The following is a 56,667-nucleotide window of genomic DNA, read 5'->3' as shown; positions in this document are numbered from 1 at the left end:
GGAACCGGTATTTGAGGATTAGGGGCTGAAGGTGTAGGCATAATCTGTACCTCTAGAGATATTAATTAAATAAAGTATAACACTTTTTCATTAAGGTAGAATTAAGCTAAATGAATAAATATAATTGACGAATTACCGCAAATTTTTGTGATTGAAGGTGACGGGATCTATGATTTATTAATCACCGGATTATATCTAAATCATCCGCTCGAGTAGGCTGGGCTGCAAGTGTCAGAAAACCTCTGGGACAAATTGATCTTTTGTCCCAGGTTAATCACGATATTACCAAGCCGGGATAGCGGCGTCATCAAATAGAGTTTTAGCTTTTTCTTTAACTTCATCAGAATTTAATGCTTTAACAAATAATTCCAGCTGTGCTTTTTTAGGACTATCACGACGAATCACGATGATGTTTGCATAAGGTGAATCTTTATCTTCAGTAAATAATGCATCACGTGAAGGAGTTAAACCCGCAGGTAAGGCAAACGTAGTATTGATTACTGCGGCATCAACATCTGGTAATACTCTAGGTAATTGTGCTGCATCCATTTCTTTAAATTGTAAATTATGTGGATTGGTTGCAATGTCTTGTAAGCCGGTATTATTGGTTTCCTTTAAAGTGATTAAATGTGCTTTTTCTAATAATTGTAAAGCGCGCATTTCATTGCTGGGATCATTTGGCACGGCAATAACCGCTTTTTCTGGTAATTCATTTAAGGTTTTAAATTTTTTGGAATAAATACCTACCGGGTAAACAAACGTTTTTCCTATGGCTTCAAGATTATAGTTGTGCGCTTTAATTGCAGCTTGCAGATAAGGTAAGTGTTGGTACACATTGGCATCCAGGCTACCATCTTGTAGCGCTTCATTGGGTAAGTTGTAATCATTGAAGGCAATAATTTTAATGTCTACGTCATATTTATTTTTTGCTACTGTTTTTGCTGTTTCAATCAGTTCCGTTTCGGGACCCGCAATAGTACCTATAACTAACGTATTGGGTGAGGGTTTATTACAGGCCACGAGGCTAAATAGTAAAACAATATAAGTTAAAATCCGCATTAATGACTCCAAAAATTAATTATGTAAAAAGCGTTTTGCTAAATAATCGCCAAGCATTTGCGTCAGTTGTACCATGATAATTAAAACAATAACGGTTGATATCATTACTCCCGCATCAAAGCGTTGATAACCATAGTTAATGGCTAAGGTACCTAAGCCGCCCGCTCCAACTGTTCCAGCCATCGCGGAATAATTAACTAAAGTAATTGCCGTTACGGTGATGGCATGAATTAAAGCGGGTTTGGCTTCTGGTAATAAAATATGCCAAATGATTTGCTTGGTAGATGCGCCCATTGCGTACCCTGTTTCGATTAAGCCATTAGGCAAACTCTGATAGACATTATCCACGAGTCTGGCAAAAAAGGGGATAGCACCTAAAGTCAGGGGCACGATCGCCGCATTCATGCCAATTGAGGTCCCGACAATAAGTCGAGTAAAGGGAATAATGGCTACTAATAAAATAATGAAGGGAACAGAGCGTGCCATGTTGATAAAAACGGCTAGAGCCTTATGTAATTTCGGTCGTGGCTTAACCTGCTTGGATGAGTAGAGCAGGGTTCCTAAAGGTAAGCCAAGCAGTACCGCAAATAAAGTACTGATAACTACCATATACAGTGTTTCGCCGGTTGCAATGAATAAATTATATGCCATCAGGTAAGACATAACCTAAAACCTCCACAGTTAACTTGGCTTGTTCACAACGTTCTATGAATTCTTCCAACAAAAATTGATGCGCAGTGAGTTCAACTACTAAAACCCCGCAGGTAACGGTGTCAAAGCGATCAATATTGGCCAGTAAAATATTGATATCTAAATTTAACTCACGGCTGGTTTGACTAATGAATGGAACTGTAGCTTCCTCGCCCTGAAAAAACAAACGCAGCAAGGGCTTATCTGTTGCATACGATGCAATTCTGCTGGTTAAGCATTCAGGTAATTCGGGACTAAGTTGAGCATAGAGCATGCTACGTGCCACACTGTCTTTTTTGTTAAAGACATTGGCCAGAGCTACTGTTTCGGTTAATTTGCCATCGTCTATAACCGCCAATCTTTTGCAAATGCGTTTTACTACATCCATTTCATGGGTGATAAGAACGATAGTAATTCCATATAGGGCATTAATTTTTTTGAGTAAGGCTAAAATTGAATCCGTTGTTTCAGGATCTAATGCTGAGGTCGCTTCGTCACAAAGTAAAATTTTAGGTGAGCAGCTTAGTGCACGCGCAATGGCTACTCTTTGTTTTTGGCCACCACTGAGTTGATGTGGGTAAGCAAGTTCTTTATCAGTCAATTCAACAATGGGGAGCAACTCGTTAATTTTAGAGCGAATGGACTGTTCATCGATTCCTTGAATGCGCATTGGCAGGGCAATGTTGTCATAAACATTTTTGGAATTGAGTAAATTAAATTGCTGAAAGATCATTGCCATTTTGTGGCGGGCTAAGGCCAGATCTTTTAGGGAAAGACGATTCAGGTATTGGCCATCAATGACGACATCACCCTCATCAGGTCGCTCTAGCAAATTAATGCATCTTAATAAGGTAGATTTACCTGCGCCACTCTTACCAATAATACCAAAAATTTCACCTTCTTGGATGAATAAATTTATATCCTGTAGGACAGGTTTTCCAGAAAAGGACTTAGTTAATCCAATTAAATCAATCATTGTTATAACCTGAGAATATTTATTATGCGTGCGGCAGACGGTTTGGAGGGATGTAAGACACTACCCGCTTTAGCCGTATTTTCAAAAAAGACAATCTTTTTTGAGCGTCCGCAAGCTGAATTTCAAATCGACGCCGTGCTAAGAGTATACACAAACTGCACGACTAAACAAAGAAATATTTAATTAACGACAAATAAACCACCAGTCAATTGATTATATTTGTATGGAATATTTTCCTTAAGTAAGAGCCCTTGGCAACAGCCCCAAGTAAACCAGCATTTTTTGCCAAATGGCTAAAATAGGTATCCCCAAAACACATCTTAAATGTTAAAAGTATTAGAAATTAGTCAATGAGTTAGAAAAATCTATTGCTATATTACTTTAGGGCATTGTATTATTTTCAAAATTTGTAAAACCGACCACAAGGATGTTATATGTATTTTAATAAAGCAAAATATAGCGCGGCCACGTTGGTGCTTTTGTCTACTTTTAGTTCAGCTACTTCATTTGCAGGCAGTATGGGTGAAGTTCAGCCTTCATCGAAAGGTCATTTTCTTGTTCAGCTGGGAGGATATTCGGCTATTCAAGGAAAAGCCCAAAATATTTATTTGCGAGATACTTTGGTTGCTAATCATTACACCGTTAAAACTCATAATCAGGGTAGTGGTCTTGTTGGCCTTGGTTATATGATTGATGGACCTGTTATTTTTAATCGCTTTCCTCTTTCATATGGAGTAGATGCTTTTTTCTTAGGCCAAACGGCGGTGAGCGGTTACATTATCGAAGATCATCTTTTTACAAATAATTCCTATCGTTATAAGATTCAAAATATTCCTGTTTATTTTGCTGCTAAAACGCTGATTAATACACAAAGTGATAAAGTAAAACTTGCGGTTGATGTGGGTATTGGTCCTAATTTTATGAGTGCCAGTCGTTATTTTGAAACAGCACTAAATGGTTTTACTACGTCAAATAACACATTTTCAGGTCACGATAATATTTCTTTCTCAGCTACGGTTGGTGCGGGTCTCCGCTTTAATAATGCTCCCGGTCACCTTCCTATTGAAATTGGTTATCGCTTTTTCTACTTAGGCCAAGGACGATTCGCTACAAATAATTACCAAGCACAGAATGCGCTTAAAACCGGTGATAACTACGCTAATGCGCTTGTTTTTACTGTTACAATATAATAATTGAGGCTTTAAAAGCCTCAATTATTTCTTCGTTACATCATTAAGATGCGCTGCTGTAAATATTACGTATTGTCTACGCTTATTTTTCTCTACTGGTGAAGAAAGGGAATAGTAAGAGCATATCCTAAGCCGATTGTCGTATCAGTCCTTATAGGTTATCCCTATGTCCTGTAGATAAGTTGCAGGACATAGGCAAGGATTTTTTCCCAAATTTATTGAGAAGTTACAGGAAGAAGAGTTAACTTTTTAATTCGTCACGATTTTTGAAATAATCCAAGGCTTGAGGATTGGCTAGTGACTGCAAATTATTTACGGGTAAACCGTGAACCACTTGTCTTACGGCGACTTCAACGATTTTGCCACTAATCGTCCGTGGAATGTCTGCAACCTGTAGAACTTTTGCTGGCACATGTCGTGGTGAAGCATTTTGGCGAATGGTTGTACGAATTTTGTCAATTACTTCCTCAGTAAGCAATTTGCTTTCGCGCAATTTAACAAATAAAATGACACGCACATCTTCCTGCCAATCTTGTCCAATGACAATACTGTCAATTACCTCATCGATTTTTTCCACTTGGCGGTAAATTTCGGCAGTGCCTATACGTACGCCACCTGGATTTAATACTGCATCTGAACGACCGTAAATGACGAGGCCGTGGTGCGCAGTTATTTCTGCAAAATCACCGTGGGCCCAGACACCTGGAAAGCGTTCAAAATAGGTGCGTTGGTATATTTGTCGATCTGGATCATGCCAAAAACTAATGGGCATGCATGGGAAAGGCATAGTGCAAACAAGCTCGCCGCGGGTTTCACGAACGGAGTGCCCTTCCTCGTCAAAAACCTCGACTGCCATACCTAAGCCCAAACATTGCAGTTCTCCGCGATAAACTGGCAACATGGGATTTCCTAAGGCAAAACAGGAAATAATGTCAGTTCCGCCTGAGATGGAGCTAAGTTGCAGATCGCTTTTGATTTGTTCATAAACGTAATCGTAGTTCTTGGGTAGTAATGGCGAGCCTGTAGAGAGTATGCAACGTAAATGGCTTAAATCGCATTCTTCTTTGGGTTTTACCCCTGCTTTTTCAACCGAAGAGATAAATTTAGCACTGGTGCCAAAAACGGTGACTTTTTCTTTTTCCAGTAATTTGAATAAGCGATTATTGGTTGGGTAGGTCGGTGAACCTTCGTATAAGGTTAAGGTGGTGCCTAAGGCTAATGCGGAAACCATCCAGTTCCACATCATCCAACCGCAGGTGGTGTAAAAACATAAATTATCTTTGGCCTGTAGATCCGTATGCAAGCCTAATTCTTTAATATGTTGCAGTAAGGTTCCACCAGCACCATGAACAATACATTTAGGTTTACCGGTTGTTCCTGATGAAAACATGATGTAAAGCGGGTGTTCAAATGGAAGGGAGACAAATTCACAGTCTTTGGCTGGTTTTAAAAAGTCATCCCAATATTCGGCTTTGGGCAAATTCGCAATGTCTACTGCTTCATTAATATTGGGACAAATGACTACATGCATTAATGAAGGAATGGCATCGTTGAGTTGCTTAATCTTTTCTGCGCTACTGAATTTTTTGCCATTATATTGATGACCATCACAAATAAATAATACTTTAGGCTCCACTTGCCCCAATCGATCAATGGCTGCTTGCGCACCAAAGTCAGGTGATCCTGAAGACCATATCGCGCCTAATGATGTAGCTGCTAACATGGCAATGATGGTGTAATGGGTATTGGGCATTAAGGCGACAACACGGTCTCCTGTTATTACTCCCACCGCCTTCAAACCGGCTGCACATTGGGCAACGGCGGCATATAATTGCTCATAGCTCATCTCATGGCGTTCATTATTTTCATTCAGGCTAATCAGGGCGGGATGCGCATCTCTACGGGATAATAGTTTTTGTGCAAAATTAAATTTGGCTCCAGAGAACCATCGAGCTTCCATCATTTCACGGTAGTAATTTAAAATTTGATGCGGTGGTGTATCGAATTTTAAATGAAAAAAATCACAAAGTGTTGGCCAGAATGAATCTGGGTGTTTAATTGACCAGGTATGAAGATCTTGATAGTTTTCAAAAACTTGACAGTTTTTTTTTGCAGCAAAATCCATAAATTGCCACATTCTACTTTCCTGTGGATGTTGGGGTTTCCATACAAGTTCACTCATTATTTGTTCTCTTCTTTATTAATTACAAGGGTTTGCTAGTAGAGCATTGGCAACTTTTGATTGATTTTTACGTCCTAAAATCTTGCAAATCAAATCACCAATGGCCACAATTTTAAATACATCCACTCCGGTATCAATACCTAAACCGTGCATTAAATACAGAACATCTTCTGTAGCGACATTACCTGTGGCGCCAAGGGCATAAGGGCAGCCTCCAAGACCCGCAACAGAGCTGTCAAAACGATGTACGCCGTAGTGCAAAGAAGCATAAATATTTGCTATTGCCTGACCATAGGTGTCATGAAAATGCATGGCTAGTTGGTTCAATGGCAATAATTTGAGTACTTGATCTAAGACTAATTGCGTTTGTCTTGGGGTACCAACGCCTATGGTGTCCCCTAAAGAGATTTCATCTACACCTAAATCTAAAAGTTTCTTGGTGACTTCGGCCACTTGTTCGGGTGGGATATTGCCTTCATAAGGGCAGCCTAAGACACAAGAGATATAGCCACGTACTTTGATGTTTTGTGCTTTAGCTAGAGCCATAACTGGTTTAAAACGCACAAGGCTTTCTTCAATGGAACAATTAATATTACGCTGGTTGAATGATTCACTTGCGGCAGTAAATACTGCAATTTCTTTAACACCAACTTCCAGAGCTTTGCGCATGCCTTGTTCGTTAGGGATCAAAGCAGAATAATGCACCGATGGTTGCTTATTTATCGCTTGAAATACTTCTTCATTATCCGCTAATTGTGGGATTGTTTTTGCGGAAACAAAGCTAGTCACTTCAATGTGTTCTAAACCGGTTAGGCTTAATGCATTGATTAACTCGATTTTGTGTTTACTGGACACAAAAGCAGATTCATTTTGTAGGCCATCACGTGGTCCTACTTCAATAATCGTCACATGCTGCGGATAATCCATATTCATCTCTTCTTGTTGTAATCAGTTACCATCGAGCAGCTTTTTATGCATCAAGTTCAATTAATGACAGCAACTCTTCGCCTTCGTTAACTTGGGCACCTACTGCATAAAATATATCGGATAAAACACCATCAGTTGGCGCATGAATGGTGTGTTCCATTTTCATCGCCTCAAGAACAATCAGGCGATCACCTGCTTTCACTGTTTCACCTATATTTTTTAGTATAGCCACTACCGTTGCTGGCATTGGTGCCGTCAGTTGTCCTTTGTGGGTGGATGAATGAGCATCCAATCTATTCCAGTTAAATCGTTCTACTGTGATTTGCCCATCAGATGTATATAAGGTCAAAGCTTGGTTTGCATTGTCTACGGTCGCCTGGTAGTTTTGTTTGTTTAATTCAAGCGTAAGCTGATCAACATTGAGCTGCACACGGATAAAATACTCGTGTTCTTTGAGTGTTACTTTAAACTGACTTGTATTGATTGGCGTTATTAACGCTTCAATCACTTCGTCGCCATCTTGATAACGGCATACCCAATTACTGGTAGTGTGGGATTGCCAGGCAAAAGACTCTTTTAATAAAGGATCTTGAATTGTTTTCACGGTATTTAAATAATCGAAACTTACCGCCATCAGCTGAGCCATTGCTTTATCCGGTGTTTTTAATGCAATGTGTTCTTTGCTTAAGAAATCAGTGCTAAGTTCCACTTGACTGAATTTAGGATGCTGACAAATCGCTTGTAAAAAAGGAATATTTGTTTTAATCCCACCGATAAAATAATGTTTTAGTGCCTGCTGTAATCGTTGTAAGGCTTCATTGCGATTATTTCCCCACACAATTAATTTGGCAATCATGGGGTCGTAATACATGGTAATTTGTGAGGAACAGGTTACGCCGGTATCAATCCGTAGACCATCACCTGAGGGTTCTTTAAGAAAATGGATTTGGCCTATTGACGGGATAAACTCATGAAAAGGATCTTCGGCATAAATACGGCATTCAATGGCATGACCTTGTGCCTTAATCTGTTCTTGTGACTTTGGCAATTGCTCATTTGCGGCAATTTTTAGTTGCCAGGCGACTAAATCAAGGCCTGTAATCATTTCTGTAACCGGATGTTCTACCTGTAAACGGGTATTCATTTCCATAAAATAAAAGTGCTCATCACCATCAACTAAGAACTCTACAGTTCCGGCGCCACTGTATTTAATTGAACGTGCAACATCACAGGCGGCATCCGCTAATTTTTGTCTTAATGCGGGTGATAAATTGGGCGCGGGGGCTTCTTCAATAATTTTTTGATGGCGACGCTGAATCGAACAATCACGTTCAAACAGGTGGACTACATTGCCGTGATTATCAGCCATGATTTGTAACTCAACATGGCGGGGATGAAGCACTAGTTTTTCAATAATCATCGTGTCATCAGCAAAGCTTGTCATTGATTCACGTTTGGCTCCAGCTAAAGCGGAACTAAATTCTGATTCAGAATGTACAGTACGCATGCCTTTACCGCCACCGCCATTTGCCGCTTTAATGAGTACCGGAAAACCTATTTTTTTTGCTTCAGCAAGTAATCGTTCTTCTGCTTGCTCACTGCCGTGATATCCTGGCGTTAAAGGCACACTGGATTTTTCTAACATTTGTTTGGCCAACTGTTTTGAAGCCATTGCTTCCATGGCTTCTACGGAGGGGCCAATAAAGACAATCTCTGCTTCGTTACAGGCTTTGGCAAATTCAGGATTTTCTGACAAAAAGCCATATCCTGGGTGAATGGCCTGTGCGCCACTTTCTTTCGCAACGCGGATGATGGTTTCAATATGCAAATAGCTGTTTTTGGCTGCGGCCTCACCGACACAATAAGCACTGTCGGCACTACGCACATGCAAGCTGTCTTTATCAACTGAAGAGTAAATGGCTACGGTATGGATACCCATAGATTTTGCCGTTTTGATGATTCTGCAGGCTATTTCACCGCGGTTAGCAATAAGAATTTTATTAAACATGCATGCCTCTAGTTCCAGTTGGGTGTTTCTTTATTTAAAAATGCATTCAGACCTTGTTGTCCTTCGTGCGATACTCTTTTTTGAGCAATCAATGATGCTGTAAAATAAACTAATTCTTTATCGATATTTTTGTTTGCTACTTGAGCGGCTAATTTTTTAGATGCTCTCACTGCCTCAGGCGCATTATTACTAATTTGTTTGGCGTAGTTTAGTGTGAATTCCAATAAATTTTCTTCTGGAATACAGTGTTGTACCAAATTTAAGCTTAAGGCTTTAGTGGCATCAAAAATCTCAGCACTCATAAATAGGGCTTTGGCACTGCGTTCGCCAACGGCGTTAACTACATAAGGGCTGATTACCGCTGGAATTAAACCAAGTTTCACTTCTGAAAAACAAAAACGAGCAGACGTTGCGGCAATGGTCATATCGCAAGCTGCTGCCAATCCGGCACCACCACCAAAAGCTGAGCCATGTACCATCGCTAAAGTGGGTTTGGGGCTTTGGTTTAAGGTATACATTAAATTACCGAGCACCATTGCATCGTTTAAATTTTCTGCTTCGCTAAAGCGAGCCATGTCTTGCATCCACGCTAAGTCCGCGCCAGCAGAGAAATGTTTGCCATTTGCCTTGAGCACAATTACCCGAACTTGGGGATTGGCTATGGCGGCATCAAGCTGGGTTTGCATTTCTGCAATTAAATGATTATCAAAGGCATTATGTTTGCTCACCCGGTTTAAGGTGAGTAAACAGAGATGGTCTTGAATTTCGTATAATAAGTCGCTCACGTGTTGTCCTTTACATGCGAAATACGCCAAAGCGTGTTGATTCAATAGGGGCGTTTAAGGCGGCGGATAAACCGAGTCCTAGTATTTTACGTGTATCTTGTGGTGCGATAACCCCATCATCCCATAAGCGCGCACTGGCATAGAAGGGATTTCCTTGGGTTTCGTATTGGGAACGCATTTGTTGTTTAAATTGCTCTTCTTCCGTAAGTGACCACTCGTGTCCTTGTTTGGCTAGTTTGTCACGATTTACCTGTGCTAGCACATTAGCGGCTTGCTCACCACCCATTACTGAAATACGGGAATTAGGCCATGACCACATGAAGCGTGGGTTATAAGCACGTCCGCACATTGCATAATTACCGGCACCAAAACTACCGCCAACAATAACGGTAAATTTAGGGACATTGGCATTGGCAACCGCGGTAACCATTTTCGCGCCATGTTTTGCAATTCCTGATGCTTCGTATTTAGAGCCAACCATAAAACCAGTAATATTTTGCAAAAATATCAATGGGATTTTACGTTGACAGCATAGCTCAATAAAATGACTTCCTTTGAGTGCACTTTCGCTAAAGAGGATGCCATTATTGGCAATAATGCCAATGGGGTAACCGTATAAATGCGCAAAACCACAGATCAATGTGGTGCCGTAGAGTGCTTTAAACTCGTCAAACTCAGAGCCATCAACGATGCGTGCAATGATTTCGCGAATATCAAAAGGCTTTCTTGGGTCAGCAGGGACTATGCCATTTAATTCTTTGCTGTCATAGAGTGGCTCGATGGTTTCAATGCGTTTGACAGATGATTCTTTTTGGCGGTTTAAATTAGTGACGGCTATACGCGCTAAATGCAGGGCGTGCGCATCATTTTCCGCATAGTGATCTGCCACACCGGAATGGCGGCAATGTACTTCGGCACCCCCTAATTCCTCAGCACTAATTATTTCACCGGTCGCCGCTTTAACTAAGGGCGGACCTCCAAGAAAAATAGTCGCTTGATTTTTTACCATGATGGATTCATCTGCCATTGCAGGTACATAGGCACCACCGGCAGTACAAGATCCCATAACTACAGCAATTTGCGGGATGTTTTGCGCAGACATTTGGGCTTGGTTAAAAAAAATACGACCAAAATGCTCACGATCTGGGAATACTTCATCTTGATGGGGTAAAAAGGCACCACCTGAATCTACCAGATAAATGCAGGGTAAATGATTCATCTGCGCAATTTCTTGTGCTCTTAAATGTTTTTTTACCGTTAAGGGATAGTAGGTACCGCCTTTAACCGTAGCATCATTGACTATAATGATGCATTCCACACCTGCGACTCTACCGATTCCGGTAATGATACCGGCAGCAGGCACGACATCATCATATACTTGATAAGCAGCCAGTTGTGAGAGTTCGAGGAAGGGACTGCCTGGATCAAGCAATTGTTGTAAGCGTTCTCTGGGCAATAATTTACCGTGTTTTAAATGTCTGGTACGAGCGTTCTCATCGCCTCCTAAGGCGATGTGTTCGATGCGATTTTGCAGTTCATCAACCAAGGCTTGCATCGCTGATTGATTGTCTTTGAATTCTTGACTTCCAGTATTGATTTGGCTGATTAATTTTGTCATGCCTTAGTCCTTATCGTACCAAAATATCGCTTAAAACGATTACCGTCCAAAGAGTCCATGTTATTGCAATAAAATGCGGCATGTCGTTGCCTTTAATTGCTCTGTAGATCAGTGCTGGAACAGCCGTAAGGGCAATAGGTAATAAAACAAGCACTAAAATCTTGCGAATTACGAGTCCCCAACCTGTTTGACTGAATATGGGCGTTAATTTTATATTTACATAGGTAAAAAACACATCAATGTAAACAACGAGAAGATGAGCGTATTTTGCAAATACGACTACCAGGATACTAAGTAGTAAGTAGATAAGACTTTGTCGTAGCATGTACATCCTTTATTTTTATTATTATTTTTTTGTAGCTTAAATCTTATAATTCCTTTCTCCTCACCGGCACTTCCATTACGTTAAGTTTGTAGCCCGGATTAGCGTAGCGTAATCCGGGATTCGGTTCACGGAATAACATCTTTCCCGGATTACGCTGCGCTAATCCGGGCTACGTTTGATCTGTTCTATTTCCAAAAGTGCTTAACTTAATGGCAGTATCTCCCATGAAGAGAAGGGAATTAAGGGCTTTGATAGAGCAATTATACCAATTCAATAGCCATAGCCGTTGCTTCACCACCACCAATACACAATGAAGCAATACCACGTTTTTTACCCTGATGTTTCAATGCATGGATTAGCGTAACTAAAATACGCGCACCCGAAGCACCTATAGGGTGGCCCAAGGCACAAGCGCCGCCGTGAATATTAACCTGTTCTGGATTTAATTCAAGCTGAGCAATCGCCGCCATTGCTACAATCGCAAATGCTTCATTAATTTCATAAAGATCGACATCACTTTGGTTCCAGCCGGCTTTATTCATTACTTTACGAATTGCATCAATTGGCGCGGTAGTGAACCATTGCGGTGCCTGGGCATGACTGGCATGGGCCACAATACGCGCAATAGGGCGAAGGCCACGTTTTTCTGCATGGGCGGCACTCATTATAATTAAGCTGGCTGCGCCATCAGAAATAGAACTGGAGTTGGCGGCAGTTACCGTACCGTCTGCTTTAAATGCAGGTTTTAATTGAGCGATTTTCGCTAATTTTGTTGCATCAGGACCTTCATCGGTATTTACAGTCACATCGCCTTTACGCGTGTTAATGGTAACTGGAGCAATTTCTTCTTTAAATGCGCCGCTTTCAATTGCTTTTAAGGCCTTACTCATTGAGTGAGCTGCGTATTCATCTTGCTGTTCTCTGCTAAAATGAAAATGTTCCGCCGTAGCCTCAGCAAAGCATCCCATGAGTTGACCTTTATTGTAAGCGTCTTCAAGTCCATCAAGGAACATATGATCTTTTAATTCGCCGTGGCCTAATCGGTATCCTGCGCGTGCTTTACTTAGTAAATAGGGCGCATTACTCATGCTTTCCATACCACTAGCTAGAACCACATTTACGGAGCCGGCTTTAATTAAGTCATGCGCCAACATCACCGCTTTCATGCCTGAACCACACATTTTATTAATGGTTGATGCGCCTGCTGAATCAGGGATTCCTGCTTTGAGTGCTGCTTGTCTTGCTGGTGCCTGACCAATCCCCGCTTGAAGCACGCAACCACTAATGACTTCATCAATTTCAGCAGGGCTGATTCCTGCCTGTGCTAAAGCAGCCTTATGGGTAATGGCGTTTAATTCTGGAGCTGAAAGTGCAGATAGAGCACCTAATAATCCGCCCATCGGTGTTCTTTTTGCTGCCACAATCACTATATCATTCTGATCCATGTCGATATTCCCCTTATGCTGTTTCTTTAAAAAGTTCACGTCCAATAAGCATTCTTCTAATTTCAGAAGTGCCAGCCCCAATTTCATACAGCTTTGCATCGCGTAATAGACGACCTGTTGGGTACTCATTAATGTACCCATTCCCACCCAGAATTTGGATTGCTTGTAAGGCCATTTGGGTTGCTTTTTCTGCAGTGTATAAAATAACTCCAGCAGCGTCTTTACGACTAACAAGCCCTTGATCGCAAGCTTTAGCAATTGTATATAAATAAGCTCTGCTCGCACTCAGATCAGTGTACATATCTGCTAATTTACCTTGGATGAATTGAAATTCGCCAATAGCTTGTTCAAATTGTTTGCGCTCATGTACATAAGGTAAAACAACATCCATACACGCCTGCATAATTCCCACAGGTCCTGCTGCCAGAATCGTGCGCTCATAATCAAGTCCGCTCATTAATACTTTAACGCCTTGATTAATTTCGCCCAAAATTTGTTCGGCGGGTACTTCGCACTGTTCAAAGACCAGTTCACAGGTATTTGAACCACGCATCCCTAGCTTATCCAGTTTCTGAGCGGTTTTAAATCCCGGCATTCCCTTTTCAATAAGGAATGCAGTGATGCCTTTACTTGCCGCCTGTTTGTCAGTTTTAGCGTATACCACTAAAACATCCGCATCAGGACCGTTGGTGATCCACATCTTGGTACCATTGAGAATAAATGTATCGCCAGAGGCTTGAGCGTGTAATTGCATGCTGACGACATCAGAGCCTGAATTGGATTCGCTCATTGCTAAGGCGCCAATATATTCGCCACTAATTAGTTTAGGCAAATATTTTTCTTTTTGCGTAGCATTGCCGTTTAAATATATTTGATTAACGCATAAATTAGAGTGTGCACCATAGCTTAAACCCACAGAGGCTGAGGCACGAGATATTTCTTCCATTGCAATCGTGTGGGCCAGATACCCCATGTTGGCACCGCCATATTCTTCACTTACGGTAATACCTAGTAAACCCATGTCCCCTAATTTGCGCCATAAATGATTGGGGAATGTATTGGTTTCATCGATTTTTGCAGCAAAAGGAGCTATTTCTGTGCGCGCAAATTGACGGACACTGTCGCGTAACATGTCATAGGTTTCACCCAATTGATAGTTTGGCCCTGTGTACATAGATGACTTCCTGTAGTTTTTATAAATGCATCTAGACTATACCCAATCGAATTGAAGTTGCAACCAGAATTTTATTTTTCCAGCGTACATCTATTGGGTTAAATTGTAGGTTCTAACTTGTAAATTTTATATTTATTTGGCAGGAAAATTCTAGGGGCTGTTGACATATATGAACCCTCGATACTGACGTGCCGCACTGCACTTTAGGTGTGGCATTCAGGGGATGCGTATATTAAATATATAATATAGCGTGAATTTATTCGAATATTAGTTCCTGATAAGAAATGTTATGGACCGGATGTTAAAAAATAATCTGGGTATTCATCCTCCATTAAACCAGGTTGAACGTAAGAAAAAAGAAGTATTTTTATTTCAATAGGTATTCTGTTTGACTATTTTTTTTAAATTGGGGGGAGGAGAACGTATCCATCAATAAGTTATAATTCGTATAGTTTCCCGCAAAAATTTGTTGCGAAATAATCGTTATTAATTCCTCATCGTTGTAGGCTGATTTATCTAAAGGCAGGGTGGAGTAACTATCTGTAATAAGCATTCTTAAACTTAACTTATCTAAAAATAATCAAATATACACGGAATTGCCTTTTGTGTGAATATATTAACCATCTTCTGTGGGGCAGTTTGGTAGGTCATGAACCTGTTATAATTTAGAAAAACGGTGAGTTAGATAGTTTAAAAAACATCGTTTGGCTGTATTTTAATCTTTGTTATGGCCATGCAATTTTATTTTGGAGTATCTACGATTGTTGTATCTTATGGCTTAACACATTGTGTGGGTCATTGGTGTAAAAAATTACATAATTTTTAAAAATGCTCCTTTACCTGATTTGAAAAATCGCCTAATCTTAAGCCAAATTTTAGGACGTTCGATTTACCTATTTAGGAGAGTGGCTTATGCGAAAATTAGTGCTGTGGGGACACAGTGTTGATGAGTATCGCGAGATGTTTGATTTGTCTCAAAAGGACATGAATTCCCGAATTTTAGAATATGGATGTGGCCCAAGTGCAGTGAATGCCCAACAAGTTCATGAAGCACATGAGGCGGTTAGCTGCGATCCTTTATTTGTTTTAGATAAGGATACGTTATTCTCTAAAGCGGTGATGATCTTTGCGCAAATGGCAGATGAGGTTCGTCAAGAACAGGATCAATTTGATTTTAGCAACGTTGGTGGTTTAGATAAGCTAATTGAGCAACGCCAACAAGGAATGAAGCAGTTTTTTGCCGATTATGAACAAGGTAAAGCGGAGGGCCGTTATTATGGAGTAGAAGATTACCATTTGCCTTACCCTGATTTTTCATTTGATTTTGCTTTGAGTGCTCATTATTTATTTGCTGATTTAGAAGAGCAAACAGTCGAATTTCATTTAAACGTCATTCGTGAATTAGCACGGGTGGCCGCTGAAGTAAGAATTTTTCCACTTATTGACCGTAAAGGAAATACGTCTGAACTCTTAGGCCCGGTTTTGTTGCAACTGCAAAAAGAAAATTACGGCGTCGAAGTCAGAGAAGTGGATTATCATTTACATAAAGCTGAAAATGCCATGCTTCGTATTTGGGCGCAGAAATGTGATGTTTAATATGTATTCAATTATACGCCCTTTACTGTTTTGTATGGATGCGGAAAGGGCACATTCTGTGAGTTTGTCCGCCTTACACTATGTGCCAAAGACGTGTTTTAAATCCCCAGAGACAAAGCCCATTCAAGCCATGGGATTGCAGTTTCCTCATGCGGTAGGTTTAGCTGCTGGTTTGGATAAAAATGGTGAGCATTTAGATGCATTGGCAAAATTGGGTTTTGCGTTCATTGAACTGGGAACAGTGACACCCAGGCCGCAAGTAGGTAATCCTAAGCCACGTTTATTTCGCTTACCTGCAGCGCAAGCCATTATTAATCGCATGGGTTTTAATAATCAAGGTGTTGAGGCTTTAGTTAATCACGTAAGTAAGGCAAATTATAAAGGTATTTTGGGAATTAATATTGGTAAGAATAAAGATACGCCTTTAGAGCGAGCAGCGGACGATTATCTTTATTGTTTGGAAAAAGTCTACGCGCATGCGTCATATATAACCATTAATATCTCCTCGCCCAACACTCCTGATTTACGGCAGCTGCAGCAAGGCGCTTATTTTGCTGCGTTATTGTTGCAACTACAGTTGAAACAAAGCAAGTTGGCCGATAAATTTCAACGTCATGTTCCTTTAGTTGTTAAAGTTTCTCCAGATGAAGATACAGAAACACTGAAACAAATGACTGAGGTGATTCTTCATCACGGTATTGAAGGAATTATTGCCACCAATACAACGTGTTCACGTGAGGGCGTTAAAAACCTCCCTAATGCAGAAGAAACGGGTGGGTTAAGCGGCAAACCATTACAGGAATTATCATTACAGTGTTTGCGCTTGCTCAAACAATACGTTGGTGATGCGGTGACATTGATTGGTGTTGGCGGTATAGACAGTTGTCACAGTGCTCAGGAAAAATTGGACGCTGGAGCATCCTTGGTACAGGTTTATAGCGGCTTGATTTATCAAGGGCCAGGATTAGTTTATGAATTAGCCAATGGGTTAAATGCAAAATGAGATGTATCACTAAAGACTTGGCAGCACAAATGGAAGGCTGCATTAAGCAAACGCACATCGAAGTAAGCAAACAATACGCGGAAGGAAAAATACTGGAAATTAGTGGCGGCGCTGCCTGTTTTTCTGGTATTGATTCGTATTTATCTCAGGTGGTGGGATGGGGATTTGCCACCCAACCTAAGCAATTTAAGTCTGAAATTGAAAATATAGAGCATTTTTATAAAACGCAAGCGCATTTGCGCGTTGATATTGAGTTATGCCCTTTTGTGGGGAATGAGCTAACGGTTTTTTTAAGTGAACGTGGTTATGGGGTTAGCGAAGTAAATAATGTGTCGGCATTGAATTTAAAAACATATGAACCGGTTGAGTATGTTATTGAACCTTTTGAGATTAGAGAAGTTGCCTTTGCTGAATTAGGGGAGTGGGCCACGCGGGTAGCGTTAGGATTTGGTTATCCTGAAGCAAGAAATCAATTTTTCCGTTATGTACAGGCTAAAGGCGTTAAGGCCTTTGCAGTTTATGAGCACGAATTAATTGTCGCTGGTGCGGTAGTGGCAATGCATGGTGAATTTTGTGATTTAGGTGTTACGAGTACCCTAGTTGCTTATCGTGGGATGGGATTACAAAAAAAATTATTGCATGCACGGTTAAATTTTGCCAAAAAGCAAGGCTTATCCTGGGCTATAGTAACGACGGAGCCAGGAACTGTTTCCGATGCTAATGTACAAAAGATTGGTTTTCATTGCGCGTATACGCGCATTAAAATGACCTTAGAGCACAAATGGGGAAGATATGCGATCTGAAAATCCATCGTCATCTGAAGTGTCGACATCATCTGAAAGTTCATCATCTGAAAGAATATCTTGATGATTTAAACGCTTCATATCATCAAAATCGTCTTCATCTGTATCATTACCTGAATGCAGAGTTAAAACATGGCTTAAACTTGCTGTTTGTGCACGCTGTAGAATATCTTCAAGTAAATTAATGGATTTATTTTCTCTAGTGAGCGTTATATTAGCAAATAGCTCACGATAGGTTTTTTGTTCATTAACGTCCGTAGTGTCTAACAATAAATTAATGAAGTTTAGGTGATTTTGTTCCGTGGTGTTAAACAGATAAGAAGTTAGTGCTTCAGTCATAGAACCCAAGAAGTTAAACATAATTTTGGGGGAAATACTTCCCGCTCTTTTACTGTTTCGAGTCAGATAAGTATTTTTTACATCGAAATAAAAATCGTTAGTCTGTTTAATGACTATATCGGTTTTACCGGCATCCAGCGCATTTATTTTACGGTATTTTTTATGGAAATTTCCTAAAAAACTCCAGGAAAGATCATTTTTAGCTAGTTTTCCAATGAGATAAGGCGAGGAATTTTTTCTCACGTAATCCGTTCCATATTGCTGGTGCAAATAATTAACCAAATGGGTGATTACGATCGGCCCAACATAGTTAACCGTTAGATTTAATAAGCCTAATAAGTTTGCAGTGTAGGCTTCACTATCAATTAAACTGATCGGGCTTATTGATTTTGAAAAGTACTCGATTGCGGCATATCGATTATTTTGGGGGCGAATTTCTGTGGGCAACGTTTGGGATTCTTGCCATTTAGCTTCGATAGATGGGAATTTTTCACAATTTCACAGAATTGAATTAATTCTTGATTTGCATTTTCACTTAAGAGTTTACAAGCTACTACAAAAATTATTGGATGTTCTGGATGGCTTTCTCTTAATTTTCTAAGGCGCTGTTGGTTTTTCTCGGGTAAAAAAACATCGGGATTATTGCTAAACCATATTTTTACACAGGAAACTTTCATATCAACTACCTCGCTTTGGTTTGTAAAAAATGATACCATATGATTAAATTGCGACCAAATTGGTTTTTTTCTGGTGGCATATGAATAGGAAAGGCAGGCCTTAGGGTAGTGCTAATGAAGTGTTGATTCTGATAGCGATAATATGGCGACTGAAAGTACATTTATATTCATTCGGCATGCGATGTGTGGATGTGGAGCGTCTAACGGTTAATTGTCTCTAATTCAATGGGCTTTCCTAATGAATATTAGCACTTCTGTTCAATAAGAGTTACAATTCGTCCCATTTGCTAACAATGAAAGCCCATAAATTAATGAAAAAGAAACTTACTGTTAAAACCAGCGTCTTATATAAGCGTTTGCTTTCTTATGTTAAACCATTTTGGCCGATCTTAGCGTTAGGCATTGGCGCTAATATTCTTTATTCATTAATTGATGCCGGCTTTACGTATATGATGCGACCATTTTTTGACAAAGGCTTTATCAATATTGATATGACTTTTATTAAAAAAATTCCGTATATTGTTTTAATCGGTATTACTTTAAGAGGATTAGTTAGTTCTCTTGGCAGCTATTGCATGACATGGGTAGCTCGTTCGGTGGTTAAGGTATTAAGAGAAAAAGTTTTTACCCATGTTTTGCGTTTACCCGCGGATTTTTATGATGAGGCAACTTCAGGGCAATTACTCTCTAAAATTCTTTATGATGTAGAGCAAGTGGCTCAGGTTAGTGCCGAGGCCTTAACTGATTTTGTACAAAATACCTGTTTGATTATGGGCTTGCTCACTGTGATGATGGTTATCTGTTGGCAGTTATCGGTGATGTTTCTTTTAACGATTCCATTTGTTGGCTTCATCGTTGGTTACACGAATAAACGAGTGAGGCGTATTAGTCATAAAGTACAAAAAACAATGGGTGAAGTAACTGAAATTGCCAGCGAAGCAATCGATGGTTACCGGGTCGTGCGTATTTTTGGTGGTACTGCTTACGAATCAGGAAAGTTTAGAAAAGCAATCGAGCGTTCACGACAAAACGACATGAAGGTTGCGGTGAGTAAGGCAATTAATGTGTCCGGCGTGCAGATTGTTATTGCAATTGGTATTGCCGCAATTATTGCGGCAGCCATCCAGCTATCTACCGTAGTTATTGTTTCTGCGGGTTCTTTTTTAGCAATTATTGCAGCAATGCTGCAGTTAATTAAGCCGATGAAGACTTTGACAACGTTAAATGCCGTCATTCAAAAAGGGCTGGCTGGAGCAGAAAGTGTCTTTAATTTATTAGATAAGCCTGTGGAACAGGATCAGGGACTTGTTTTAGCGCAGAGAGCGTGCGGTGACGTTGAATTTAAACACGTTTCTTATGCTTATCGACAGGGACAACAAGTATTACATGATGTGAGCTTTACTGTTGATGCCGGTAAAACCATTGCTTTAGTGGGGCATTCAGGCAGTGGTAAAACAACGATTGCTAGTTTATTGCCACGGTTTTATGAAGTAACTGAGGGCATGATTACGTTAGATGGTACGCCAATTAATCAAATTAACTTATCAAGCTTGCGTGAACAGATGGCTTTGGTAAGTCAGAGTGTGACTCTTTTTAATGATACTTTAGCGAACAATATTGCTTATGGACGTTTGGATGTTAGTCGCGAACAAATTATTCATGCAGCAAAATTAGCCTTTGCTGATGAGTTTATCAGCAAACTGCCTGATGCCTATGATACACGTGTAGGTGAGAATGGTGTTTTATTATCCGGTGGGCAACGACAGCGAATTGCGATTGCGCGTGCCATTTTAAAAGATGCGCCTATTTTAATTCTTGATGAGGCGACCTCTGCTTTGGATAGCGAATCAGAACGCTATATTCAAATTGCTTTAGAAGAAGTAATGAAAAATCGCACTACCTTAGTTATTGCGCATCGATTGTCAACGATTAAACATGCAGATAAAATTATTGTCATGCAACAAGGGCGTATTGTAGAACAAGGAAATCACCAGGAACTACTTGATTTACGCGGACATTATGCACAGCTGCATGGCGTACAACAAACTAATATTTTGCTTGAGGAAGTTATAGCCTAATGTCTACGTTGATGGATAACATCTGGTATGGAAAACATCCCGTACAATGGATTCTTAGTCCTTTATCCATCGGCTATCGCCTTGTAGCTTCAGCAAGACGCTGGTATTTACAGAATTTTTGCCAAGAGCATTGTCCCGTGCCACTTATTGTTGTGGGAAATATAACCGTAGGGGGGGTGGGTAAAACTCCGTTAGTTATTGAGCTTGCCAAGAGATTACAGGAAAAGGGATTAACGGTAGGTATTGTGAGCCGTGGTTATGGGGCTACCATTAAAAATTTTCCCTATGAAGTACAGCTTCATGATGCTGCGACCAAGGTTGGTGATGAACCTTTATTAATTGCCCAAAGAACGCAATGTCCGGTAGTGATTGCGCCAAAGCGTACAGAGGCCGTCCGTTATCTGTTAAATAAACATCAGAGCCAAATCATTATTAGTGATGATGGTCTACAACATTACCGTATGGGCCGCGCTATAGAAATTGCCGTAATTGATGGCACCCGTGGATTGGGTAATGGTCTTTGTTTGCCTGCTGGGCCGTTAAGAGAGCCGGCTGCGCGCTTGCAGCAAGTTGATTTTCTTGTGGTGAATCAAGGGGGTTGGGAAAATGCATATCCTATGGTTTTAAGTCCTGGTAAAATAACGCAAATTAATACTGGTAAAGAAATAGAACCTAATGCGATTAGTGGCAAATGGGAGGCAGTTGCTGCAATTGGTAATCCGCAACGTTTTTATTCCACTTTAAGTCAATTAGGGATAGAATTCGATACCTGTTCTTATCCTGATCATTATCAGTTTAAGCCGCATGATTTGGACTATTTGGAATCGTTCATTATTATGACAGAAAAAGATGCTGTGAAATGCCGTTCATTTAGTTCAGATACTATGTATTATTTGCCCGTAAACGCTGTATTGGATGATGCATTTTGGAACGCATTGTGGTCACATCAACAGTTAAAAGGTTATTACTAATATGTTACCTATTCGATGTTGTGCTTTTTTATTTTGGATAATATTTTTTGTCAGTACTGGTTTGTTTGCAACGGAAACAGATGAAGTAACGCCAGAGATTAAACCTGTTGATCCTACCATAGGGAGCTGGACATTTTCCGGTATGGTAAATAATGAGAGCGGTGATAAGTATGGTTATTTTTTTGAAATGCAGCGTCAAGGCAATGAATTTCATGCTAAAGCGGCCTTGATTGATGGACAAACCAATCAATTGGTTTTTTTCTACGAAGGGAATGAAAAAATAGAACAAGCGGCATCACTTAATTGGCATGTCGGTCGTTCTTTTATTCGTTTTAACCCAATAAATGACAGTTGGATTTTTGGCGTTAAAGGTACAGATAAGAAAGGCTTTAACTTTAAAGTTGATATGTTAAAACAAAGTCATCATGGCAATGAAACGTTGGTGTTACGGCCTGGTGTTAAATTACAGGCCTTACAAACGAGCCAATTAAATGGCCATGTACAGGTAGATGACAAGGAGCAATTTGTTACAGGTAATAAAGCTTGGTTTGGTCAATTAATATTAAGTACGGATCAAAAAGCCCCTCACGACATCAGCACGACCTTTTGCCGTTTGAGCGATGATAATGGTTTTTACTCGGCCAATCTTAAAGAAAAGGATGCAACCAGTGCCGCGGTAGCTGGCTGGCTTGATCCTACTGGTAATAAAGTAAAAATGTCACAATTTGTGTCGATCAAATCATTAGATAATGATCAATGTGTCTTGAATGTGGGGTTGCCTAAGTTAACTTTAAAATTGTTGAATACATTAAAGACGGACAATAGTGCACTTCATTCAATTGCCGGCTTTTCCAAGGAAAATAAAGGTGCCTTTTGTTTTGTAGCCGAGCAATCCTTTAAAGAACATGTTACCGTATAGCACAATTAGCCTATGTATCCTCACATAAGATAGTAAGAGGCAACGCCTAGCTCACAGAGCAGCAGCACGAGTGTCGTTGAAAACATGACAGGAAATATATATCTGCGCCAGGATTTCTTTTTATTTTTGCCATCCGCTGCTAGAGCATTTGTGGCAGTTAAACGGTGACATAGAATGTTAATAATTGCATCCAGGATCGATTCATAACATTGATTATATTCCATATGATGCAATTTACTGACTAATATAGATAAAACAACGGTCGGTGCACTGGTAATTACGGTTAAAGAACAGGGTAGATTCTTAACAACACGCATTTCGCCAATGGATTGGCCGTTAGATAGATTACCAATTAGGTATTGTTCCATATCCGTAGCTTTATACAAGTCAACCTTTCCTGAAAGCACGATGAATAAATGCTCATTAGGTTTCCCTTCTTGGAGCAATACTTTGCCTTTATCATGGGAAATTCGTTCAGATAAGTTAAGAAACGTATTAAAATTTTTATCAGATAGGTCTTTTAACAATTCACAAGTTCTTAAAAGCATATATTCTTTTGCAGAAAAGTTGCTCATGATATTTATTCTTTTTAATAGGATTTGTTGACATTCGGCGGAGCATACATCAAGTACGCGAGCATCGGAGCACAGCAAATCAGCTCATTTTGGCCAAGATAGTAGAAATGTCAACCGCCCCCAAGTCTGGTATTAAATTATAGTGAAGATAGATAGAGCTACACACTTATCCATATGCCACGTTAAGTTCAACTGCGAATTTCACTGATGCTCATCAATGATGGCGATCAACGCAACGCATCATTTTAAGTGTATTTTATTTTCCCTTTTTTTCCATATTTTTTTACACTTATTACACATGACTGCATTTTGCTACATTGAGATTACAATCTATTTCATTTGTTGCTTTTTCTGGTAGGTACTGTGACAGAAGGCTCGCAACCATTAAAGCTACCGGAATAATCAAAAGTGCTGATTGATAATCACCTAAGCTGTAGTGCCCTGAGTGGCCGCTAAAATGGTCGAGCAAATAACCTACTAAAGGCTGTAAGAGCGGTGCAGATAGCATTCCCAGGGTATTGGTAAAGCCAGTGCATGCAGATAGAGACTCTGGTGGGGCTAATTCATTGGCAATCGTAAAGGCAAGCATATAAGCCCCACAGCAAAGACCAATCAGAAACAATATAAAACCAGTTAATAGAGTGCTTTGCATGGGTAAATACAAGATGAGTAAGAGAAGGGCCGTGGTGGATAAACATGAAAAATGGATTAACGGTTTGCGTTTACTCATACGAATAGAGAACCATCCATAGATAGGGCAACTTAAACCCGCACCTAATAAGACCATCGATGTAAGGATGCTTGCCATTTTTATGCCGCAATTTAATTTGAGTTGTATGAATGGAACAGCCCACATGGCTGCAAAGACGGTAATAACTGCAAACTCTAAGCCTACAAATAAACCATTAATCCAAACTAATTTATTTTTTAGCATCAACAACAACTGTTTTTTATACTGTTGTGGATTGCTGGTAGTGGGCTTATTACTGGGAATAAAAATCCAGCATAAAGCGGCAATTAAAAGACCTACAGTGCCTGCAATGGCAATGAAATACCTCCAGCTGATGAAACTGATGAGTGAGCCCATGCCAATCATGCCGGATACAGTGATTGTAAAGCCGAGTGTTTCAGATAATCCGACCATAAATGCATAATTTTTTAAGGGAAAATGCTGGCGAAGGATACGCGTTAAGCCGACAAAAGCAAACGAAGAGCCAGTGCCGATAATTAAACGACCACAGAATAAGGCAGGTAGAGTATGGCCAATGGCAAAAAGAAAACAGCCTAAAGCGCAGAGTAGGGCATTAATTGATAATAAGATTCTGATGTTGTAGCGATCAAAAAGCAGACCAACAGGGATTTGCATGCTAGTGTATACATAATAAAACGAGCTGCTTAAAAGGCCGGCAATGAATGCTGAAAATCCTTGCTCGTGCATGATGGCGCCAATTATGATTCCTGATGATAATTGCAAAAAGAATTGGAATAATAAAAAAGAAACGCCAACTAACCAAATAATTATTCTTTTGGGGTTATGTGAAGGTGTAGAATTCAATACGCTCATTCGCTGTGTTTAAATAAAAGGCGAAATATATAGGATTGCAGGCGGTGTGTAAATTTATTTTCACTAATGAGATTAATTATTGCATTTGTTAACTGTATGAATATTTTCCAAAAAGATTGGAAGTTAATGCATACAGCGCTCCTTGCCGTTAGTGGGGCGTTTTCTTATTCTAATGAGGTGTTCTGTGGAGCAACCCCAAAAAGAGCATCAACACTGATTCCAAAATGAGTTAAATAAGCAGGAGTCAGTTTGCATTTGGTTGAGTAGGCGTAGTAAACTCGACGTCTATAGCTCCCATGAAGACTGCAGAGGTCTTGATTTGTATCTTTCTACGGTGATGCCAATTTACTGCGCTCATCATTGCTGTTAATCCAGCTGGTAAGCCATTGCCAGACTCCTGTTGGTTTTAATGGTTGTTCTTGTGGTTTATTAAAGAATGAATGTTGTTCTAATGGACTTTGTTGTTTGCATATTTTTCTTAAACTGGCTATTTCGTCGTGTAATAAGGTTGCTGTAGGCGTTGCATCGTTGCTATCTACTTTGTCATTGATGCGTTCGATGATATGGTCTAATTCAGTTAAATATTTTACCAATCGCGACTTTTTAATGGTCTTTTTAAGTTGTTCCTTTGCCGCATGTTCATCGCTAAAATTTAAGCCTTGAACTACATCTTTTTTGATTTGCTTACTATTCCTATTTGTTAAAAGAGCATATTCAATAATATAAATTTCTTCAGGGGTTTGCGCAGACTGTATTAAATATTCATAATGTTCTGCTCGAACTTTTCCTCGCTTATAATCAAAAAAATACGATAAATAACTTAATGTTTCATCGCGATGCTGCAGATAGTGATCAATTGCTTGTGTGCATTTTTGTTGTAATGTAGATAAATCAGTCGACGCCAAATGAGATTGAATTTCTGGTACTATAAAAGTAGTCGGTAATTTTTCTTTGATTAGTTCTTGGCCAAGTTTTTGCAGAAGTAGGGTAAATTGTTCTTGCTTTTCTTCTGGTTGCTCTTCTAGCCCTTTATTTTTTAGATCAAACTGCTGTATCAATGAATACAGTTGGAGTTCCTGCTCGCAAATCTTTTTGAGGCGGGGATTTCCTATAAATTGCTCTAATAATTCACAATGTTCATCACTTATATAAAGAGGGCTAATATCATGTTGGGCCATTAAAACTTTTATTTTAGCAATATGATCAAGAAGATCTTTATTTTCAATCCATTTTTTTAAGTCGATTTTTTGCGTACTAATAAGTTCATTGCATTGATTGAAGAGGTTGCCTACCTCAGTAAGCGCATTACTAAACGAATCCGTATCAAGAACATAGCGATAAATTTGGTTATTCAAATCCATTCTTTTCTCAATCATTACCAATTCAATACGTGTTAACGCGCCATGAACGTTAGTACGCCAAGCAGTTGCTAATTGGGAAAGAGTGTTTGTATTTCCGGTAGCCAGGAGTTGAAATAAACGAGGACGCACATCCGTTTTATCAAAATGGGCTTCTAAATTAGTAAGATAGGCCATAATGACTTGTTCACTATTTTGGTGAATAAGGTTTTGGCTTTCTGTATCCAGCTCACTAAATTGATAATTTTCTATTAAATTGGCAACTACTGCCCATTTTTCTTGTTTTAGTGCTTCTTGCAGCAGAGTTGTTAACGTATATTTTTTTATAAAAATAGGTAATACACTTGGGGCTATTACCAAATCTTGTAAAAAGGTGAGGATGTTGGCATCAACCTGTAAGGGTAAATCTGTTTCAGCAAACAAAGCATCAAATACGGCCTGATTTTTTTCTTTAATTGCGCGTTTTAATGGGGATAAATAGAGGGTCGTCTGTTTGAACTTGGCATCGTGCTGGGGATTTTTAATTGAGCTGAGTTAATTTTTTTTCTTGGATTTTTTATCCCTGATTTAATAAATAACTGGTACAGTCTGCCATAGCCTTGTTGATAGATTACCTCAAAAAGGTCGTTAGGGTTTTGTTTATCAAAAAGTTTTTTGATGGATGATTTTATTTCCTCAGTACTGAGAATTAATTCTTTGACAAGTAGCTGATTGGCTATTTTAGCCTGCTTTTGTGCACAGCTAAAAAGAAACAAGGCTTTAAAATCTAGCCCTAAGTCGAGGGATGATTGAATAAATGGTTCTAAAGCGTCACTGGCTCCTTGGGTAATTGCTTGTTCTAATAAGGGCATTAGCTGGGGTGTTAACTTGCTGATTTGTCCTTGTTCAAAGAATCTGTTTATCAGTTTTTTATTATTATTAACTATTGCCATAGCAAGTATCTTTTCAGACAGTTCTTGTGTCAAAATTGTTTCTTTAGTGAGAAGTGAATCTAGGGCATTTAATAGATTATTGCCCAACAATTCTTGAATCAGATTCGCGGCTTTTTTTAATTGAGGATAAATTTGTATAAGTTGAATTATTGCACCCTCATTTTTTGTTTTTATTAAGTCAATAAGTAATTTATTTAATTCTTTATCTTCCCATTTGAGCTTTGCTGTTAATGTTTTCGCTAAGGGGAACAGTTTATGGTTAAAACAATTGATTACTAATGCTTTTTGTTTTTCTTCAGAAGCTAATCTAAGTGTATTGGGAGGAAGTAAGGTTACTACTTGATTAAGTTTAGCTATTTTACGTTTGTTTTTAGTGCATTCATTAAGGTAGGTATTAAACAGCTGTGGTTCTTTTTGGGCGCAGTATTCAACAACAGAAGTCAGTCCTTGGCGTAAACTGCTTGTCAATAAATGAAGTTTTACTTTGGGACTCGCCTGCTGAAACGAAGCAAATACTATGCTGTAGTCATCATTGGCATCGCAAAGAGATAAAATTTTATCGATGTCTTTATCTTTATGTAAGATATTAAAATTTAAATGCATCAGTATGATTAGTGTCTCTATATTTTCTTTCGCCAATGCGTCTGTATAAAAATAGTCTAATACATCCTGCTCAAGACTACTTTTTATCGCTAATAATTTCTCATGCAGAAACTTGCTCATTTCTACATTTCCATCTTGCAGGGCAACCATTAAGGCATTTTGTATGATGTCCTCTGAGATATCTTCTCGCCAAGCTTTTTTTACAAGTTCTGTTTTGCGGAGAAATACTAATGCGCTAATAAGATAAACAGAGTCTATTTTCGTGGTTAAATCTAATGCGTGGAATTCATGCTTATCAATGTGCTGCCAAATGTTTTGTTGATGGTTTTGTTTTGACCAAGAGCGCGTCATTAACTCAAAAATAGTTTTATCTTTCCTTTGCATGCAGGAGAGGATTATATTGGGGGAATTTATATTCGTAGCAAAGCCATTTTCAAGTAATCTTTTCAAGGTTGCAACATTAATTAATTTGATGACCTCAGGGGTAAAAATAGAATGTGTTACCTGAGTATCAAGGTTTTTATTAATTAATAAGGTTAAAACTTCTTGTTGATTTGCCGCTGCGGCGCATTGAATTTGTTTTAGTATTTGCGGTGGTGAGAGCTGATTTAAAAAATGCTCTATGACTGTTTGTTCCGTTTTCTCCTCAAGAAAAGTAAGCAGTTTCACATGGTTATAGTTTGTTATACATGTGGGATCTTGGGAAATACTTAATTGATCACACAGATTGAGGAACCATTGATAATGGCCTGTTTTTTTTAAGAAATGTGATGCTTCTTTTACCGGTGTTGCCAGTATTTTTTTTAATTCACAGGTTAACTCGTCTTGTTCTTCCGGGGCAGAATAGACGGATTGATAATGTGTAATTAGTTTTTGGATTACATCACTATTTCCTATAAGCGTATTTACGGCAATGCTTTTTAGTAATGCTTGTCTTATTTCGCTGGACTTGGGTTGTTGCAATAAGAGATCATTTACCTCAGCGAATAGAAACTCTTTGGTAAAGAACTGCCAATGGGTTGGATCTTTTTTGACTAGGTAGCTTAATGTTTTTATGTCTTTTGCTTGTGCGGCAAACTTACCTGAATGGATATCCGGTTCCGTAGTTTCGGCTAGTTGTTGCAATGTTTCATGGGGAGGATATTCCACAACCGAGCTATGTGGATTAGCAAAAGTACGTAACAATAAAGCAAAAAAGGACGTCTTGTAGCCAAAACAATTTTTTAATTCGTTAATGACTTCTTTGGCGGAGGAAAATTCTTTTGTTTCTTGCGTGTAATTTGGATCATAGAGTGAATATTTTCCATTTTTAATGGAAAGTGCGACGGCATGATCCTGACTGCAAATGTAATATGCCCTGTTATTGCGGGTGATTTGCCCAAGAATTTTTTCCCATTGTTGTTCTTTACTCATGAAGCCAAAGTTAAACTCATTCCTTAGTGGTTTATCACCAATATGAAGAATTTTATCCAGATCGCCTTGTTCTAATTGAAATCCACTGTATTCGTTAGGACGGAATGTTTTTTCTATTTTAATGATGAACTCATCAAGCTCCGCATCACCACCAAGTCGATATATAGTGGGTAAAGTGCTTAGACGATTAATAATAGAAAAAAATTGGGTGGTTTTATTCTCTAATGCATACTTAATATATAAGCCTGCAAGACCTGCGCAAACACCTGATTTATTTAGTTCAAATTCAAGATCACTATGTTGTTTTAAGCACATATTTACCGCATTGATTATTCTAGTTTGATTTGGCATGATTGAATTCAACGATTTAACTGATTGTTAAAATTGTAAACAATTTTGGGGTTTAATTCAATTTAGAAGGCGTAAGCTGTAGTGAAATTTTTATGTAAAGAGAGTTTAATCCAGCATAATTTTTTGTGCTGGTGGTCGTAAATTATAATAAGAGCTCATGTTCGATCTAGATTGGGAAACAGTTCCAGCACTCGAGTTAATTCTTGCATGGAAACGCATTCAAAACCAATACCTTCTTGCTCTAGTGTTTTGAGAATGGTTGGGTGTGGATTGGCTTTAATGGCATAAAATAAGTTGTCAATTGCTTCTAGAGCCAGTAATTGTTTGGCTCTGGCAATCTGGATTGTACTGTTGTAAACATAGCAAGGGGTGTGTGTTGCCGCAATACCGAGTAAACGTTCGCGCTCTGTCTCCCACCAGGGTATTTCTTGAACTACTGTTTTGCCTGCTTTTTGGGGATGGTGCATTGACAGTCCATTATTTGAACTTTTATTTTGAGAGTATAAGTTACGATACGGGCAAATTCAATTCGAGCTATTTTTCATAACCAGTTGCTTGCAATTTTATAGCCACTCCCCTAGGCTGTATTATTGGAATAAATAAACAAAGGAGTTGTTATGCCCAAAAATGAAAAAATTTCTGAGGACGCACAAAAAACAAGTGCATTGTTTGCTCTTGGGGCACTTATCTTGGCGCCGTTATTGTATCTTGATACAAAATTTGGTATTACCGCAGCACTAATTGTGGCGGGAGGGGCTATTTATCAACTTCATGAAATTGGTAGAACCAAACGCACTTTTTCAAATGCAATGAATACAGGAAACACTTTATTTTCAGGACTTACTGGTGACAAGAGTACAGAGCTGGAGAATGCTGCAAAGAATGTTTTTGCAGGTGGTGGCGCTGTATTTGATGAAATTTTTCCTCCTAATAAGGCTCCGAAATAAAAGGAAGAAATAATTTTTGCTTGTAGGTAAGGGCGTTAAGTATAGCGGTTCTTGTCACTGCTTGCTTCTATATCCCTTACCGTTTACTTGTCCCAACAACCGAGAGTAATTTTTTTACCCTAATTTATGAATTTTCACGACTATGCCTATGTGATCATTATCTAGGTAATAAATCACATTTCCCTTTAAGCGTTGCTTTTGCGAGACAGTAAAAGATGATTGAGGATTATTAGGCGGCGATACTTGTAGATCTGCATCAAAGGTATAGTAATTACTTTCTTTTATACGAAGAGTACCTTGCATTTGCCAGCCATTATGCTCTGCAAGCGGTAAAGCAACGCTGCTTTGATTATTTGCTGGTTGCTGCCAGGAGTAATATCCCAGAACAGGATAATGTGATCTTCGGCTTAACTGATAATATTCATCTTGCAAGCTGGAATAGGCGCTAGGCAATAAGCAATAGGGTTTTGGGGGTTTTGCAGAGCTGCTTTTTAATGAAATGGCATTCGACGTCATGGGAATGAGCGGTGTATCGAGTGGCAGTTCATTATTTTGAACTGCCATAGGTTGGGCAAATATAATCAAATCAATTTGGTAACCGGGTTTTGCTAAAGCAAAACAAGAATACAGCAGGCTTATTGTTATTATCAGTAATCGTTGCATGATTCGTATCTTTTTGGTTTTTCAGCATTATACCCATCAGGCTTGAATTCACTCAACAACAATTTTGGGAAATTTATCGGCATAATTAATTGGTTTTTTAGCTAACTCGATCGCGGTGTTCATTGCTGTTTTGATAAAGGTATCCGTTAAGTTATTGCGTGGCTGCGCAGCAGTAGGGAAGCCTTCATCACAATGTTGGCGAATAGTACCATTAAGAGGGAGCTGACCTAACAAGGTGCAATTATGTGAAGCACAAAGAGCTTCGGCACCACCAGCCCCAAAGATCGCTTCTTGATGTCCACATTGACTACAAATATGCGTTGACATGTTTTCAATAACGCCAAGAACATCAATTCCTGTTCGAGAAAACATACTGATCGCCTTTTGTGCATCTAAAGTAGCTACGTTTTGTGGTGTGGTTACGACTATTGCTGCGGTTAATGGAATCTTTTGTACTAAAGTAAGTTGGATGTCGCCGGTCCCTGGGGGTAAATCGATGAATAAATAATCCAGGTTATCCCAAAGCGTAATATCAAGCATTTGGATTAATGATTTAGCCAACATTGGACCACGCCAAATTAAGGCTTGGTCACCCTGAGTAAGATAACCAATTGACATCGCTTGCACGCCATGGGCTTCGACGGGGATATAGAAATCGCCGCTGGTTTTGACGGGTTCTGTTTTACCTAACATGAGGGGCATGCTGGGACCATAAATATCCGCATCCAAGATTCCTACCCGAGCACCGGTACGCGCTAGGGCTATGGCAAGATTAACTGTAACGGTAGATTTGCCTACACCACCTTTTCCTGAGGCAACGGCAATGGTATTTTTAACGCCACGTAAACCTTTACCGGCCAATTGGGTTTTATGGGTTTTGATCAGTTGATTGATATTGACGGTGATTGGTTGATGAGGAAATTGTGTTTGTAACGCGTTATGTATTAATGATTTATAATTGAGTTCCAGCAAGAGGCTTGGGAAACCTGCAAGCAGATTAACAATCAACTCATTTGCCGTAGTTTCGATGGTGTGCTGTAAATTCATTTCTTTGCCAGTAAGGCCAAGAAAGGGCTCGCTTAGTGTATTTAGTAAGTGGGTTACAGCATTTTCAACAGTCATCGATTAACCTTTAGTGCAAAAGGCGAATAATAGCGCAGGGTAAACGGATTGCCTAGAGGAAAACCAATTGATTTTCCCTTATCTTTTTGAGACATCACGGTTAAACTACGTGCAATTTAGTCCTAAAATAATATCAGCCCCTTTTTCAGCAATCATTGTTGTGGGGGCATTGGTGTTTCCACTGACGAGGCGAGGCATAATTGAGGCATCAATAACCCGTAAATTGTCTATCCCATGAACTTTTAGTTGCACGGGATCGACCACCGCCATGGCATCATTACCCATTTTACAGGTCCCAATAGGGTGATAAATGCTCTCGGCTTGTGCACGGATGTATTGTCGAATTTCTTCATCAGTTTGACACTGACTTCCTGGTTCTACTTCACACAATAGGTAGGGGGAAAATGCTGGTTGCGCTAAAATCTCCCGTGCTTTTTTAAAGCCAATTACCAACGCATCGAGATCATCAGGGTTTTCAAGGTAATTGGGATCGATCAATGGATAATCCATGGGATTTTTACTGCGTAAGCGGATACGGCCACGGCTTTTAGGATGCAACAAACAAGTCATTAGGGTGTAACCATAAGAAGTAAATAAGGGCTTAAGAACGCGCGCACAACGAGTATGTATTGCAGCACCAAAATGCCATTGTAGATTAGGAATGGATAATTGTGGATCGCTCTTAATAAAACCGGTTGCCTGGGTATAATTGCTCGTTAATTCACCGCGTTTTTTAAAGATATATTGATATGCATCAAGTAACTGTCGCCCCAGAGAACTGGGATGGAGGCTAAAGGAGTTCCTGGTTTTTTCTTTGCAGGTAATATGAATGTCTAAATGATCCTGTAAATTTTCACCAACGCCTGGCAGGTCATGTACTAAGGGAATCCCGTGTTGTTCTATTTCTGCTTTTGGCCCAATACCTGATAAAAGTAAGAGTTGCGGTGAACCGATTGTGCCCGCAGCAAGGATAACTTCTTTATCTGCAAAAATAGTCTGTTCTGAATTACTTTTATAATAGCGAACACCTACAGCGCGTTTCTTCTCAAATATAATTTGAGTCGCATGAGCGGCGGTAATCACCGTTAAATTAGTTCTATTTTGAATTGGGTGTAAATAACCGCGGGCATTACTCCAGCGCTGTCCATTTTTCTGTGCGACGTAAAAGTAAGCCACCCCTTCCTGATGCTCCGTATTATAATTCTCAATTTTGGCATAGCCTGCCTGTTGCCCCGCTTTAATGAATACCGGCATAAGTGGATTCATATAGAGTGGCGAACTGACATTTATTGGTCCCCCCTGCCCACAAAGGGTATTATGTCCAGGTTCAAAGTGCTCCATTTTTTTAAAATAGGGTAACACCTCTTGATAAGACCAGCCTTTATTACCCAAGCTTGCCCACTGATCATAGTCATCAGGATTGCCACGCACATAACACATGGCATTAATGGAGGAGCTTCCACCCAAAGTTCGCCCTCTGGGCCAATAAATTTCTTGATTATTACAATAGATTTGTGGCGTTGTCCAATAATGCCAATTTAGTTTTTTACTGCGCAGGACCATGATAATACCCATCGGTATTTTAATAAAAGGATTGTGATCTTTAGGCCCAGATTCTAAAAGACACACCTGATTGCTTGAGTCAGCCGACAGCCGATTTGCCAAAACACAACCCGCCGAGCCGCCGCCAATAATGATGTAGTCAAAATGCTTCATGGTATTGTCATTTTTGATTTATCTATCACACAGTATAGTCTAATTGGATGTTGAACTGGCATCGCTGTCAACAAAGGTATACTGCCAATCAACCCAATGATTACTGGATAAATAATAAATCCCACAATGAATAGGAAGTTCTGTACGCTCTGATAAATACAATGCATAGTCATTGAGTTGCAGGCGATGCTTTACCTGTGCTTTTTTATCTTCTCTACCCGTTTTAAAATCAATAATCCATAATTTATTCGGGGTTTCAAACATACGGTCAATAATCCGGGTAGTTGGCTTTCCTTGCTGAGCTACCAATAATTCATATTCATTTTGCTCTTTATCGTGTTTGGCAATAATCCAGGCACCGGTTGTGTCTGCGAACAAGCGCGTAATTTGTTCTTGCAGCGTTTTTAATGCCTCGGCTTGCATTTGTTCATTAAATCCAAGTTTTTTAAACTCATAATGCGCCAGATTCCAGGGAACTTCTGCAAGTGTTGATGGATGGTTATCACAAATCCATTGTAATAATTGATGCGTTATGATGCCAATCAGGCGCGGAATGCTGCTTGATAATGTGGACGGGGCATTTCTGGCAAAAGGCTCATTGAGCGTTCCTTCTTCACTTTGATAATAATGTAAAGGCAGTTGCATTACTTTAGGTAAGGGCAGATTAATTTCTTCAGTAAGCTGTACGGTTTCATCCGCGCTAAATTCTTGATTTTTCAATAAGCTGCGAAAAGAACGTTTTGAGGATTTTTCAGAGTGATCCATTAAATACAAACGTGATTTTGCGCGTGTTACCGCAACATAAAGTAAACGCTGGGTCTCATAGCTACTTTTTACAGAGTCCAATTGCTCTAAATAATCATAAACAGCACAATGTTCATGATGTGCCGCTTGAATGGGGGACATTAATAATAAATTACCCTGTTTTTGAGTTGGTAAATTAAGCCAGCGTAACATCGGGGAATCGCCACGGTTGGGCTGCGCTCCTAAACCAGGTAAAAACACTGCGTCAAATTCCAAACCTTTGGATTTGTGGATGGTCATAACTTGTAAACGCGAGGGACTGGCTTGTTGGGAATAGAGCTTCTTAAATTCTTTAAGAAATTCTTTCATATCAGCCAGACGACCATCTTGTTCGTAGCGGTCGAGTAGGCTCCAGAATTGTTCTAAATCATTTAGTTGCGTTTGATTTAGGATTTTATCAGCGTGTAGTTTTTTTAAGGTGGCAATTACCCAGGCGGACAGTTTGCTTTCATAGCGGTGCATCAACGCTTGCTGCATGATCCGTATAAAAAATTTGGCACGAATCCGTCCTTCCTCACTTAAGCCTTGAATTTTATTTAATTGTAATAGGGCCGAGTAAATCGATTTCTTTTTATTAAACTGAGCAATGATGTGTAGATCGGCTAAGGGCAAACCACAATAAGGGCTACGCAATAGCGAAAGCCAAGAGAGTCGATTTGCCGGCGACAATAAAGCTTGGGTTAAGGACCAGACATCGCGTAAATGCACTAAATTAGCTAATAAAGTAATATCAGTACCCTGGTAGGGAATTTGATGTTGGCGTAAGAGACGAATAATCTCGACAAGTTGGCTTCTTGAGCGCACTAAAATAGCCATGCTTTGTTCAGGATGGGTTTGTAATTCATAATGAATGACCTGGATTAAGCTTTGTGCTTCCTGCTCTTTGCCCTTAAATTGCACGGCATGGATTGCACTGTGTTCATCATCTTGAATGACATTTACACTGGAATGGAATGATACGGCACCTGATTCTATATCCACTTGCTGCGGAAATATTTGGGAGAATTGTTGATTGACCCAATCAACAATTGTTTTTGTCGAGCGAAAATTACAACTTAATTCTAGTGAGTTTAAGTGAACAGGTCCGATGCCTTGTTCTTTCGCGCGAAAAAATAATCCTACCTCTGCCTGGCGGAAACGATAAATAGATTGCATGGGGTCGCCGACGATAAATAAGGTTTTACCATCACCGTCTTGCCAACCATGAACTAATTTATTGAGCAATTCAAATTGTGTGATGGACGTATCCTGGAATTCATCGACTAAAAGATGATGAATACTGTTATCTAAATACAAGGCCAAATCAGTCGGACAATCCGACTCGCCTAATGCGGCTAAGGCTTGTTGAGATATGGCGGTAAAATCAATTTCATTATGTTCACTAAATATGAGGTGTAAATGGCCAACAAGCAAGGGCAATAATAAGAATAAAGCTTGTAATACCTCCCATTGTTCTGGATCGTATTCTGGTTTTGGCAAATTACAGACTTGCAATAAAGCATCGAGAAAGTCAGGATACTCATTGAGTTCGCTTAACAATTCTTTACTGGCATTTTTAAGTCGCTTGTATTCATTAGGTGGGCAGGAACTACTTAAGAGTCCAACATGATGATCAAAGCTTTTACGGAAATTAGCATCGCCAGTTAGCAACAGTTTGCTTAATGCCGCGACTAGGTCTTGATTAGTCTCTTGAAAATTATACCAATCTTTTAATCGATGACGAGGCGAATCTGGATTATTTTCAATCACAGCTAATTCACGAGCGCATTGGGTGAGTTCGGTTGCCAAATGGACGGGCAGGCTTTGTTTGAAACGGGTTAATTCATGTTCTTCAATAAGACATAATGCATGCTCGAACGTTGATTTTTCTTGGGCTCTTGCTTGAAAGAGAGGAGCGAGCCATTGGTCTCTTTGGGCAAGCAAGGTTTTAAATAAGTCCAGTAAGCGATCCTGGCGGTTGTCAACATGCAATAAGAGTGTTTTTATTGCCTGCTGGTATTCAGGGGTATCCACGGCAAACTGAATGCAGCGGCGGCCGCTATTTAAATAATGCGATTCTGCTTTGTCGGTAATTTGTGAATAGGCAATTTGTTTTTCCAGTAAAGGAATGGCTTGATTGATGCTTTGGCATAATGCATCAATGGTCACAATTTTTAGACGATTGGGTTGATGTAATAAATCCCAGTGATATTGCGCATCACGATGTAGGGCTTCGCGGGCAAAATCAAGCGTCATTTGCTGGTGTGGGCTCTTGGCGTGCACATTATTCGCCGCTTGTTGCAAAGCCATGATAATTCGTTCACGCATTTCACTAGCCGCTTTGCGCGTGAAGGTGAGGGCGATGATTTGTTCTGGGGCTGTAACTCTACCTAATAAACGTAGATAGCGTTGAGTTAGAATTTCAGTTTTACCTGAACCAGCAGGAGCTTGTACGATAAATGATTGTGTGGGGTCAGTAGCCTGATTTCTTTGATTACTATCGATTAGCATGATCTTTGTGTGATTCCAATAAAAAGTGGCTTAGGTTATGAGGTTGAATGAAGTTTTAGGATTGTAGCCCGGATTAGGCTGCGCTAATTCGGGCTACAATAACCACAGCCTTAAAAAAACAATTAATCCAACACAATCTCTTCTGCAGGTGGGCGTAAATTGTAATGAGAACTCATGCAGCGCCCATAAGCTCCAGCATTTGCAATTAAAAGCACATCCCCTTCTTCTGTAACGGGTAATAAACGGTCATAACCTAAAGTATCACCTGATTCACAAATAGGGCCGACAATGTGCGAAAAACCTGCTTTTTCTTCGTGTAGCCGACTCAGATTCACAATTTCATGATAAGCACCATATAAAGAAGGTCTAATCAGTGAATTCATCCCGGTCTCAATACCAATGAATTTTACTTTACCTTTTTCTTTGCATTGCGTGACCTTAGCTAGAATAACCCCACTTTCTGCGACAAAGAAACGACCTGGTTCCAGCCAGATTTCCAGATGTGGATAACGCGATTTAACTGCCATAAGCAGTGCATCCAGATTCGCAAAATCCAAAGGTTGCTGTCCTGGTTTTTCAACGATACCTAAACCACCGCCCAAGTTAATATATTTCACTTCAGGGAAGTGTTCGGTTAATGAAGCCAACATCGATGCGGTTTGTTGCCATAATTCGGGGGTGAGAATACCACTGCCTGAATGGGCATGTAAGCCAATAACATGAATATTGTTTTTCTTGGTAAGTGCGATGACCTGCGCAAGATCATTTTGGGTAATACCAAATTTTGATTCATTTCCCGCCGTAGAGACATGCTTATGATGACCCGCACCAGCGCCTGGATCAATTCGTACGATGACTTCACGGTTTTTAAATAATTGCGGCCAATGCTCTAATGGATATAAGCTGTCTATGGTAATGAAGCAGCCAATGTTTAACGCATATTCATATTCCGTTTTAGGGGCAAAATTAGGCGTAAATAAAATACGCTGTTTATCTATGTTGGGAAATAGTTCTAAGATTCTATCTAATTCTTGAATAGAAACACATTCAAAACCCACACCCTCTTTTTCCAGTGTTTGTAAAATAGACGGGTAGGGATTTGCCTTAATGGCATAAAATAAAGTGTCTATCGATTCCAATGCCAGTAATTGCTGAGCCCTGGCTGCCTGGGTTGGGCTATGGTACACGTAGCAGGGTGAATTTAACGCCGCTGTGGTTAATAAGCGATCGCGCTCAGTTTCCCACCAAGGTGTAAAACGTGCTGCGGGTTTGCCAAATTCTTCATGCCAGCTTTTAGAGTAATAGAAAATTTGTGGGTTATTTTCTATGAGTAAATTATGCAGCTTTTGGCAGAGTTGATTTGCTTGCGACTCATCAACCACAAAAGTCAGGTTTAAGTCATTAGAGGCTAGTGACATGAGATAGACTTGTTTTGCATCAAAAACTTCCAAAGCAGGGCCAAGTTGCGGTAATACAGTTCTAATATGATGACCTACTAAACTCACCGCGCTGCAGGGTTCAATTAGTTTGGCGCGGCCAAATTGATTTAATTCTTCTAATAAGGCATTAATGGCTGGTCGATCATGGATTTTTGTATTGATATCCAACGACAGTGTTACGTTGAATTCCGAGGAAGAAAGTAAATCTACTGAGAAACCATGGTGCTTAAACGCAGAAAATACATCAGATAAGAAACCAACTTGTTGCCACATATGTAAGGTATCTATAGAGATGAGCAGAATACTGTTTTTCACTTGAATTGATTTAATTAACGGTGCCGTTTCATCAATATCTTTAGTGATTAAAGTCCCTGAATGTTCGGGCATTTTGGTAAATTTAACCGACATTGGAATATTGGCGCGCCGTACGGGTGGGATGCAATTAGGGTGTAGTACTTTCGCGCCCATGGAAGCAATCTCTTGCGCTTCATCGTAATTTAGTTTTTTTAATAGACGAGCATGAGGCAGTTGATGTGGATTAGCCGTATAAATTCCTGGGACATCAGTCCAAATTTCACACGCAGCTGCTTGTAGTTTGCCGGCCAGCAACGCAGCGGACGTATCTGAACCTCCTCTGCCTAATAATACTGTTTCACCTTGAGGATTTGCTGCAAAAAAACCTTGGGTAATAATTGCCTGGGCGCCACTAGCGATAAATTTTTCAACCAACTGGGCGTCGAATTCGCTTTCACAACGGGCAGAAAGATAATTGACGGATTCACCATCATGGAATGGGGTGCTGGTTAATAATTCACGAGCATCATACCACTTGCAATGGATTCCTTGTTTCTCGAGGAATGCATGCCCAAGGCGAGTCATCATCAATTCGCCCATACTGAGTATTTGCGCATGTGTTTTCGCGGGAGCTTGCTTTAACAAGGCAATACCTGTGAGCCATTGTTCTAATTGATGAATTTCTTCAGCAATTAATTCAGGATTGACCTCCAGTTGTTCTGCAAGATTAAGGTGACTATTACGAATATCCGTTAGGATACTTTGATGTTCATTAATCAGTGCAGCCTCTATAGCTTTTTCAAGTTTATTGGAAATTTGTGTTAATGCAGAGCAGACAATGACAGGTTGTACTCCTGTGCTCATGTGTTTTTTCGTAATTGCTGCAATATTATTCCATGTGTCTCGAGTTGAAACGCTAGTACCACCGAATTTAGTTACTATCTGTTGCATGATTTATTTCCGCACAAAATTAATACACCTTAGCATGGAGTGAAGGGGGGATACAAGTATTTTACATCGATACTATATCATTATTAATTCGGTGCTTTTTAATTTTTAGGGCTTGATTTTATTTATTAATTGGTCATGATGAATTCAATTAAATCATTGTGGATTATTATTCTTTACCCTTTGAATATTATGAGAAAAAAGTGTTTTTAAAGATTGGAAAAAAGGTTACACTCCCTCAACATCGAACGGATTTTATTCAACTTTGAAGTATTGATATTTAAGGAGTCTGGAGTGAAGAATATGCACAAACCTCTAAGAACAATTGTTAACGCAGCGGTTCTTGGTGTCTTGGCTAGTGGCGCAGTTCATGCTACTGGTTTTGCTTTATATGGTGAAAGCTCTGGTTATACTGCCGGTAACTATGGTGCTGGGGTTGCAGCTGAAGCTGCTGATGCCTCAACTGGTTGGTACAACCCTGCTGGTTTAGCGCTACTTCATGAAAAAGAAGTTGTTTTTGGTGGTACCGGTATATTTCCAGACGTTAAGATCAATGGAACAAGTAGGTTTACTACTACAGGCTTACCTGATTATATTCAGACATATAAAAATGTGAATGGTAGTTATAGTGGTTTTGTACCCGAATCGCATTATGCTTTGCCGGTTGGTGAGCATACAACCCTTGGCTTAAGTATTAATGCGCCTTTTGGTTTGTCTACTGATTGGGCTCCTGATTCGCCAGTACGTTATTCGGCTACTTATACGGAGCTTTTAACCGTTAATATTGCTCCTGAAATAGGTACGCAAATATTCGAACATTTTGCTCTTGGTGCCGGTATGGATTTCCAATATTCTCGCGTTAAATTTAACCAAATGCTTGGTGTGCCGACTTTGCTGCAAGCATTTGATGAAGACCCTTATATGGGTGATACCTTCAGTAAAAACAAAGGTGCTTCTTGGGGCTTAGGTTTTCATGTTGGGGTGATGGGGCTATTTAATGATAACCACACCCGTATCGGTTTAAACTACCAATCTAAAGTACGCCAAGTTTTTTATGGGCACAGTGAACTTAAAGGCCCACTTGCCAATGACTTTAATTTGGCTGGCGCATTCCCTTCTACAGGCGTTTGGAAAAACGGTAATTTATTCAGTAATCCAATCACATTCCCTGATGTTGTTACATTAAGTGGTTACCAAGATATTAATGACAAATTCGCGTTATTAGGTTCTGTTGTTTATAGTGGATGGCATGTTTTCAAATCGATTCAATTGAATAATGTTCCCGTACCCAACATTAGTTCAACGCCTCCTTTTGCGGTGACTCAGGCAAATGTGATTACCACGGTTCCACAAAATTATAAGGACGCATGGCGTGTAGCACTTGGCGCGAACTATCGTATTAATACTCAGTGGATGCTTCGTGTTGGTGGCGGTTATGATCAGACTCCAAGTAATAACACGGATAGAAATACACGTTTACCAGATGCTGATCGTTGGGCTATTGCTGTAGGTGCTCATTATCAGTGGAAACCAAATCTTGGGTTTGATGTGGGATATACGCATCTGTTTTCTGCTAGCCCACCTAGTATTACTTCTTCTCAACCGTTATCTGCAACTTCAACCTATTTTGTTGATTCGCACAGTGGTCACTTCAGTGCTGATCTGGTTGGTGGACAAGTGGTTTGGGTTATTGATAAAGCTGAACCAGCTGCCCCAATGAAATAATTGGTAGGCTCTGAGTTAATAAAAAAGCCACGCGAAGCGTGGCTTTTTTATTTGCAGAATAATTTAATGTAGACTGTTGCCCACGGAAAAAAAGTTGATGTCAGTGAAGAAGAACTTTCTCGACTTGAAAACATTTTACGTTCATCCGTTAAGAAATATCTCTTTGATAAAGATCATTTTCGTGAAGAGAGATTAAATGACCTTCTATTTGCCTAGAAGCCCCTCTAGTAGCTTCAGTGCCATTAGTAAACGATGCGTTGGCTTAATATGAAAAGGTCTCAAATATATTTTCAAAGTTTCTAAAATAACTTCTTCGCTACAATTTTATTGCAATCAAAGGATCACCCGAAACAACTGAAGAACTAAAAAAGTTGATGCGGAATATAAACCCCTTAATATAACAACCGGTGCTCAGGCCTTGGGTTCTGAATATAACGATTTTTAGTGCAAAAATTAACAACCCCCCATTTTATTAACCCAGTCATTCAAGATTAATTCAGTTATATTAAAAACCATGTTTAAATCAAAGGCAATGACAATGTACGTACATTGTGCTATAATAACTTTAAATAGGAGGTCAATATGGCTACGTTAAATAATGATGTAAAACAAGAAAAACTAAATATGCGAATTAATAGTGAAGCACGGGTGCTTATTGATCGTGCGGCAAAAATTAAAGGTAAGAACAGATCTGATTTTATTTTAAGTGCAGCTCGTCGTGAAGCTGAGGAAACGATTTTAGAGCAAACACTTATAAAAGCTAGCCCTGAAGCATATGCTGAGTTTTTACAACGACTAGATAAGGCTCCAATGCCTAATGAGCGATTGATTAAAACTATGAAGACAAAGGCACCTTGGGATAAATAATGATATTACAACCAGAGCCTATAAATGAACAACATAATATGCAAGGTTTTAATTCAGGTGAAGAAAGTCTTGATATCTGGTTAAAAACAAAAGCGATTAAAAATCAAAAAGCGAATGCTTCTCGTACTTATGTCGCGTCTGATAATGAACGTGTCATAGCCTATTATGTTTTAGCATCTAGCTCCGTTGATGGGAGTTCGGCTACAGGTCGTTTTCGACGAAATATGCCCAATCAAGTTCCAGTTGTGATTCTTGGTAGGCTTGCCATAGATTTGGCATATCAGAGTAAAGGCATAGGCAGAGCATTGGTTCGTGATGCAGGACTTAGAGTTATTCAAGCTGCCGAAACTATAGGTATTAGAGGGTTACTAGTTCAAGCAATCTCTACCAAAGCAAAAGATTTCTACACCAAATTAGGTTTTGAGCCTTCTTTAATTGATCCTATGACGCTAATGGTAACCTTAGATGATTTAAAAGCAGCAATACAAGCCTGATTCATTTGTACAATCAAACGAAAGAGCGGAGTTATTTATTAATCGGACATAGATGTTGTTGATAATGTCCCATTATTCCCTATTAAGTCTGGCAAACCTAATTAATCAACCACCGAATCAGCATTAAAATCATATCCTTTTTGAAATGACCTCATTTGAAACTGAATCATATTATTGCCACCCGTGTTCTTGATGGCAACAATGTTAACCTTGACTCTGATTTTTTGCGACAGAACCTTAATTTTTGGTAATAGTTGTTTCAGCAATACCAGTAACTGTCACAGTATAACCATTATTTGATAATTGTTTCGGCGTAATGTCCCCAGTATCAAGATTCATACTTAGAGTACCTATTTCGATAGGATTAGCCGTATTCGTAGCCATTTTAACTACCGCAAGGCAGTTTCTGCCTGTCGTATGCCCATAACAAGCTAATTTTACTAGATTCCAATAAACATCTCGTTTTGAGTTAGCTGGGGTAGGGTAAATGGAAGGAACGCCTGCAACATAGGCATTAGATTCTTCGCTAGTATTATTATATGTTGTCAAATAAGCTGGACTTGCAAAAGTTGTTACAGCACTTAAACTCAAAGCAATTGCTGAAAGACTTTTAAATAATAAATTCATTATATCTCCATTGTAATTACAAGTAATTGGCCGATATGCCAATCTATCTTTACTTCTTTACTATACAACGCGGGCAAAGTATATCGTAAAACAGCCAGGGATTATATATTATTTATCGGTTTTTGGCTAAAAAACGAGCAACATCCTTGGCAAAATAAGAAATAATAAAGTCTGCGCCGGCACGTTTTATAGCAATTAAACTTTCAAGTATGGCTTGTTCTTCATTAATCAGATTGTGTTGCGCCGCGATTTTAATCATTGAGTATTCGCCACTGACTTGATATGCACAAAGTGGAACTTCAGGAAAATTTTGTTTCAATTTGGCAATGACATCTAAATAATAGCCTGCTGGTTTCACCATAATCATATCCGCACCTTCGTCAAGATCCAGAGCGGTTTCTCTAATTGCTTCATTGCCATTAGCCGGATCCATTTGATAGGACTTTCTATCACCAAATTGTGGTGCACCCTGAGCAGCTTCTCTAAAGGGGCCATAGAGGCAAGAGCAATATTTGGCGCTGTAACTTAAAATTGGAATGTTTTGATAGCCTTCGGTATCTAATGTTTGGCGAATAGCACTAACCATACCATCGGTCATGCCGCTAGGAGCTACCCAATCAGCACCAGCTTGAGCATGGCTTAGGGCTTGTTTGGCAAGTAAGTCGAGGGTTTTGTCATTATCAATCTGTGTTTCTTTGAGCACACCACAATGCCCATGATCGGTGTATTCACAAAAACATAAATCCGTGATGATTAGGATGTCTTTATTGACGGATCGTATTTTTTTTATGGCTTTTTGAATAATTCCTTCATCGCTAAATGATTCACTGCCACAAGCATCTTTATGCTTGGGAATACCAAAAAGTAATACGGCTGGAATGCCTAAGGTACTTAAGGTTTCAATTTCTTTGGGAAGACACTCAAGGCTTAATTGATATTGACCGGGCATTGCACTTATTTCTTGAGCGCAGCTAAGGTGTTCGCTGATGAATAAGGGCATGATAAATTGCTGTGGATGTAAGCGCGTTTCTCTTACTAGAGCACGCGCCATTGAGTTGCGTCTTAAGCGGCTCATTCTTAGGGGGATGTTGTAGTTAGTCATGAGTTTTATCCTGATGATGAATTATTTTGATCTCTAACGTTCACTGCCATTAAGTTAAGCGCCAAATTCCTTTCTCTCTGGGGAGAAGGGAATGTAATGGTAGTGTTCCTAATTGAAGTGCTATTTTTTCTTATTTGAAGTATACAAGAAATCAATAGCACTACTGGTATCACTAGTACTAATCTGAATGCTAAAAAACTTATTGAGCATGTATTTAAGTGTCAACACATTGGTATCGGTTTGTGATAGGCCAATGTTATAGCTTAAATACAGGCGTTTTGAAAGCGATTTTCCGACAACAAAAGCGGTCGAGTCGGTGACTGTATTCGTTGATTGATTGTAATTTGTATTGGTTTGGACGTTAAAATCTAATCCAGAGGTTTGTTTTAATTGTTCTAAAAGCTGAGCACTGTTTGTGCCACCAATATTCATCGAGGAAATGGCCGTTAAAAGCAATTGCCCGCCGGCTTTATTTGCTTGGCTGGCAGGACGTCCCAGAACCAACATCGAGAGAATATCTGCTTGCGAAAGAATGGCGGGATCGGAATATAACTGTACTAGTGGTTTGCTTAAACGACCCGTTACTTCAACGCCTAGGGTGATACTATCCCCCAAATCGACACTTTGCAGATTGCCACTATTAAAATCAAAAAGCTGGGTGGCGTTAGTATATGTGGATGTATTATTAATTTTTTTTGCGGCACGTAAACTAATCCCGGGGTTATTAATTGGTCCCCCAGTAAAAATCAATTGCCCTTGTTTGATTGCCAAGTCTTGACCATAAGCTTTATAGGTTCCATCCCGTACAGAGAGCTCACCATAGGCATTCATTGCACCCTGCGGTTGTTGTTTGAGATTGAGCGTACCATCTACATGCCCTTTTAATCCTTTCACACTTATTTCAACGTTTTCACCCATTTCAATGTTAATGTCTAGAGTACTATCGAGTGGTGAGGAAGGCGGTTGTTCTAGTTGTTTCTTGTAAACCACTTCATCGGGTAATGAAATACTATTGCTAAATGTTTGGGGCTTTATTTGCGCATTGGGTATAAGAATAGAGCCAGAAATAGTGCGTACGCTCGGTGTTAGATGGAGTTTAAGTTGCGGTGAAATGTTGATTTGGTATTCAGTGGTTTTAATAATCGGAAATTCTTTGCCTTCCAATAGCAGATCGCCACTATAATTTGCATCTAAGGTGCCTGTTCCTTTAATCGCCAGATTATGACCGGCGGAGACTATTGAACCGGTTGCATCCCAGTGTTTTTCTTTACTAAGCACCGTCAGATCGGTCGAGTCTATATTAAGTCCTAATTTGGGTAGGTAAAAACTGGTTTTACTAAGTACTAACTTGCTTTCAATCTGCGGTTTATCTACAGTGCCTGTTGCCTTAAGTGATGCGGCTAATTGTCCTTTAAGCTTATTAATTTCAGGATTGATATTTTGTAAAAAATCCAGTGAATTAATTTTCAAACTCAGTTCACCATTGATACGTTGGTTTGCGTTTAAGCCAGTATCTAGCGCAAATTTGGGTAATTGAAAATCCAATTTTAAATTTTTATTTTGATCGATAGCTAACGCGCCTGTTCCGGTGAGTTTTTCTGGAGACAGTACCATGTTTATGGTACCACCCTTAAATTGTAATTGAGGAATAGAGGCATTGTCGGGTACTTGGTAATAACCGGGGTGTATGGTTAAAACCAGCGTTCCTTGATTGTGGGTTTTTGTTACTCCTCTAAGTGATAAATTGGTATGTAAACCTGTTTTGGGGGTGAGGATATTTTGCTGTTGGGATAGGTTGGCATTAATCGTCCATTGCCATGGAAATGAGCCTAGGACACTTGTTTTTATTTGCCAATGCTCGCTGGCAGATGTATCTAGTTTTGCATTTAAATTGAGCGCTAAGTCGGGTAGGGTTGCGGTAGCGCTTAAGGTTCCTGAGGAACTATTTAAATGGTGCTCTTTTGATAGCGCGCCTTGTAGATCATGCCATTGTAGACTCAGGGCGTGGTTTTTCAGTGCATTGGGGTGCCATTGTACATTGAGCTGCTTTATTTTTATCTTAATGCTTTTATCTTGATAGGCAATGCCATCTAGACTAAAGTCATTCAATAAACTGCCTTTTAGGTGTTGGATCGTTAGGGTTCCTGGAAGATAGTGTTGACTTAAATCAATCACTGTCTGTAGTCCTGGTGTCGTTGACAGTAAGCAAACAACAATACCTGCTAATAAAATACAAAATAGCATGGCAATGTAACTTGCTTTGACTAAGAAACGGATCATAAATCAGGCCCCATACTAATTACTAATCGTGAACCATTGCTTGTGCGCTGCCAATGGTTATTGATGGCTTGCGCTAATCCTACTTTAATCGGACCTATAGGGGAAACCCACATTAAACCTGCCCCAACATCATATTGAAATGCTCGAGGTCCCGGATTATAAACATTCCCTGCGTCATAAAATCCAATCACGTACCAATTCTTTTTCGTTTCTTTTTGAATTTCAAAGCCAACATAACTGAGTATTCTTCCAGGGCCAATGGAGTTAAAACTATATGCTTTTAAATTGTCTGTACCTCCTAATAATAAGGCCAGGGAAAGAGGCTGTTGGCTAATATTGCTAATGGCAGTAAAACCTTGTAGTGCATGACCATAAAGACGCAAACGCCAAGGCTCAATCCTAAGCGCTGCTTTTGCATCAATCGATAATTGAGCGAAATTAATGGTTGATAAAGCCACTTTATCCGCCGCCAGGCCATTAATTGTAATATTGTAACCTGAGGGAGAAAACAATAAACCTTGGGTCTTGAGAAACGAAAGCGTAGCTCTAGGATAAAATAAAAATTGCTTGGTATTATCTTGTAAGGTGTAATGAAATCCTTCATAAAGACCATTTAAAGAAAGCATTCGTTTATAGTTTGTTACATGATGCTGTTGGGCAAGAGATAATAGCCATGCATTACTATAACCTGCGCTGTAATTTAAATTAGAGTAATTCCCGGTAAGACTGTATTGATCTGTAATGGGGTTTGTCCCTGGAATAACGTATTGTGCTTGCAAGGCATTTTGGATAAAAGAACCCTGAGCCAGGGCATTAAATTTGTGTCCGCGTTTATTCACTGGAATTACATGAAGTGCTGCACGACCACGTACACCCGTATCGGTTCCATAACCTGCACCTAAGGTATAAGAGTATTTAGGAACAGGCTTCACATGGACATGCACTGGCACTGTTGAGGCGTCTGAAATTTGTGGTTTCACCACGACGGAACTAAAGTAGCCGCTGTTCGCTAAGTTTGTATTAAACTGCAGTATTTTGTCACCAGAATAGCTTTGTCCCGCTTGGAATGGGACATAGCGGTGCAGTAACTTAGGGCTGATGTAGGTCGGATCAAATTGAACCTGTCCAAAATAATACAATGGTCCGGTGTCAAAAATGAGCGTGATTTCTACAGTATACCGAGCTTCATCAATTAAAATGTCATTTTTCTTAAAATTAGCATGCATGTAACCAAGGCTTTCTGCTGTATCAACAAGGCTTTGCTTGGTTTGATTATAGGATTCTGTGAGAAAGGGGGCACCCAACTTTAAGGGGATATTTTTTAAGGCAGTATGCAAAGTAGGGTTTTGTGTTCCTTCGCCAATGAGTTCTATCGTTAGTCGAGAAATTATGATTTGTGGGCCAGGGTTAATAGTGATCGTGAGTTTTTGGGTGCTAGGAAATTGGATGCTGACCTTGGCTTTAAAATAGCCAAAAGGCTGAAGCGCGTGGTTTACTTGTTCGCGTAATTCCTCTGGAGTGAATGTCGTTAATGGTTTTAATTGTTCTAATTCATGCAAATGTTTTTCTACATTTTTTTTTGTCCTTGTCTGCTATGCCATCAATGGTAATTGCGGTGGTTTCACTCTCTTTGGCAAAGAGTGGCAAGCACATGATAAGAAATAATAGGCTAATGAGAAGCCGTATCCTGAGTTTTGGCTGAGTTTTAACCCAGGATGGATTGAGTACATGGCATCTCTGGGTTACAGATTCGCCTGCTCTCAGGCTATACTCCATCCGCCGTCTCCATCGCTTTCAGACGGTAAATCAAATCAAGAGCTTCGCGTGCAGTTAATTGATCGGGATCAATTTTGGCTAACTCCCGTAAAACCTGGGGTCGCGCTTGGATCACGGCTTGAAATGGTTCCGCTGCAGGTGCATCGGTTTGCATATGTTTTAAATGCGAGCGGGCAATTTGTAATACATCAGCAGGTATGCCTGCAAGTTCTGCTACTTCTAAACCATAACTACGATTCGCATAACCAGGTTCTACACGGTATAAAAAGATAATACGGCCTGTTTCTAACGAGGCTTGTAAATGAACATTACGGATACAAGGCCATTGTTGTGAAAGATTGGTTAATTCAAAATAATGGGTAGAAAATAAGGTATAGGCTTTAATGGTTGTCGCAAGATAGGCACAACTGGCATAAGCTAAAGCCATCCCATCATAAGTACTAGTCCCCCGCCCAATTTCATCAATTAAAACTAAGCTTTCCTGGGTTGCTTGCCTTAAAATTTGTGCGGTTTCCGTCATTTCTACCATAAAGGTAGAACGGCCAGAAGCGAGATCGTCACTGGCACCGATACGGGTAAATATGCGATCAATAGGGCCTAAAGTCACCGCTTGGGCGGGCACAAAACTGCCTATATGTGCCAGGAGTACAATTAAGGCAGTTTGGCGCATGTACGTTGATTTACCACCCATATTGGGTCCGGTAATCAGTAAAATATTTTGTTCTGGTTGTAACTGTAAGTCATTGGCAATAAATTGTTCTTGCAGCAAGTTTTCAATAACTGGATGACGGCCTGCCTGAATGGATATTTGTGATTCAGGAACTAAACTGGGACAGCACCAATTTAAACTTTGCGCACGTTCCGCGAGGGTGACCACCACATCTAATTGTGCTAATGCGCGTGCGAGCTGGGTTAATTCCGCGATGCTTTGCTGAATTTCTTCCAACAAATTGTCATACAACCATTTTTCACGTGCTAAAGCTTTAACTTGTGCTGAAAGTACTTTTTCTTCAAATACTTTTAATTCAGGAGTAATGTAGCGCTCCACGTTTTTTAGTGTTTGTTTTCTATGGTAATGCGTAGGTGCTTTTTCTGACTGTGCTTTAGAGAGTTCAATGTAATAGCCTTGTACATTATTAAAACCAAATTTCAATGACGAAAGTCCAGTACGCTGGCGTTCATCTTGCTCTAGTTTATCCAAGGTTTCATTGGCACGCGTGCTTAGCATTCTTAGTTCATCAAGTTCCTCATCAAAACCTGGTGCAATAACGCCACCATCACGGATTAATACGGGTGGGTTTTCAATGATTGCCGCGGCGAGTAATTGTTGCAGTGTGGGTAATGGCTGGGTATGCGCTTTAAGTTCCAGGGCAAGAGGGCACTTGTTTTGGGCAAGTGCTGCATGAATTTCAGGAAGTACGGTCAAGGTAGTTCCTAAGGCTAGCAAATCACGAGGGCGTGCAGATTTTAAGGCAATACGTGAAACAATACGCTCAACATCACAAATTTGGCGTAGTAGTTGATGAATAGTTGCCTCGCATTGCAGACCGATAATTTCAGCAATGGCTTGTTGACGGGCTTGAATCAAACTCTGTTGTTTGAGCGGTCTTCCCAACCAGCGTTTTAATAAACGACTTCCCATCGTACACGCAGTTTTGTCTAGGACTGAAAGCAGGCTGTTCTCATGGCCACCTTGTACATTTTCAAATAACTCTAGATGTTTTTGAGTAGAAGCATCCAGTTGCAAATAATCGTGTGAATTCTCAAGGGTGAGCGCATTTAAATGTGGCAGTGCTTGCTTTTGTGTCGTTTGCAAGTAAGACAATAATGCACCGGCTGCAATTAAAGCCGTAGGGTAATCCTGCTCGCCAAATGCTGCGAGGTTGCTTACTGTAAATTGTTCACACAAGCGCTTTTTTGCACTGTCAAAGTTAAATTCCCAACCTGGTCTTACTTTAACCGGAAAATTAAGACAATATTCTTCTAAAGGAGATGCTTCTTGCAGCAGTAATTCTGCCGGCTGCAGTCTGGTTAATTCAGCACTGAGTTCGCTTGTCTCTGCTAATTCCAGTAAATGAAAGCGACCACTACTCAAATCACCCCAGGCAAGACCGATTTTTTGTCTTTGCTGATGCAAGGCAAGTAATAAATTATCTTTTTTAGCATCTAACAGAGCCTCATCGGTAACTGTTCCGGGTGTAATGATGCGTGTTACTTGCCGTTCTACAGGGCCTTTGCTCGTAGCTGGATCACCTATTTGCTCACAAATAGCGACGGATTCGCCTTTTTTCAACAGTCTTGCTAAATAATTCTCTACTGCATGATAAGGAACTCCGGCCATAGGAATGGGCTTATCAGCTGATTGACCGCGATGAGTTAAGGTGAGATTTAGTAAGTGTGCGGCGCGTTTGGCATCGTCAAAAAATAATTCATAGAAATCGCCCATCCGATAAAGTAAGAGCATATCTGGGTATTCTGATTTGATGCGCAAATATTGTTGCATCATTGGCGTATGCGAAGTAGTCATAAGGATTGATTAAAATTAAATTGGAGTGATTCTAGCAAAATCACTTTTGGAAGTCAGTAACAGGGGAAATTCTCTTTGAGACGTATTATTTTTTGGGCATTATCAATACGTCATGGTTGAATTGCATTTTTTTTGCTAAAATCTATAAGGATTTTTAATTAAATCTAAAACTAACATAGGGAGAAGGATTATGAACCGTTTAGCTCTAATTGCTGCAACTGGATTTCTAGCATTAGCATTAACTGCTTGTGGTGAGCACGGTAATTCAAAACAACCAGTAGCAGGTGCTAACCCAACACAACAACAAGGCGCTGCTCCTGAACAAGGCCAAGGCCACTAAAATTTTCTCGACTTCGTTCTTTTGGGTGAATCTAAGAGTGCTGGGCTGTAAAGCCCCTAGGTGTCAAGCTAAGGAAAAAAGCGCTTTGCTTTCCTCCTGACCCGTTCGAGCTTCGGAGGCATTTGTGCCGTTTCGAAGCCTTGCGCCAAGACTAGCAACGCTTCGCGACCGGGCTAAAGCACTTTCTTAGACCGAATGGATCGAGAATAGACAAAGCTTATCTCCTTAACTTGACGTCTATGGACCTTAGCGCGCCCAGCCTACATAGCTGGGCGATTTAATCACGGCATCACAATGAATATCTTAAATCAATTAATCAATGAAATCGCAGTTATTTTAAAAGAAAAAAATTGGCAGTTGGTGACAGCAGAATCATGCACTGGTGGGTTAGTTGCCAGTTTCCTTACAGAAATACCAGGAAGTTCAGTGTGGTTTGAGCGTGGATTTGTTACTTACAGTAATTTAGCAAAAGAAGAAATGCTTTCTGTCCCCAAACAATTGCTTAAAGACTATGGGGCAGTAAGTGAGTCTGTTGCCGCCGCGATGGCTGCTGGTGCTCTGCAACACAGTGCGGGGCAGGTTGCTTTATCCATTACGGGTATTGCTGGTCCAGATGGTGGTAGCATTGAGAAGCCTGTAGGAACGGTCTGTTTTGGTTGGGCCGCACAAGGCATGGGTGTAAAAACGCTAAAAAAACAATTTACCGGAAACCGGCAAGAGATACGTTTAGCCTCCTGTCAAGAAGCTTTATCCGGGGTTCTTTCCTTAATCAAAAAAAAATAATCTCCCTTATTCTAAGCAACCTTCTTTTGAGCAAATAGATTTGCCTTATACATAATGAATATTCAGTTTGCTGCGGGTTCACATCTGTGTGATAATTTTGTCCTAGCATTAACTACCTGGAAAATATTATGGAAGAAAATAAACAAAAAGCATTATCAGCCGCCCTCTCGCAAATTGAGCGTCAATTTGGTAAGGGATCCGTGATGCTTATGGGTGATAGCAGTGTCTCCCGTGATATAGAGGCGATTTCAACTGGTTCTTTAGGCTTAGATATTGCCTTGGGAATTGGTGGTTTACCTAAAGGGCGTATTGTTGAAATTTATGGCCCAGAATCTTCTGGTAAAACCACGTTAACCTTACAAGTTATTGCCGAATGCCAAAAAATGGGTGGCACCGCGGCGTTTATTGATGCGGAACATGCATTAGATCCAAGTTATGCGCAAAAACTTGGTGTTAATGTGGATGAATTATTGGTTTCTCAACCTGATACTGGGGAACAAGCATTAGAAATCACCGATATGTTGGTGCGTTCTGCTGCTGTGGACGTGATCATTATTGACTCAGTTGCTGCATTAACGCCTAAGGCAGAAATTGAAGGTGATATGGGCGATTCGCATGTTGGTTTACAAGCACGATTGATGTCACAAGCTTTACGTAAACTGACAGCAAATATTAAGCGCTCGAATACCTTGGTTATCTTCATTAACCAGATTCGGATGAAGATTGGTGTTATGTTTGGTAGCCCAGAAACAACTACTGGTGGTAATGCGCTGAAATTCTATGCGTCTGTGCGTTTGGACATCCGCCGCATTGGTTCGATTAAGAAAGGCGAAGAAATACTAGGTAGTGAGACGCGCGTCAAGGTAGTTAAGAATAAAGTGGCTCCTCCGTTTAAGATGACTGAATTTGATATTTTATATAATGAAGGTATTTCACGCGAAAGTGAAATCATCAATTTGGCGGTGCAATTAAATCTGATCGAAAAATCAGGTGCATGGTACAGTTATAAGCAAGAGAAAATTGGTCAGGGTAAAGACAATGTTCGCTTATACTTAAAAGATAATCCGCAAATTGCAGCATCGCTTGAGCAGCAAATTCGTTCTGAGTTATTAGAAAAAAAGCAAGCAATGCCTGCTGCTGTTAGTGATAATGAGTTTGAGACTATTGATGACTAAAGCGTTTGATAGTGCGGTGCGCCTGTTATCCAGGCGCGAGCATGGCGCAATTGAGCTTTGTGATAAATTAAAACAGAAGGGATTTACTGCGGCGGAAGCAAAGGAAGCCTTAGATAATTGCCAACATTTGGGTTATCAAAATGATTGTCGTTTTGTTGAAACATACTGCCGTTCTCGCATTCGTCAGGGCTATGGACCTTTAAAAATTAGCCAGGAATTAAGCAGTAAAGGTATAGATAGAGAATTGATTCAAAGTGTTTTGCAGCAAGAGGATAAGAATTGGCTGACTTATGCTTTGGAGGTTTGGCAGAAAAAAAATAAAGGACAATGTGAATTGTCTTTTAATGAATTGCAAAAGCAACAGCGTTTTTTACTTTATCGTGGATTTGGTATGGATGTTATTGCTATGGTGACCAAGGAATTAAAGCGGTTATAGAAGTAGGTGGCGGTTGGGGACACTGCCATTAAGTTAAGGAAATCTGTCATTCCCGCGCAGGCGGGAAACCATCCATGAATTGGCATTATAGCCAGTGAGGAATGGATCCCCACCTATGCGGGGACGACAGACTCTGAGAAACGTGAAGCATAAAATCCTTAACTTAACGTGAGTTATGGATACGAAATCGAGTAAGACCTTACCTCTCCTCGAACCATTCGGGCTGAGGAGGTGCGCAGCACTGTCTCGAAGCCTTGGCGTCAAGATTAGCAAGGTTTCGAGACAGTATAAATGTCTCCTCAGCCCGAATGGTTCGAGAAGAGATTAGCTCTGTCCCTATTCCGTATCCATAACTCACGTTAAGGTAATGGCAGTGACGGTTGAGGAGATGGCGAGTAGCCATCCTCATTCATACTATATAAATTAACTCAAATTGGTATCGATTAGAAAATGAACAGTTCTGAAATTAGACAAGCATTCTTTGATTTTTTTGCACAATGCGGCCATCAATTAGTGGCCTCCAGCTCGTTGATTCCTGCGAATGATCCTACTTTATTATTTACTAATGCAGGTATGGTGCAATTTAAGGATTTATTTTTAGGACTTGAAACACGTCCCTACCACCGTGCAGTCAGCGCACAGCGTTGCGTTCGTGCTGGTGGAAAACACAATGATTTGGAAAATGTAGGTTATACCGCACGTCATCATACCTTTTTTGAGATGTTGGGTAATTTTAGTTTTGGTGATTATTTTAAACGTGAAGCCATCCAATTTGCCTGGGACTTTTTAACGCGGGTGTTAGGCCTGCCAGAAGAGCGTTTGTGGGTTACGGTTTATAAAGACGATCAAGAAGCGGAAGATATTTGGCTTAAAGAAATGAAGGTATCCGCAACGCGTTTTTCTCGTTGCGGTGAAAAAGATAATTTTTGGTCAATGGGCGATACAGGTCCTTGTGGTCCTTGCACGGAAATTTTCTATGACCACGGCCCTGAAATTGCTGGTGGTCCTCCAGGTAGCCCTGACGAAGATGGCGATCGCTATATCGAGATTTGGAACCTGGTGTTTATGCAGTTTAACCGCGATAAAGACGGTAACTTGCATCCTTTACCAAAGCCCTCTGTGGATACTGGTATGGGATTAGAGCGACTTGCCGCTGTAGTACAAGGGGTGCATAGCAATTATGAGATTGATTCATTTCAATACTTAATCAAGGCAATAGCAAAGCTTGGCGATGTCACTGATTTAAACCATACTTCGTTAAAAGTAATTGCAGATCACATTCGTTCGTGCGCATTTTTAATTGCCGATGGTGTTATTCCTGGTAATGAAGGGCGCGGCTATGTCTTAAGACGCATTATTAGGCGTGCAGTAAGACATGGTAATAAACTTGGCTTACCAACACCCTTTTTTGCGCAGTTGGTACAGCCGCTTATTGACGTAATGGGTGATGCTTATCCAGAGTTAATCACTGCAAAAGCCCATATAGAAAAAGTGCTTATTCAGGAAGAAAATCAATTTGCGCGTACTTTAGAGCAGGGCTTACGTTTATTACAAGAACAAATGCATTCTCTTGGTGGACAAGAAATTACCGGACAAATCGCCTTTAAATTGTATGATACTTATGGCTTTCCAGTTGATTTAACTGCAGATATTGCACGTGAGCAAGGTTTGTATGTGGATATGGATGGTTTTAATCAACTGATGCAACAGCAAAGAGAACAGTCACAAGCGGCCAGCCAATTTACGATTGATTATCATGCGGCGTCACAATTAGATCATCAATCTGATTTTCATGGCTATGAAAAAGAAATAATGGAAGGACGAGTTATTGCCATATTGCAAGATGATGTCGAGGTGCAATCATTAAGTATAGGCATGAAAGGGGCAATTGTTCTTGATCACACGCCTTTTTACGCCGAAAGCGGTGGTCAAGTAGGGGATAGAGGCTTTCTGATTGGCGAAGATAATTTGCGTTTTCGTGTTGATGACACTCAGAAAAATGGCCAGGCTATAGTTCATTACGGGGAAGTAACTGAAGGTACGATGATTGTTGATCAATTCATTAGTGCTCAAATTGATGTGCAGCGACGTAATGCCATTCGTTTGAATCATACGGCCACTCATTTATTGCATGCTGCGTTAAAAACAATCGTTGGTCCGCAAGTACAACAAAAAGGTTCTTTAGTTGATGCGGAACGCGCTCGTTTTGATTTCTCTAATTTTGAAGCATTAACTACTGGGCAAATTCGTGAAATCGAAATTTTGGTTAATGAGCAAATTCGTGCGAATCATGAAGTAGTGACGCGGGTAATGGATATTGAATCAGCCAAGAAAAGCGGAGCAGTCGCTCTTTTTGGTGAAAAATATGCCAATGATGTACGAGTACTATCTATGGGGGAGTTTTCAAAAGAGCTTTGTGGTGGAACACATGCGCGACGTACTGGAGATATTGGTTTATTTAAGATTGTCGCTGAATACGGTATTGCCAGTGGCGTACGCCGTATTGACCTGGTGACAGGCAGCTATGCATTAGTTTGGGTTAATGAGCAGC

The 56,667-nt window shown here is 39.9% G+C and carries 44 protein-coding genes and 1 pseudogene; 16 read left to right on the top strand and 29 right to left on the bottom strand.

Features of this window, described 5'->3' with window-relative positions; all coding sequences use genetic code 11:
- Positions 1–282: 282 nt before the first annotated feature.
- The 3 genes from LDG_RS05805 to LDG_RS05795 are packed head-to-tail and all read right to left on the bottom strand — an operon-like array spanning position 283 to position 2,725.
- Positions 283–1,059, bottom strand: coding sequence for a MetQ/NlpA family ABC transporter substrate-binding protein (locus LDG_RS05805; RefSeq protein ID WP_006870268.1), 777 nt, complete (start codon positions 1,057–1,059; stop codon positions 283–285).
- Positions 1,060–1,074: 15 nt separating this feature from the next.
- Entirely contained in the window at positions 1,075–1,722 is a 648-nt protein-coding gene (locus LDG_RS05800) for a methionine ABC transporter permease (RefSeq protein ID WP_006870267.1), read from the bottom strand.
- A complete protein-coding gene (locus LDG_RS05795; RefSeq protein WP_006870266.1) occupies positions 1,700–2,725 on the bottom strand; it encodes a methionine ABC transporter ATP-binding protein in 1,026 nt (341 codons plus the stop codon). The genes LDG_RS05800 and LDG_RS05795 overlap by 23 nt, the downstream gene beginning before the upstream one ends.
- Before the next feature lie 434 nt (positions 2,726–3,159).
- Between LDG_RS05795 and LDG_RS05790 the strand changes: the two genes are divergently transcribed.
- Entirely contained in the window at positions 3,160–3,915 is a 756-nt protein-coding gene (locus LDG_RS05790; RefSeq protein ID WP_006870264.1) for an acyloxyacyl hydrolase, read from the top strand.
- Between the two features lie 241 nt (positions 3,916–4,156).
- Here LDG_RS05790 and LDG_RS05785 read toward each other — a convergent pair whose 3' ends face one another.
- The 9 genes from LDG_RS05785 to LDG_RS05745 form a co-directional block, all read right to left on the bottom strand.
- Positions 4,157–6,097: an acetoacetate--CoA ligase gene (locus tag LDG_RS05785; RefSeq protein WP_040534647.1), complete on the bottom strand. Its 1,941-nt coding sequence runs from the start codon at positions 6,095–6,097 to the stop codon at positions 4,157–4,159.
- An 18-nt stretch (positions 6,098–6,115) separates the two neighbouring features.
- Positions 6,116–7,024, bottom strand: coding sequence for a hydroxymethylglutaryl-CoA lyase (locus LDG_RS05780; RefSeq protein ID WP_006870262.1), 909 nt, complete (start codon positions 7,022–7,024; stop codon positions 6,116–6,118).
- A 43-nt stretch (positions 7,025–7,067) separates the two neighbouring features.
- Positions 7,068–9,032 carry an acetyl-CoA carboxylase biotin carboxylase subunit gene (locus LDG_RS05775; RefSeq protein ID WP_006870261.1) on the bottom strand — a complete coding sequence of 655 codons (1,965 nt, stop codon included), beginning with the start codon at positions 9,030–9,032 and terminating at the stop codon, positions 7,068–7,070.
- Positions 9,033–9,040: 8 nt separating this feature from the next.
- A complete protein-coding gene (locus LDG_RS05770) occupies positions 9,041–9,817 on the bottom strand; it encodes an enoyl-CoA hydratase-related protein (RefSeq protein WP_006870260.1) in 777 nt (258 codons plus the stop codon).
- A 10-nt stretch (positions 9,818–9,827) separates the two neighbouring features.
- Positions 9,828–11,435, bottom strand: coding sequence for a carboxyl transferase domain-containing protein (locus LDG_RS05765; RefSeq protein ID WP_006870259.1), 1,608 nt, complete (start codon positions 11,433–11,435; stop codon positions 9,828–9,830).
- Positions 11,436–11,445: 10 nt separating this feature from the next.
- Positions 11,446–11,760, bottom strand: a complete 315-nt coding sequence (locus LDG_RS05760; protein ID WP_040534644.1) for a hypothetical protein — start codon at positions 11,758–11,760, stop codon at positions 11,446–11,448.
- A gap of 260 nt (positions 11,761–12,020) precedes the next feature.
- A complete protein-coding gene (locus tag LDG_RS05755; protein WP_006870258.1) occupies positions 12,021–13,205 on the bottom strand; it encodes a thiolase family protein in 1,185 nt (394 codons plus the stop codon).
- Between the two features lie 13 nt (positions 13,206–13,218).
- Positions 13,219–14,379, bottom strand: a complete 1,161-nt coding sequence (locus LDG_RS05750) for an isovaleryl-CoA dehydrogenase (protein ID WP_006870257.1) — start codon at positions 14,377–14,379, stop codon at positions 13,219–13,221.
- Positions 14,380–14,746: 367 nt separating this feature from the next.
- Entirely contained in the window at positions 14,747–14,932 is a 186-nt protein-coding gene (locus tag LDG_RS05745) for a hypothetical protein (RefSeq protein ID WP_006870256.1), read from the bottom strand.
- A 359-nt stretch (positions 14,933–15,291) separates the two neighbouring features.
- On the opposite strand from LDG_RS05745, the gene LDG_RS05740 reads away from it, so the two are divergent.
- From LDG_RS05740 to LDG_RS05730, 3 genes are read left to right on the top strand one after another with little or no spacing between them, the layout of a single operon-like run.
- Positions 15,292–15,975, top strand: coding sequence for a hypothetical protein (locus LDG_RS05740; RefSeq protein ID WP_006870254.1), 684 nt, complete (start codon positions 15,292–15,294; stop codon positions 15,973–15,975).
- 1 nt (position 15,976) lies between these two features.
- The gene (locus tag LDG_RS05735) at positions 15,977–16,978 is read left to right on the top strand and encodes a quinone-dependent dihydroorotate dehydrogenase (RefSeq protein ID WP_040534693.1); all 1,002 of its coding nucleotides are present in this window, start codon (positions 15,977–15,979) and stop codon (positions 16,976–16,978) included.
- Positions 16,975–17,781: a GNAT family N-acetyltransferase gene (locus tag LDG_RS05730; RefSeq protein WP_006870252.1), complete on the top strand. Its 807-nt coding sequence runs from the start codon at positions 16,975–16,977 to the stop codon at positions 17,779–17,781. Before LDG_RS05735 ends, LDG_RS05730 begins: the two co-directional genes overlap by 4 nt.
- Here LDG_RS05730 and LDG_RS05725 read toward each other — a convergent pair.
- Positions 17,749–18,363 carry a hypothetical protein gene (locus LDG_RS05725; protein ID WP_148263520.1) on the bottom strand — a complete coding sequence of 205 codons (615 nt, stop codon included), beginning with the start codon at positions 18,361–18,363 and terminating at the stop codon, positions 17,749–17,751. The genes LDG_RS05730 and LDG_RS05725 overlap by 33 nt on opposite strands.
- A gap of 137 nt (positions 18,364–18,500) precedes the next feature.
- Positions 18,501–18,797, bottom strand: a complete 297-nt coding sequence (locus LDG_RS19280; RefSeq protein WP_158307868.1) for a glycosyltransferase family 88 protein — start codon at positions 18,795–18,797, stop codon at positions 18,501–18,503.
- Between the two features lie 311 nt (positions 18,798–19,108).
- Between LDG_RS19280 and msbA the strand changes: the two genes are divergently transcribed.
- From msbA to LDG_RS05710, 3 genes are read left to right on the top strand one after another with little or no spacing between them, the layout of a single operon-like run.
- Positions 19,109–20,875, top strand: coding sequence for a lipid A export permease/ATP-binding protein MsbA (msbA, locus tag LDG_RS05720; protein ID WP_040534692.1), 1,767 nt, complete (start codon positions 19,109–19,111; stop codon positions 20,873–20,875).
- Positions 20,875–21,846: a tetraacyldisaccharide 4'-kinase gene (gene lpxK, locus LDG_RS05715; RefSeq protein WP_006870247.1), complete on the top strand. Its 972-nt coding sequence runs from the start codon at positions 20,875–20,877 to the stop codon at positions 21,844–21,846. Before msbA ends, lpxK begins: the two co-directional genes overlap by 1 nt.
- Before the next feature lies 1 nt (position 21,847).
- Positions 21,848–22,765: a hypothetical protein gene (locus LDG_RS05710; protein ID WP_006870246.1), complete on the top strand. Its 918-nt coding sequence runs from the start codon at positions 21,848–21,850 to the stop codon at positions 22,763–22,765.
- A gap of 20 nt (positions 22,766–22,785) precedes the next feature.
- Here LDG_RS05710 and LDG_RS05705 read toward each other — a convergent pair whose 3' ends face one another.
- The 5 genes and pseudogenes from LDG_RS05705 to LDG_RS05690 all read right to left on the bottom strand — a co-directional run.
- Positions 22,786–23,340, bottom strand: coding sequence for a Crp/Fnr family transcriptional regulator (locus LDG_RS05705; RefSeq protein WP_040534642.1), 555 nt, complete (start codon positions 23,338–23,340; stop codon positions 22,786–22,788).
- A 292-nt stretch (positions 23,341–23,632) separates the two neighbouring features.
- Positions 23,633–24,895, bottom strand: coding sequence for an MFS transporter (locus LDG_RS05700; RefSeq protein WP_407635262.1), 1,263 nt, complete (start codon positions 24,893–24,895; stop codon positions 23,633–23,635).
- A gap of 338 nt (positions 24,896–25,233) precedes the next feature.
- On the bottom strand, positions 25,234–26,685 hold the full coding sequence (locus tag LDG_RS18420) for a hypothetical protein (protein WP_006870241.1): 1,452 nt from the start codon (positions 26,683–26,685) through the stop codon (positions 25,234–25,236).
- A 41-nt stretch (positions 26,686–26,726) separates the two neighbouring features.
- Positions 26,727–29,561 (bottom strand): hypothetical protein, encoded by a 2,835-nt coding sequence (locus LDG_RS18415; protein ID WP_148263518.1) that lies wholly within the window; start codon positions 29,559–29,561, stop codon positions 26,727–26,729.
- Positions 29,562–29,722: 161 nt separating this feature from the next.
- Positions 29,723–29,989, bottom strand: a pseudogene (locus LDG_RS05690) (bifunctional aspartate kinase/diaminopimelate decarboxylase); the annotation flags it as partial.
- A 189-nt stretch (positions 29,990–30,178) separates the two neighbouring features.
- Between LDG_RS05690 and LDG_RS05685 the strand changes: the two are divergent.
- A complete protein-coding gene (locus LDG_RS05685) occupies positions 30,179–30,508 on the top strand; it encodes a hypothetical protein (RefSeq protein WP_006870238.1) in 330 nt (109 codons plus the stop codon).
- A 114-nt stretch (positions 30,509–30,622) separates the two neighbouring features.
- Here LDG_RS05685 and LDG_RS05680 read toward each other — a convergent pair whose 3' ends face one another.
- The 5 genes from LDG_RS05680 to LDG_RS05660 form a co-directional block, all read right to left on the bottom strand.
- Positions 30,623–31,171 (bottom strand): CsiV family protein, encoded by a 549-nt coding sequence (locus LDG_RS05680; protein ID WP_006870237.1) that lies wholly within the window; start codon positions 31,169–31,171, stop codon positions 30,623–30,625.
- Between the two features lie 48 nt (positions 31,172–31,219).
- Entirely contained in the window at positions 31,220–32,293 is a 1,074-nt protein-coding gene (gene apbC / locus LDG_RS05675; RefSeq protein ID WP_006870236.1) for an iron-sulfur cluster carrier protein ApbC, read from the bottom strand.
- 105 nt (positions 32,294–32,398) lie between these two features.
- The gene (locus LDG_RS05670; RefSeq protein WP_006870235.1) at positions 32,399–34,009 is read right to left on the bottom strand and encodes a GMC family oxidoreductase; all 1,611 of its coding nucleotides are present in this window, start codon (positions 34,007–34,009) and stop codon (positions 32,399–32,401) included.
- A 39-nt stretch (positions 34,010–34,048) separates the two neighbouring features.
- Positions 34,049–37,303, bottom strand: coding sequence for a UvrD-helicase domain-containing protein (locus LDG_RS05665; RefSeq protein ID WP_006870234.1), 3,255 nt, complete (start codon positions 37,301–37,303; stop codon positions 34,049–34,051).
- A 122-nt stretch (positions 37,304–37,425) separates the two neighbouring features.
- Complete coding sequence (locus tag LDG_RS05660; protein ID WP_006870233.1) at positions 37,426–39,987, bottom strand: bifunctional aspartate kinase/diaminopimelate decarboxylase; 2,562 nt, start codon at positions 39,985–39,987, stop codon at positions 37,426–37,428.
- Positions 39,988–40,278: 291 nt separating this feature from the next.
- On the opposite strand from LDG_RS05660, the gene LDG_RS05655 reads away from it, so the two are divergent.
- The 3 genes from LDG_RS05655 to LDG_RS05645 all read left to right on the top strand — a co-directional run bounded on the left by LDG_RS05655 (position 40,279) and on the right by LDG_RS05645 (position 43,070).
- Entirely contained in the window at positions 40,279–41,709 is a 1,431-nt protein-coding gene (locus LDG_RS05655; RefSeq protein ID WP_006870232.1) for an OmpP1/FadL family transporter, read from the top strand.
- A gap of 582 nt (positions 41,710–42,291) precedes the next feature.
- Positions 42,292–42,576: a type II toxin-antitoxin system TacA family antitoxin gene (locus tag LDG_RS05650; RefSeq protein WP_006870231.1), complete on the top strand. Its 285-nt coding sequence runs from the start codon at positions 42,292–42,294 to the stop codon at positions 42,574–42,576.
- Entirely contained in the window at positions 42,576–43,070 is a 495-nt protein-coding gene (locus LDG_RS05645; protein WP_083821386.1) for a GNAT family N-acetyltransferase, read from the top strand. Before LDG_RS05650 ends, LDG_RS05645 begins: the two co-directional genes overlap by 1 nt.
- 237 nt (positions 43,071–43,307) lie before the next feature.
- Here the strand turns inward: LDG_RS05645 and LDG_RS05640 are convergent, their stop codons facing one another.
- The 5 genes from LDG_RS05640 to mutS form a co-directional block, all read right to left on the bottom strand.
- Complete coding sequence (locus tag LDG_RS05640) at positions 43,308–43,697, bottom strand: hypothetical protein (protein WP_006870228.1); 390 nt, start codon at positions 43,695–43,697, stop codon at positions 43,308–43,310.
- A 112-nt stretch (positions 43,698–43,809) separates the two neighbouring features.
- Positions 43,810–44,799 (bottom strand): porphobilinogen synthase, encoded by a 990-nt coding sequence (gene hemB / locus LDG_RS05635; protein ID WP_006870227.1) that lies wholly within the window; start codon positions 44,797–44,799, stop codon positions 43,810–43,812.
- 120 nt (positions 44,800–44,919) lie between these two features.
- On the bottom strand, positions 44,920–47,079 hold the full coding sequence (locus tag LDG_RS05630; RefSeq protein WP_006870226.1) for a translocation/assembly module TamB domain-containing protein: 2,160 nt from the start codon (positions 47,077–47,079) through the stop codon (positions 44,920–44,922).
- Positions 47,076–48,638: an autotransporter assembly complex protein TamA gene (locus LDG_RS05625; RefSeq protein WP_006870225.1), complete on the bottom strand. Its 1,563-nt coding sequence runs from the start codon at positions 48,636–48,638 to the stop codon at positions 47,076–47,078. Before LDG_RS05625 ends, LDG_RS05630 begins: the two co-directional genes overlap by 4 nt.
- 206 nt (positions 48,639–48,844) lie before the next feature.
- On the bottom strand, positions 48,845–51,382 hold the full coding sequence (gene mutS / locus LDG_RS05620) for a DNA mismatch repair protein MutS (protein WP_006870224.1): 2,538 nt from the start codon (positions 51,380–51,382) through the stop codon (positions 48,845–48,847).
- A gap of 190 nt (positions 51,383–51,572) precedes the next feature.
- On the opposite strand from mutS, the gene LDG_RS19825 reads away from it, so the two are divergent.
- The 5 genes from LDG_RS19825 to alaS all read left to right on the top strand — a co-directional run.
- The gene (locus LDG_RS19825) at positions 51,573–51,722 is read left to right on the top strand and encodes a hypothetical protein (RefSeq protein ID WP_006870223.1); all 150 of its coding nucleotides are present in this window, start codon (positions 51,573–51,575) and stop codon (positions 51,720–51,722) included.
- Positions 51,723–52,016: 294 nt separating this feature from the next.
- Positions 52,017–52,505, top strand: coding sequence for a CinA family protein (locus LDG_RS05615; RefSeq protein ID WP_006870222.1), 489 nt, complete (start codon positions 52,017–52,019; stop codon positions 52,503–52,505).
- A 128-nt stretch (positions 52,506–52,633) separates the two neighbouring features.
- Positions 52,634–53,680: a recombinase RecA gene (gene recA, locus LDG_RS05610; protein ID WP_006870221.1), complete on the top strand. Its 1,047-nt coding sequence runs from the start codon at positions 52,634–52,636 to the stop codon at positions 53,678–53,680.
- Positions 53,673–54,116, top strand: coding sequence for a recombination regulator RecX (gene recX / locus LDG_RS05605; protein ID WP_006870220.1), 444 nt, complete (start codon positions 53,673–53,675; stop codon positions 54,114–54,116). Before recA ends, recX begins: the two co-directional genes overlap by 8 nt.
- Before the next feature lie 450 nt (positions 54,117–54,566).
- A partial coding sequence (gene alaS / locus LDG_RS05600; protein ID WP_040534638.1) for an alanine--tRNA ligase occupies positions 54,567–56,667 on the top strand: 2,101 nt, incomplete at its 3' end.

This window comes from Legionella drancourtii LLAP12, assembly GCF_000162755.2.
In the GTDB taxonomy this organism is placed as follows: domain Bacteria; phylum Pseudomonadota; class Gammaproteobacteria; order Legionellales; family Legionellaceae; genus Legionella; species Legionella drancourtii.
Note: the sequence above shows the minus strand (reverse complement) of the source record. Positions and strands in the feature narration are given on the sequence as shown.

What these genes read in the sequence shown, in the direction of transcription:
- LDG_RS05805 (WP_006870268.1), bottom strand. Translation starts at nt 1,059, where the DNA reads ATGCGGATTTTAACTTATATTGTTTTACTATTTAGCCTCGTGGCCTGT.
- LDG_RS05800 (WP_006870267.1), bottom strand. Translation starts at nt 1,722, where the DNA reads ATGTCTTACCTGATGGCATATAATTTATTCATTGCAACCGGCGAAACA.
- LDG_RS05795 (WP_006870266.1), bottom strand. Translation starts at nt 2,725, where the DNA reads ATGATTGATTTAATTGGATTAACTAAGTCCTTTTCTGGAAAACCTGTC.
- LDG_RS05790 (WP_006870264.1), top strand. Translation starts at nt 3,160, where the DNA reads ATGTATTTTAATAAAGCAAAATATAGCGCGGCCACGTTGGTGCTTTTG.
- LDG_RS05785 (WP_040534647.1), bottom strand. Translation starts at nt 6,097, where the DNA reads ATGAGTGAACTTGTATGGAAACCCCAACATCCACAGGAAAGTAGAATG.
- LDG_RS05780 (WP_006870262.1), bottom strand. Translation starts at nt 7,024, where the DNA reads ATGGATTATCCGCAGCATGTGACGATTATTGAAGTAGGACCACGTGAT.
- LDG_RS05775 (WP_006870261.1), bottom strand. Translation starts at nt 9,032, where the DNA reads ATGTTTAATAAAATTCTTATTGCTAACCGCGGTGAAATAGCCTGCAGA.
- LDG_RS05765 (WP_006870259.1), bottom strand. Translation starts at nt 11,435, where the DNA reads ATGACAAAATTAATCAGCCAAATCAATACTGGAAGTCAAGAATTCAAA.
- LDG_RS05760 (WP_040534644.1), bottom strand. Translation starts at nt 11,760, where the DNA reads ATGCTACGACAAAGTCTTATCTACTTACTACTTAGTATCCTGGTAGTC.
- LDG_RS05755 (WP_006870258.1), bottom strand. Translation starts at nt 13,205, where the DNA reads ATGGATCAGAATGATATAGTGATTGTGGCAGCAAAAAGAACACCGATG.
- LDG_RS05750 (WP_006870257.1), bottom strand. Translation starts at nt 14,379, where the DNA reads ATGTACACAGGGCCAAACTATCAATTGGGTGAAACCTATGACATGTTA.
- LDG_RS05745 (WP_006870256.1), bottom strand. Translation starts at nt 14,932, where the DNA reads ATGCTTATTACAGATAGTTACTCCACCCTGCCTTTAGATAAATCAGCC.
- LDG_RS05740 (WP_006870254.1), top strand. Translation starts at nt 15,292, where the DNA reads ATGCGAAAATTAGTGCTGTGGGGACACAGTGTTGATGAGTATCGCGAG.
- LDG_RS05735 (WP_040534693.1), top strand. Translation starts at nt 15,977, where the DNA reads ATGTATTCAATTATACGCCCTTTACTGTTTTGTATGGATGCGGAAAGG.
- LDG_RS05730 (WP_006870252.1), top strand. Translation starts at nt 16,975, where the DNA reads ATGAGATGTATCACTAAAGACTTGGCAGCACAAATGGAAGGCTGCATT.
- LDG_RS19280 (WP_158307868.1), bottom strand. Translation starts at nt 18,797, where the DNA reads ATGAAAGTTTCCTGTGTAAAAATATGGTTTAGCAATAATCCCGATGTT.
- msbA (WP_040534692.1), top strand. Translation starts at nt 19,109, where the DNA reads ATGAAAAAGAAACTTACTGTTAAAACCAGCGTCTTATATAAGCGTTTG.
- lpxK (WP_006870247.1), top strand. Translation starts at nt 20,875, where the DNA reads ATGTCTACGTTGATGGATAACATCTGGTATGGAAAACATCCCGTACAA.
- LDG_RS05710 (WP_006870246.1), top strand. Translation starts at nt 21,848, where the DNA reads ATGTTACCTATTCGATGTTGTGCTTTTTTATTTTGGATAATATTTTTT.
- LDG_RS05705 (WP_040534642.1), bottom strand. Translation starts at nt 23,340, where the DNA reads ATGAGCAACTTTTCTGCAAAAGAATATATGCTTTTAAGAACTTGTGAA.
- LDG_RS18415 (WP_148263518.1), bottom strand. Translation starts at nt 29,561, where the DNA reads ATGCCAAATCAAACTAGAATAATCAATGCGGTAAATATGTGCTTAAAA.
- LDG_RS05685 (WP_006870238.1), top strand. Translation starts at nt 30,179, where the DNA reads ATGCCCAAAAATGAAAAAATTTCTGAGGACGCACAAAAAACAAGTGCA.
- LDG_RS05680 (WP_006870237.1), bottom strand. Translation starts at nt 31,171, where the DNA reads ATGCAACGATTACTGATAATAACAATAAGCCTGCTGTATTCTTGTTTT.
- apbC (WP_006870236.1), bottom strand. Translation starts at nt 32,293, where the DNA reads ATGACTGTTGAAAATGCTGTAACCCACTTACTAAATACACTAAGCGAG.
- LDG_RS05670 (WP_006870235.1), bottom strand. Translation starts at nt 34,009, where the DNA reads ATGAAGCATTTTGACTACATCATTATTGGCGGCGGCTCGGCGGGTTGT.
- LDG_RS05665 (WP_006870234.1), bottom strand. Translation starts at nt 37,303, where the DNA reads ATGCTAATCGATAGTAATCAAAGAAATCAGGCTACTGACCCCACACAA.
- LDG_RS05660 (WP_006870233.1), bottom strand. Translation starts at nt 39,987, where the DNA reads ATGCAACAGATAGTAACTAAATTCGGTGGTACTAGCGTTTCAACTCGA.
- LDG_RS05650 (WP_006870231.1), top strand. Translation starts at nt 42,292, where the DNA reads ATGGCTACGTTAAATAATGATGTAAAACAAGAAAAACTAAATATGCGA.
- LDG_RS05645 (WP_083821386.1), top strand. Translation starts at nt 42,576, where the DNA reads ATGATATTACAACCAGAGCCTATAAATGAACAACATAATATGCAAGGT.
- LDG_RS05640 (WP_006870228.1), bottom strand. Translation starts at nt 43,697, where the DNA reads ATGAATTTATTATTTAAAAGTCTTTCAGCAATTGCTTTGAGTTTAAGT.
- hemB (WP_006870227.1), bottom strand. Translation starts at nt 44,799, where the DNA reads ATGACTAACTACAACATCCCCCTAAGAATGAGCCGCTTAAGACGCAAC.
- LDG_RS05630 (WP_006870226.1), bottom strand. Translation starts at nt 47,079, where the DNA reads ATGATCCGTTTCTTAGTCAAAGCAAGTTACATTGCCATGCTATTTTGT.
- mutS (WP_006870224.1), bottom strand. Translation starts at nt 51,382, where the DNA reads ATGACTACTTCGCATACGCCAATGATGCAACAATATTTGCGCATCAAA.
- LDG_RS19825 (WP_006870223.1), top strand. Translation starts at nt 51,573, where the DNA reads ATGAACCGTTTAGCTCTAATTGCTGCAACTGGATTTCTAGCATTAGCA.
- LDG_RS05615 (WP_006870222.1), top strand. Translation starts at nt 52,017, where the DNA reads ATGAATATCTTAAATCAATTAATCAATGAAATCGCAGTTATTTTAAAA.
- recA (WP_006870221.1), top strand. Translation starts at nt 52,634, where the DNA reads ATGGAAGAAAATAAACAAAAAGCATTATCAGCCGCCCTCTCGCAAATT.
- recX (WP_006870220.1), top strand. Translation starts at nt 53,673, where the DNA reads ATGACTAAAGCGTTTGATAGTGCGGTGCGCCTGTTATCCAGGCGCGAG.